This window comes from Empedobacter sp. UBA7620 (assembly GCF_002484185.1).
GTDB classification, from domain to species: Bacteria; Bacteroidota; Bacteroidia; order Flavobacteriales; family Weeksellaceae; genus Empedobacter; species Empedobacter falsenii_C.
The window spans coordinates 1-53,792 of the sequence record NZ_DLJI01000050.1 but is presented as its reverse complement, the minus strand read 5'-3'; the positions used below and the strand labels follow the sequence as shown (position 1 = coordinate 53,792).

46 protein-coding genes and 3 tRNA genes are annotated in these 53,792 nt (G+C 31.7%); 24 read left to right on the top strand and 25 right to left on the bottom strand.

The window, feature by feature from the left end:
• Positions 1-31 precede the first annotated feature (31 nt).
• A tRNA-Gly gene (locus B2217_RS12865) sits at positions 32-104 on the top strand.
• A gap of 119 nt (positions 105-223) precedes the next feature.
• Here the strand turns inward: B2217_RS12865 and B2217_RS12860 are convergent.
• Positions 224-535: a DUF3817 domain-containing protein gene (locus tag B2217_RS12860; RefSeq protein ID WP_180905106.1), complete on the bottom strand. Its 312-nt coding sequence runs from the start codon at positions 533-535 to the stop codon at positions 224-226.
• 153 nt (positions 536-688) lie between these two features.
• Here B2217_RS12860 and B2217_RS12855 point away from each other — a divergent pair, with 153 nt between their 5' ends.
• From B2217_RS12855 to B2217_RS12845, 3 genes are all read left to right on the top strand, one after another.
• The gene (locus tag B2217_RS12855; protein ID WP_291122756.1) at positions 689-2,272 is read left to right on the top strand and encodes a hypothetical protein; all 1,584 of its coding nucleotides are present in this window, start codon (positions 689-691) and stop codon (positions 2,270-2,272) included.
• Positions 2,273-2,310: 38 nt separating this feature from the next.
• Entirely contained in the window at positions 2,311-2,826 is a 516-nt protein-coding gene (locus B2217_RS12850) for a hypothetical protein (protein ID WP_180905108.1), read from the top strand.
• Between the two features lie 432 nt (positions 2,827-3,258).
• Positions 3,259-4,452, top strand: coding sequence for an aminopeptidase C (locus B2217_RS12845; RefSeq protein ID WP_180905109.1), 1,194 nt, complete (start codon positions 3,259-3,261; stop codon positions 4,450-4,452).
• Positions 4,453-4,501: 49 nt separating this feature from the next.
• Here B2217_RS12845 and B2217_RS12840 read toward each other — a convergent pair whose 3' ends face one another.
• Positions 4,502-4,894 (bottom strand): protease inhibitor I42 family protein, encoded by a 393-nt coding sequence (locus B2217_RS12840; RefSeq protein ID WP_180905110.1) that lies wholly within the window; start codon positions 4,892-4,894, stop codon positions 4,502-4,504.
• Positions 4,895-4,999: 105 nt separating this feature from the next.
• On the opposite strand from B2217_RS12840, the gene B2217_RS12835 reads away from it, so the two are divergent.
• The 4 genes from B2217_RS12835 to B2217_RS12820 all read left to right on the top strand — a co-directional run bounded on the left by B2217_RS12835 (position 5,000) and on the right by B2217_RS12820 (position 10,205).
• Positions 5,000-6,568: an NAD(P)/FAD-dependent oxidoreductase gene (locus B2217_RS12835; protein WP_180905111.1), complete on the top strand. Its 1,569-nt coding sequence runs from the start codon at positions 5,000-5,002 to the stop codon at positions 6,566-6,568.
• A gap of 131 nt (positions 6,569-6,699) precedes the next feature.
• Positions 6,700-6,846 carry a hypothetical protein gene (locus B2217_RS12830; RefSeq protein ID WP_180905112.1) on the top strand — a complete coding sequence of 49 codons (147 nt, stop codon included), beginning with the start codon at positions 6,700-6,702 and terminating at the stop codon, positions 6,844-6,846.
• The gene (crcB, locus tag B2217_RS12825; RefSeq protein WP_180905113.1) at positions 6,846-7,223 is read left to right on the top strand and encodes a fluoride efflux transporter CrcB; all 378 of its coding nucleotides are present in this window, start codon (positions 6,846-6,848) and stop codon (positions 7,221-7,223) included. The genes B2217_RS12830 and crcB overlap by 1 nt, the downstream gene beginning before the upstream one ends.
• Positions 7,224-7,292: 69 nt before the next feature.
• Positions 7,293-10,205 carry a M16 family metallopeptidase gene (locus B2217_RS12820; RefSeq protein WP_180905114.1) on the top strand — a complete coding sequence of 971 codons (2,913 nt, stop codon included), beginning with the start codon at positions 7,293-7,295 and terminating at the stop codon, positions 10,203-10,205.
• 85 nt (positions 10,206-10,290) lie between these two features.
• Here the strand turns inward: B2217_RS12820 and B2217_RS12815 are convergent, their stop codons facing one another.
• From B2217_RS12815 to B2217_RS12805, 3 genes are all read right to left on the bottom strand, one after another.
• On the bottom strand, positions 10,291-11,490 hold the full coding sequence (locus tag B2217_RS12815; RefSeq protein ID WP_180905115.1) for a helix-hairpin-helix domain-containing protein: 1,200 nt from the start codon (positions 11,488-11,490) through the stop codon (positions 10,291-10,293).
• 583 nt (positions 11,491-12,073) lie between these two features.
• Positions 12,074-12,295 carry a PspC family transcriptional regulator gene (locus B2217_RS12810; protein WP_038332996.1) on the bottom strand — a complete coding sequence of 74 codons (222 nt, stop codon included), beginning with the start codon at positions 12,293-12,295 and terminating at the stop codon, positions 12,074-12,076.
• On the bottom strand, positions 12,296-13,567 hold the full coding sequence (locus B2217_RS12805; protein WP_180905116.1) for a DUF2851 family protein: 1,272 nt from the start codon (positions 13,565-13,567) through the stop codon (positions 12,296-12,298).
• Between the two features lie 105 nt (positions 13,568-13,672).
• Between B2217_RS12805 and B2217_RS12800 the strand changes: the two genes are divergently transcribed.
• From B2217_RS12800 to B2217_RS12785, 4 genes are read left to right on the top strand one after another with little or no spacing between them, the layout of a single operon-like run.
• On the top strand, positions 13,673-14,302 hold the full coding sequence (locus B2217_RS12800; protein WP_180905117.1) for a TetR/AcrR family transcriptional regulator: 630 nt from the start codon (positions 13,673-13,675) through the stop codon (positions 14,300-14,302).
• On the top strand, positions 14,292-15,587 hold the full coding sequence (locus B2217_RS12795; protein ID WP_180905118.1) for a TolC family protein: 1,296 nt from the start codon (positions 14,292-14,294) through the stop codon (positions 15,585-15,587). Before B2217_RS12800 ends, B2217_RS12795 begins: the two co-directional genes overlap by 11 nt.
• Positions 15,588-15,598: 11 nt before the next feature.
• On the top strand, positions 15,599-16,792 hold the full coding sequence (locus tag B2217_RS12790) for an HlyD family secretion protein (RefSeq protein ID WP_038332984.1): 1,194 nt from the start codon (positions 15,599-15,601) through the stop codon (positions 16,790-16,792).
• A 21-nt stretch (positions 16,793-16,813) separates the two neighbouring features.
• On the top strand, positions 16,814-18,385 hold the full coding sequence (locus B2217_RS12785) for a DHA2 family efflux MFS transporter permease subunit (protein ID WP_291122753.1): 1,572 nt from the start codon (positions 16,814-16,816) through the stop codon (positions 18,383-18,385).
• A gap of 74 nt (positions 18,386-18,459) precedes the next feature.
• On the opposite strand, the gene B2217_RS12780 is transcribed toward B2217_RS12785, so the two are convergent.
• Positions 18,460-19,566, bottom strand: a complete 1,107-nt coding sequence (locus B2217_RS12780) for a TlpA disulfide reductase family protein (RefSeq protein ID WP_180905119.1) — start codon at positions 19,564-19,566, stop codon at positions 18,460-18,462.
• Positions 19,567-19,715: 149 nt separating this feature from the next.
• Entirely contained in the window at positions 19,716-20,399 is a 684-nt protein-coding gene (locus tag B2217_RS12775; protein ID WP_180905120.1) for a DUF6261 family protein, read from the bottom strand.
• Between the two features lie 436 nt (positions 20,400-20,835).
• Here B2217_RS12775 and B2217_RS12770 point away from each other — a divergent pair, with 436 nt between their 5' ends.
• On the top strand, positions 20,836-21,834 hold the full coding sequence (locus B2217_RS12770; protein ID WP_180905121.1) for a hypothetical protein: 999 nt from the start codon (positions 20,836-20,838) through the stop codon (positions 21,832-21,834).
• Positions 21,835-21,955: 121 nt separating this feature from the next.
• Here B2217_RS12770 and B2217_RS12765 read toward each other — a convergent pair whose 3' ends face one another.
• From B2217_RS12765 to B2217_RS12745, 5 genes are all read right to left on the bottom strand, one after another.
• Positions 21,956-22,609 carry a phosphoribosylanthranilate isomerase gene (locus B2217_RS12765; protein WP_244957966.1) on the bottom strand — a complete coding sequence of 218 codons (654 nt, stop codon included), beginning with the start codon at positions 22,607-22,609 and terminating at the stop codon, positions 21,956-21,958.
• An 85-nt stretch (positions 22,610-22,694) separates the two neighbouring features.
• The gene (prfA, locus tag B2217_RS12760) at positions 22,695-23,786 is read right to left on the bottom strand and encodes a peptide chain release factor 1 (RefSeq protein ID WP_180905122.1); all 1,092 of its coding nucleotides are present in this window, start codon (positions 23,784-23,786) and stop codon (positions 22,695-22,697) included.
• A gap of 109 nt (positions 23,787-23,895) precedes the next feature.
• Positions 23,896-24,813, bottom strand: coding sequence for a T9SS-dependent choice-of-anchor J family protein (locus B2217_RS12755; protein ID WP_038332966.1), 918 nt, complete (start codon positions 24,811-24,813; stop codon positions 23,896-23,898).
• Positions 24,814-24,988: 175 nt separating this feature from the next.
• Positions 24,989-27,175, bottom strand: a complete 2,187-nt coding sequence (locus B2217_RS12750) for a glutamine synthetase III (protein WP_038332964.1) — start codon at positions 27,173-27,175, stop codon at positions 24,989-24,991.
• Between the two features lie 262 nt (positions 27,176-27,437).
• On the bottom strand, positions 27,438-27,851 hold the full coding sequence (locus B2217_RS12745) for a DUF4293 domain-containing protein (RefSeq protein WP_038332961.1): 414 nt from the start codon (positions 27,849-27,851) through the stop codon (positions 27,438-27,440).
• Positions 27,852-28,026: 175 nt separating this feature from the next.
• Between B2217_RS12745 and rho the strand changes: the two genes are divergently transcribed.
• Positions 28,027-29,664 carry a transcription termination factor Rho gene (gene rho / locus B2217_RS12740; RefSeq protein ID WP_291122750.1) on the top strand — a complete coding sequence of 546 codons (1,638 nt, stop codon included), beginning with the start codon at positions 28,027-28,029 and terminating at the stop codon, positions 29,662-29,664.
• 125 nt (positions 29,665-29,789) lie between these two features.
• Here rho and B2217_RS12735 read toward each other — a convergent pair.
• From B2217_RS12735 to B2217_RS12720, 4 genes are all read right to left on the bottom strand, one after another.
• A tRNA-Leu gene (locus B2217_RS12735) sits at positions 29,790-29,873 on the bottom strand.
• Positions 29,874-29,896: 23 nt separating this feature from the next.
• Positions 29,897-29,969: transfer RNA gene (locus B2217_RS12730), tRNA-Gly, on the bottom strand.
• A gap of 169 nt (positions 29,970-30,138) precedes the next feature.
• Positions 30,139-30,618 carry a DNA-deoxyinosine glycosylase gene (locus B2217_RS12725; RefSeq protein ID WP_280045245.1) on the bottom strand — a complete coding sequence of 160 codons (480 nt, stop codon included), beginning with the start codon at positions 30,616-30,618 and terminating at the stop codon, positions 30,139-30,141.
• A 74-nt stretch (positions 30,619-30,692) separates the two neighbouring features.
• Complete coding sequence (locus B2217_RS12720) at positions 30,693-32,609, bottom strand: ABC-F family ATP-binding cassette domain-containing protein (protein WP_280045244.1); 1,917 nt, start codon at positions 32,607-32,609, stop codon at positions 30,693-30,695.
• A gap of 126 nt (positions 32,610-32,735) precedes the next feature.
• On the opposite strand from B2217_RS12720, the gene B2217_RS12715 reads away from it, so the two are divergent.
• A complete protein-coding gene (locus B2217_RS12715; RefSeq protein WP_280045243.1) occupies positions 32,736-33,044 on the top strand; it encodes a hypothetical protein in 309 nt (102 codons plus the stop codon).
• 1 nt (position 33,045) lies between these two features.
• On the opposite strand, the gene B2217_RS12710 is transcribed toward B2217_RS12715, so the two are convergent.
• Both B2217_RS12710 and B2217_RS12705 read right to left on the bottom strand, forming a co-directional pair.
• Positions 33,046-33,513 carry a hypothetical protein gene (locus tag B2217_RS12710; RefSeq protein ID WP_280045242.1) on the bottom strand — a complete coding sequence of 156 codons (468 nt, stop codon included), beginning with the start codon at positions 33,511-33,513 and terminating at the stop codon, positions 33,046-33,048.
• Positions 33,514-33,524: 11 nt separating this feature from the next.
• A complete protein-coding gene (locus B2217_RS12705) occupies positions 33,525-34,583 on the bottom strand; it encodes an NAD(P)/FAD-dependent oxidoreductase (RefSeq protein WP_280045241.1) in 1,059 nt (352 codons plus the stop codon).
• 73 nt (positions 34,584-34,656) lie between these two features.
• On the opposite strand from B2217_RS12705, the gene B2217_RS12700 reads away from it, so the two are divergent.
• Positions 34,657-35,709 (top strand): endonuclease/exonuclease/phosphatase family protein, encoded by a 1,053-nt coding sequence (locus B2217_RS12700; RefSeq protein ID WP_280045240.1) that lies wholly within the window; start codon positions 34,657-34,659, stop codon positions 35,707-35,709.
• A 166-nt stretch (positions 35,710-35,875) separates the two neighbouring features.
• On the opposite strand, the gene gldN is transcribed toward B2217_RS12700, so the two are convergent.
• The 7 genes from gldN to B2217_RS12665 form a co-directional block, all read right to left on the bottom strand.
• Positions 35,876-36,778 (bottom strand): gliding motility protein GldN, encoded by a 903-nt coding sequence (gene gldN / locus B2217_RS12695; RefSeq protein ID WP_038332933.1) that lies wholly within the window; start codon positions 36,776-36,778, stop codon positions 35,876-35,878.
• Between the two features lie 23 nt (positions 36,779-36,801).
• Positions 36,802-38,370 (bottom strand): GldM family protein, encoded by a 1,569-nt coding sequence (locus B2217_RS12690; RefSeq protein WP_180905131.1) that lies wholly within the window; start codon positions 38,368-38,370, stop codon positions 36,802-36,804.
• 49 nt (positions 38,371-38,419) lie between these two features.
• Positions 38,420-39,091 carry a gliding motility protein GldL gene (gene gldL / locus B2217_RS12685; RefSeq protein ID WP_125349619.1) on the bottom strand — a complete coding sequence of 224 codons (672 nt, stop codon included), beginning with the start codon at positions 39,089-39,091 and terminating at the stop codon, positions 38,420-38,422.
• Positions 39,092-39,127: 36 nt separating this feature from the next.
• Complete coding sequence (gene gldK / locus B2217_RS12680) at positions 39,128-40,567, bottom strand: gliding motility lipoprotein GldK (protein WP_280045239.1); 1,440 nt, start codon at positions 40,565-40,567, stop codon at positions 39,128-39,130.
• 108 nt (positions 40,568-40,675) lie between these two features.
• On the bottom strand, positions 40,676-41,827 hold the full coding sequence (locus B2217_RS12675) for a hypothetical protein (protein ID WP_291122746.1): 1,152 nt from the start codon (positions 41,825-41,827) through the stop codon (positions 40,676-40,678).
• 2 nt (positions 41,828-41,829) lie between these two features.
• Positions 41,830-44,364, bottom strand: coding sequence for a type I DNA topoisomerase (topA, locus tag B2217_RS12670; protein ID WP_291100894.1), 2,535 nt, complete (start codon positions 44,362-44,364; stop codon positions 41,830-41,832).
• A gap of 85 nt (positions 44,365-44,449) precedes the next feature.
• Complete coding sequence (locus tag B2217_RS12665) at positions 44,450-45,244, bottom strand: hypothetical protein (RefSeq protein WP_180905135.1); 795 nt, start codon at positions 45,242-45,244, stop codon at positions 44,450-44,452.
• 123 nt (positions 45,245-45,367) lie between these two features.
• Between B2217_RS12665 and miaB the strand changes: the two genes are divergently transcribed.
• The 8 genes from miaB (at position 45,368) to B2217_RS12625 (ending at position 53,645) form a co-directional block, all read left to right on the top strand.
• Positions 45,368-46,813 (top strand): tRNA (N6-isopentenyl adenosine(37)-C2)-methylthiotransferase MiaB, encoded by a 1,446-nt coding sequence (miaB, locus tag B2217_RS12660; protein ID WP_180905136.1) that lies wholly within the window; start codon positions 45,368-45,370, stop codon positions 46,811-46,813.
• 232 nt (positions 46,814-47,045) lie between these two features.
• Complete coding sequence (locus B2217_RS12655; RefSeq protein WP_180905137.1) at positions 47,046-48,317, top strand: sigma-54 interaction domain-containing protein; 1,272 nt, start codon at positions 47,046-47,048, stop codon at positions 48,315-48,317.
• A gap of 1 nt (position 48,318) precedes the next feature.
• Positions 48,319-48,828 carry an LptE family protein gene (locus tag B2217_RS12650; protein ID WP_180905138.1) on the top strand — a complete coding sequence of 170 codons (510 nt, stop codon included), beginning with the start codon at positions 48,319-48,321 and terminating at the stop codon, positions 48,826-48,828.
• Between the two features lie 24 nt (positions 48,829-48,852).
• Positions 48,853-50,073, top strand: a complete 1,221-nt coding sequence (locus B2217_RS12645; protein WP_180905139.1) for a tetratricopeptide repeat protein — start codon at positions 48,853-48,855, stop codon at positions 50,071-50,073.
• Between the two features lie 4 nt (positions 50,074-50,077).
• Positions 50,078-50,428: a preprotein translocase subunit SecG gene (gene secG / locus B2217_RS12640; protein ID WP_038332909.1), complete on the top strand. Its 351-nt coding sequence runs from the start codon at positions 50,078-50,080 to the stop codon at positions 50,426-50,428.
• A 104-nt stretch (positions 50,429-50,532) separates the two neighbouring features.
• Complete coding sequence (locus B2217_RS12635) at positions 50,533-50,955, top strand: hypothetical protein (RefSeq protein ID WP_291122742.1); 423 nt, start codon at positions 50,533-50,535, stop codon at positions 50,953-50,955.
• Between the two features lie 5 nt (positions 50,956-50,960).
• A complete protein-coding gene (locus B2217_RS12630; RefSeq protein WP_291122740.1) occupies positions 50,961-53,207 on the top strand; it encodes a reprolysin-like metallopeptidase in 2,247 nt (748 codons plus the stop codon).
• A gap of 159 nt (positions 53,208-53,366) precedes the next feature.
• Positions 53,367-53,645, top strand: coding sequence for a co-chaperone GroES (locus B2217_RS12625; protein WP_019975019.1), 279 nt, complete (start codon positions 53,367-53,369; stop codon positions 53,643-53,645).
• Positions 53,646-53,792: the final 147 nt, after the last annotated feature.

The following is a 53,792-nucleotide window of genomic DNA, read 5'->3' as shown; positions in this document are numbered from 1 at the left end:
AGGTACTTTTTAATTTGATTTGAAAATTTACGCGGGAATAGCTCAATTGGTAGAGCGTCAGCCTTCCAAGCTGAATGTTGCGAGTTCGAGTCTCGTTTCCCGCTCTGTAAAAGCCGAAGATTAATCTTCGGCTTTTTTTATTTAGAAAAAATTTGATTCCAAAACATAAAAAAACCTTAAACAATAACGTTTAAGGTTTTACTTTTTTATCTAAATTGTTGTCTTATTTCGCTTCTTCAGACAACATTTGTTTGTATTTTTTACCTTCAATTAATCTTTTTTCTGCCCAAATTGTTCCTCCAGGAATAACTGCAGCAACAAAAAAGATCATAAAAATTTTCCAAGACCAATTGTATTTTTCCTTCAATAAATAAACCAATATAATATAAGCTACAAACAATCCTCCGTGTACGCGTCCTGCGTACGTTACCCAAGTCGGATCTTCCCAAATATATTTCATTGGCATTGCGATAAAAAACAAAACTATCGCAGAAATAGCTTCTAAATATCCAGTAATTTTAAATAATTTCAACATTCATCTTAAATTTGAAGTCAAAAATAATTTTTAATTTTCAAATGAACACTAATAGATATCAGTAAAACAAATACTTAACATCTATTTTACACGTTATTATAAGCAACAATGCGATTTTTAGTTTACATATTTCTCTTTTTTTTCCAAACAATTTTGCTTTTTGGGCAAGAAAAAACGTATCATTTTTTTCGTTATAATGATGATTCAAAATCGTATACAAAAGATTTCGAAAGCAAAAATCTTGATTCATCTTTAGATTCGCTTCAAAAAACGGGTTATTATACTTTGACGATTGATTCGATAAAAAATGAAAAAGTTTATCTAAATAAAGGAAAATTGCACCAAACAATTTGGGTGAAGAACAATGAATTGTTCGAAAATAAAAATAATTATTTCCCAACAAATAATTTAGATTCTATTCTAAATAAAATCGCCAAAATCAACACTAATCAAGGTTATCCGTTTGCGCAAATAAAACTTGTTTCGAATGGTTTTGAAGAAAATGAACAGAAAATTGAATTGGTTTTAGACAAAGGAAATCAGCGCAAAATTGATGGTGTAAAATTGGTTGGTTACGAAAAATTATCCAAAGGTTATTTGCGTCATGGACTTAATATAAAAACCGGCGAAGTCTACAATGAACAGAAGTTGGCAACGATTTCGACATTAATGCAACAAACCAATTATATTGCAGAAGCGCAATTACCACAAACTTTATTTAAGCTCGATTCGACGATTTTATATTTGTATCCTCGCAAAGTGAATTCAAATTATTTTGATGGTGTTTTAGGTTTTGGAACTGATGATAACGGCGATTTTAGATTGAACGGAAATGTACAACTTTCGTTAAATAATGTGTTCAATAGTTTAGAGGAAATCAGGTTAAATTGGATTGGAACAGCGAATAAAAATACGTCGTTGAATATTGGTGTTAAAGTGCCTTATTTGTTCAAATCTGCGATTGGTTCGGAAACTAATTTCAAGCTTTTCAAGCAAGATTCTGTTTTTGTGAATTTGGATTTTTCGGAGCGATTATTTTATCAACTCAACCTCAACTCGAATATTGGTGTGAGCGGAATTATACAATCGTCTAACTTTTTGTTGGAAGATGATTCTTATCTAAAATCGAGCTACGACGATTATTCGAAAATTGGTTTTGGTTTGAGTTATCACTATTTCCTGAAACATCCTTTTCGTTTGATGGAAGGAAAATCGATGTTGAATGTTGCGGTAAATTCGATTCGTAAAAAAGAAAAGAATTTTTCGTGGACAGAAGATTTGGAAAATAAAACCGTCAATCAAGTTGAAGTTGGTCTAAAAACGTTTCGTTTGTTCGAATTATCCAAAAAGCATTTCTTAAAAGCTGGTGCAGAGTTTAGAGGTTTACTCACGAAAGACGATGATTTTTCCGAAAACGAATTGTACAGAATTGGTGGTTTCGGGAGTTTTAGAGGTTTTAACGAAGAAAGTATTACGGCAAATATGTACGGATTTCTGAGTGCAGATTATCGTTTTGTTCCAAGCGAAGCTTTTTATATTGGGCTTTTCGCCGATTATGGTTTTATTGATAACAAACGCGCAAATCTGAACACTTCTTTATTAAGTTTAGGAACTGGAATTTCTTTTTTAACGAAAATGGGAATTTTTAATTTGAGTTATGCAGTTGGTAAAACAGACGAAACTTCTTTCGACTTCAAAGAATCTAAAATCCATTTTGGGATATTAAGTCAGTTTTAAAAAAAATATTTTACTTTAATTTCTATAAACATTTAATAATGAAATATTTATCAATTATATTTTTATTTATATCCATAAATAATTTTGCTCAAGAATATATATTCAAAAATACATGTTATTTAGGAGATGATATACATACTCAATCTATTGATACTATAAAATCTAAAGAAAAACTAAATTTATTATTCTATAATAAACACTATGATTCTTATACTCCATCTTTATTTCCAAATCATTTAGTATCAAAGAAGAAAGAAATAAGACCTCTTGTAAACAAAACAAAAGATGGATATATTGTCGAATATTATGATCAAAATAATAGACTAATAAAATATTCTTTCAATAATCAAGCAAGTAATTTTGATGTAGAAATCATTTATTATAACAATAATTATCCTGAATTTATTATTGAACACTTCTTAGATTTACATCATAGTGAGAATTATATAGCATCTATTACTTATGATTTGAAATATAATCAAAGACAAGAACTTATATTTATAAAAATGATTGATAACAATAAATATAGATGTGAATTAGAAAAAATTAATTAATTATTTTTAATTCTATTAATTACTAATATCTAAAACGAGTTCATTTGTAATAAATGTGACATTACATTTATCTAAAACATGTTCGTTTGTAATAAATGTTAACTTACGTTTATCTCAATCATATCTGTTTGCGATGTTCGTCAAGAAGATTTGATTACAAACAAGGTTATTTATAATAAATGTAAGGCTACATTAATCTAAAACATGTCCGTTTGCAATGTCCGTAAAGAAAATTTCATTACAAACAGGTGTGTTTATCCTTTCCCGAGTCCTCGGTTGATCACAAACAAGTCTGTTTTAGCTTACCAAAAGTATTGTGTGAATGAATACTAAGAAGTTTTATTAAAAAAACTTTAAATTTTTATAGGTTTATTGTTAACATTTTCGTGAAATTAGCTACTTATAAAATACTCACACAAAATAAATTTAAAAATGCGTAAAATTTTTTATCCAGTTTTAGCTTCTGCTTTATTTTTAGCTTCAGCTCAATTGGTGTCTGCACAAGACAATTTAGTTAATTCTTTGAACAAAAATGTTAGTGAAAATAGTAAAGAAGCTTTCAAATTTACTGATGTTATCAATTTAGCTAAAACTCCAGTAGAAAATCAAGGTTCATCAGGAACTTGTTGGTCATATTCAGGAAATTCTTTCTTCGAATCAGAAATGTTAAGAATGGGAAAACAACCTATTCAATTGTCTCCAATTTTCAATGCCAGAAATACATATGTTGAAAAAGGAAAACAATATGTTCGTATGCATGGCGCTACAACTTTAGGTGATGGAGGTTCTTTCTATGATGTTTTAAATACAATCAAAAAATATGGAGCTGTTCCAGAATCTGTATACACAGGTTTGAATTACGGAACAAAAACAAATCAATTTGGTGAAATGGCTGCAATTCAAGAAGGAGTTTTGAAAGCGGTTGTTGCAAATCCAAATGGTAAATTAACTCCAAACTGGGAGAAAGCCTATACAGCTGTTTTGGATAGCTATTTAGGAGAATATCCAAAGGAATTCACGTATAACGGAAAAAAATACACACCACGTACATTTGCTGATCAAGTGGTAGGAATTAATCCAAACGATTATGTTGCGATTACATCTTTTAAAGATCACGACTATTACAAACCGTTTGTATTAGCGATTCCTGATAACTGGGCGTACGAATCTTTCTACAATGTTCCGATGACAGAAATGACTGATAACATTGATTATGCTTTGAAAAACGGATTTACAGTTGCTTGGGCAACAGACGTTTCTGAAAAAGGATTTAGCTGGAAAAATGGTGTGGCTTATGTACCAGAAGTTGATTTTGCAGATATGAATGCACAACAAAAAGCAGATATGTTCAAAGGTCCAAAACCAGAAAAAGTAATTACAGAAGATATGCGTCAAGCTGCTTTTGATGATTACCAAACGACTGATGATCACGGAATGCACATTGTTGGTATTGCGAAAGATCAAAACGGAAAAGATTACTACATCGTGAAAAACTCTTGGGGTTTAACTAACGATTACGAAGGATATCTTTATGTAACAAAAGCATTTGTTCAGTACAAAACAACAAATATTTTAGTTCATAAAAACGGTGTTCAAAAACAAACGTTGAAAAAATTAGGAATCTAATTTGTAAGATAATAAACTAAAAAAATCCACTCAATGAGTGGATTTTTTTTTATTTCACAATAAATGTAATTTGTTTTGTATTAGCTGGCGCAGCTTCCTCCCAGCCTCTTTTGTAATCAAACTGAATTGTACATTCGCCTTTGCTTCCCGCTTTCACAGTATATACATTTTTACTCGGCGCGCCTACCACTCCTTCTTGTTGATTTTTCACATTTGACTTATCAACAATTTTCACACTACAATCTTCTGGTTCAGAAGTAAACCAATCATAACCAGTAGAAGGATTAGCAGTAACTTCTAATTTTACCTGATCACCTTCATTTAGTTTAATCGTTTTTACATTTTCGATTGTATCCAAATTGATCGTTTGTTCTTTACTTGCATTTGTCGCACACGCTGTCAACAAAGTTGCACTTCCTATTAGTAATAAAGTTTTTTTCATTTATGATGGATGATTTTATTTATTTTTTTGATAAAAACAGTTATAAAGCTATTCAACTAAGCGCTTTTTCAACTAATTTTGTACTTTATTTTTTAGTCAATAATTATGCCTCAAAATGTAACGATACGAATTTCTCCTACAGAAGCTGCAAACGAGAAAATTTTGAAACAACGTTTAGCATCTGCTGTTAAAACAAAACCGGAGAATATCAATGCTTACCAAATTATTCGTCGCTCATTAGATGCGCGAAGCCGAAATATTATTTCCCAATTACAAGTCAATGTTTTTGTAAATGAAGAATTTTCTGATGCTTTCGAGTTTCATCCAAATCTTCAAAATGTAGAAAACAAACACGAAGTTTATATTGCTGGTGCTGGTCCTGCTGGATTATTTGCTGCGTTAGAATTAATAGAACAAGGTTTGAAACCAATTATTATCGAGCGTGGTAAAAATGTTCGTGATCGTCGTCGTGATTTAGCTGCGATGAATAAAGAAGGAAAAGTAAATCCTGAATCTAACTATTGTTATGGCGAAGGTGGCGCTGGGACTTATTCGGACGGAAAATTATATACGCGTTCTACAAAACGTGGAAACATCCTGAAATCATTGCAATGGTTTGTACATTTCGGTGCGACAGAACGTATTTTGCAAGAAGCGCATCCACATATCGGAACAAATAAATTACCTGGAATTATCGCCAACATGCGCGAAGCAATTATCGAATGTGGTGGTGAAGTTTGGTTTGACACAAAACTAACGGACATTATTATCGAGAATAATCAAATCAAAGGAATTGAAATCAATCATGATAAAAAAATTAAAACTTCTTCTTTGATCTTAGCAACGGGACATTCGGCTCGTGATATTTTTAGAATGTTAGATGAAAAAAATGTTTTAATTGAAGCAAAACCTTTTGCATTGGGTGTTCGTGTAGAACATCACCAAAGTTTGATTGATTCTGCTCAATACCATTGTCCAGTTGGAACGGAACGAAACGAATTTCTTCCTCCTGCCTCGTATTCATTAGTTTCGCAAGAAGCTGGTCGCGGCGTTTTCTCTTTTTGTATGTGTCCTGGAGGAATTATTGCGCCCGCATCTACAGACGAAGGAGAATTGGTGGTAAATGGTTGGTCACCTTCCAAACGTGACGGATTTTTTGCAAACTCGGGAATGGTTGTAACAGTTGATGAAAAAGATTTTGCTAAATATGGTTTTACTGGACCTTTGGCTGGAATGAAATTTCAACAAATGGTCGAGCAAAAAGCATGGCAAGTTGGTGGAGGTAAATTAAAAGCACCTGCACAACGAATGACCGATTTTGTTTCAGGAAAATTATCTAATTCATTGAATGATTGCTCTTATTTACCAGGTTTAACTTCAGGTTTATTAAGCGAAGTTTTACCAAAAGAAGTTCATCAATCTTTGAAATTAGGTTTTCAAACATTTGGTAAAAAAATGAATGGTTACTATACCGAAAATGCAAATATTGTGGCAACAGAATCTAGAACTTCTTCACCTGTTCGTATTCCGAGAAATGAAGAAACGTTAGAACACACGCAAATTTCTGGTTTATTTCCTTGCGCTGAAGGAGCTGGTTACGCTGGTGGAATTATTTCTGCCGCAATGGACGGAGCAAAAGTTGCAATTGCTGTGAAGAATTTTATCGAAAAATAGTTTTATATTTAATACTCAAAATAAAATACAGATGTCAAGCTGAACTTGTTTCAGCTTCGCATCTTTAGAAATGATGAATCTAAAAAAAAGTAAATAATTTCAAATTTTTATTAATTTCAGTAGTACTGATTTTGATTGGTTATTCAATCAACTTAATTGGTTGGAATATTGGAACAATTACAATTGTTTATTTTGGATTAGGTTTATTCTTTTTAGGAATTATTTCATTCATCATTTTACTATTTTTAGCTTTGATTAAAATTGTTAATAGAATTTAATGAATCTCTTAAAATCTATATTATTTGTTGGTTTAGGTGGCGCTTTTGGTAGTGTTGCAAGATTTTTAATTTCATACGGAATCGGAAAATATTATTCGCAACCTTTTCCATTTGCTACGTTTTTGACAAATATTATCGGTTGTTTTTTGATTGGCGCTTTATATGGATATTCAATCAAAAATGGTTTAGGAAATACCTATTTCAATTTTTTACTGATAACAGGATTTTGTGGAGGTTTCACTACATTTTCAAGTTTTTCGTATGAAAATTTCAACTTAATTCAACAACAAAATTACATCACACCAATTATTTATATTTTTTTGAGTGTACTCATTGGATTAATATTTACAATGATTGGTTTTAGATTAACAAAATAACTCTATATCGAAAATAGTTTTCTCTTATTCATTTTAATATCCTACTTTTAAGCAACTTAAAAAAAATACATGAGGAAATCTATTTTAATCTGCGGAATCATTTTTGGTTCTGTATTTACTCACGCACAATTAAAAACAGTGAAAAAAACTGACAATAAAGGATATACCTACGAAATGGTAGAAAATGATCCTTCGAATACAAGAATTTATACGCTAAAAAATGGTTTAAAAATCTATTTGGCTCAAATAAAAGACGAACCAAGAATCCAAACTCATATAGCTGTAAAAACAGGTTCTAACAACGACCCAGAAGACAATACTGGTTTGGCTCACTACTTAGAGCATATGGTTTTTAAAGGAACTTCAAAAATCGGAACACAAAATTGGGCTGTTGAAAAACCTTTGATCCAACAAATTTCAGATTTATACGAACAACATAAAGCAGAAAAAGATCCTGCAAAAAAAGTTGAAATTTATAAAAAAATTGATCAAGTTTCGCAAGAAGCATCCAAATATGCTGTGGCAAATGAATACGATAAATTAATTTCATCTTTGGGAGCATCAGGAACTAATGCACATACATCTTTAGAGGAAACAATTTATCATAATAATATTCCGAATAACGAATTAGAAAAATGGTTAAAAGTAGAATCTGAGCGTTTTGGAGAGTTAACTTTACGCCTTTTTCATACTGAATTAGAAGCCGTTTACGAAGAATTTAATCGTGCGCAAGATAACGACGGACGTTTGGTTTACTATAAATTAATGCAAACGTTATTCCCAAAATCTCATTACGGAACACAAACTACAATTGGAACTTCAGAACATTTGAAAAATCCATCAATGGTTGCAATCCATAATTATTTCGATAAATATTATGTAGCAAGCAATATGGCTGTAATGTTAATCGGTGATTTCGATTTTGATACGGCTGTTCCAATGATTGACAAATATTTCGGAAATTATGCTACAAAACCAGCTCCAGCACAATATGTAGCAAAAGAAGATCCGATTAAAATAATCAGTACAAGCGAAGTATTTAGTCCTTCATCAGAGCGAGTACAGTTTGCTTATCGTTTCGATGGAGCAAAAAGTTCTGATGCAAAATATGTAACATTAATTGATTATATCTTAAGTAATTCTACAGCTGGATTAATCGACTTAAATATCAATCAACAGCAAAAAACATTAGGAGCAGGAAGTTCTTCTTCTTTCTTTAGAGATTATGGAATGCATTCTTTTTCTGGATCGCCAAAACAAGGACAAAGTTTAGAAGAAGTTCGTGATTTATTAATTGCTCAAATCGAGAAAATCAAAAATGGAGAATTTGATGATTGGATGATTGAAGCTGTTGTAAATGATTTGAGAAAATCTCGAATGAGAAGCTGGGAAAATACACGTTCTTTAGCAGCAAGCTTGTACAAATCGTATATCAACGATGTTCCTTGGGCAGAAGTTGTCGATCAATACGATGATATGGGACGTGTGACGAAGCAAGAATTAATGGACTTTGCGAAGAAAAATTATGCAAATAATTATGTTATTGTGTTCAAACGTCAAGGTGAAAACAAAGATTTGGTACGTGTTTCGAATCCTGGAATTACGCCAATTCAATTAAATCGTGATGCTGAATCTACTTGGTACAAAGATTTCATGAAAATCAAATCAAGTGAAATTAAACCTGTTTTTGTTGACTTCAAAAAAGAATTAAACGAAGGAAAAATCAAGAATGCAAAATTCACTTCGATTCAAAACAAGACAAACGATATTAGTTCTGTTTACTATATCGCGGATATGGGATCGGACAACAATAAAAAACTTGGTTTAGCAATTAATTACTTAGATTATTTAGGAACGTCTAAATATTCGCCAGAAAACTTGAAAAAAGAGTTTTATAAAATTGGTGTAGATTATGGCGTTAATGCTGGTACAGAAAGAACTTCTGTTTATATCACAGGTTTACAAAAGAATTTGACAAGCGGAATCAAATTGTTTGAACACCTTTTAAGTGATGCCGTTGCAAATAATGAATCTTACCAAGAATATGTGAAAACAATCTTGAAATCGAGAGAGAATTCTAAAAAGAATAAAAACGTGATTTCTTCTTTGTTGAATACTTATGCGCAATATGGACCAAATAACCGTTCGAGAGATATTATTTCTGAAGCAGACTTGAAAGCTATAGATCCAAAAGAATTAACGCAAATCATCAAAGATTTCTTTAATTACAAGCACCAAATTTTCTATTACGGAAATAATGAAGCAGAAACGAAAAAAGCAATTGAACAAAATCATAATTTCGGAAAAAATTTAGATTATCCTAAGAAAAAAGAATATCCGCAACCAGCAACAGATGGTAAAGTATATTTTGCTCCTTACGATATGGTACAAGCGGAAATTAATTTCTTTGCTCGTGATACTAAATATGATCCTACTTTGTTGACATCTACAGGAATTTTCAATGAGTATTTTGGAGGAGGTTTATCATCTATCGTTTTCCAAGAAATTCGTGAGTCTAAATCCTTAGCTTATTCTGCTGGTTCTTATTACATTAACGCAAATAAAAAAGATAATTACAATTATGTAAGAGCTGTAATTGGAACACAAGCTAACAAATTACCACAAGCTGTTGACGCAATGAAAGAATTAATGAATAATATGCCAAAAGCAGAAAATCAATTTAATAATTCTAAGCAAGCTGCACTTAAGCAAATCGCTACAAGTCGCTATACAAAAGCAAATGTGTTCTTTTATTGGTTATCGTTACAAGATAAAGGTCTAAATTATGATATCAATAAAGATATTTACGATCAAACATCTAAATTAACATTAGATCAATTGGATCAATTTTTCCAAAAACATATCAAAGGTCAAAACTTCAATGTTGGTTTAATTGGTAAGAAAGAAAACTTAGACTGGCCATCTGTTGAAAAACTTGGACAAGTAAAAGAATTGACTTTAGAAGAATTATTTAACTACTAATAATCAGACATTATAAAAACCAATAAACGCGTTTAGGAAATCCTAAAACGCGTTTATTTTTTAAAACTAACCTATGAATGAATAATCACTCAAACACCAAATAAGGCTCAATTTCCTTAAACTTTTCTTCACTTATCGCATAACATCTTTTCAATATTTTTGCATCTTTAAAACTCCCACCTAACGAACGTTTAAAATTAAGAATCGTATTTGCTTGCTTCTCTGTAAAACCAAGTTTCATCCAATCCTCATGACTCAAATTATTTGGATTAAACTTGCCTTTTATTTCTATTTTTTCAACTACTTTTCCCTCTGTTTTTGGTTGCTCAACTTTTGGCTGTTCAACTTTATAAATTATATTTTCAGGCAAATCAATATAAGGTTCCATTTCCGCATATTTTTCGTCGGAAATCATGTAACATTTTTTCAATTGTTCTTTCGATTTAAACTGTCCTCCCAAAATATTTTTATATTTTAGAATTGAAGCAGCTTGTTTAGAGGAAAAACCTATTTTTTGCCAATCATTTTCAGAAAAATTATTTGGATTAAATTTTACATACTGAATCTTTTTTCCACCTTGTTTTTTTTCATTTCTTTCGTCTTCCTTCGATTTTTCTGGTAACAAAATATACGTTTTCATCTCTACATATTTCGCATCATCAATCACAAAACATTTCCTCAATTGCTCTTTCGACGTAAACTTTCCTCCAACAATCTGCTTATATTTCATGATAACTTCTGCCTGTTTTGGAGAAAAACCAAGTTTTTCCCAACCTTGTTGTGGCAAATCATTTGGATTGAAATTTTTGTAAACGATTTTAGTTTTTGGTGATGAATAATCTATAAAACTAGATTTAGATTGTTCTGGTAAAAGAATAAAAGGAGCTAATTCCTTGTACTTTTCTTCATCGATAACATAACATTTCTTAAGCTGTTCTTTCGATGTAAATTCTCCACCAACAATTCCTTTATATTTCAAAATAACTTCGGCTTGACGTTCCGAAAATCCTAAATTCATCCAATCTTCTAAAGACAAATCATTTGGATTAAAAGGTTTGATTGAATCTTTTAATTGCTTTTTTGAAGTAGAATTATATGTATAATTCTTCGAAGTTGTTTGATAATTTGCTAGCAAAACTTTATCTGCTTCTGATAATTGATACGTTTCTTTTTCAACTGAAATATGTTGAAAAATCTCAAATAACAGAATCAAAACAAATAATAAATACAAGCCAAATCGTTGTGATTTATTCAGGTAAAAAGTAGATTTTTTTAAATATTTCATCTTGGTTGAAAAAGAAATGAAAATAAAATCCTTATCATACACTCACCATATCGAAAAACAATATAACCATCAAATATTTAACAAGTTAAGAAGTCTAAAATAAATAATAGGTTTTAAGTATTTGTAAATAGATTATTTGATTATTTTACGAAAAATAAAATAATCTCTAACCAATATTGTATCATGCTTTATCCTATCATTTTTAAGGCTATACTTCGATTGAATTATCAATTTTTCTTCTTGATTATTTACATCTAAAACTTTATAATCTTTAGGTGTTTAATATGTATCAATTGGTTTAAAATTTAAATATGTAGAAACGATAGTCAAAGCTAATATTAGAAAATAAAAGAAAATTCTAGTTTTAGGAAAAAGGAAAACTGGAGTAATAAATAAGATAAAAATTAGAGAAAAACTTGTAAGACTATGAAAAAAATCTATTAGAAAAGGATCTTTAAAAGTCCAATTAGAAAAAATAGTTTCTAGAATAGAGACTGTTATGTAGAATATAAAACAAATTATAAAAATTGATCTTTCACCTAAAAAACCAATTTTTCTAAAGTTCATTTGTTTCATAAATTAATTACAAATCAAAAACAGATTTTCGCTTGATGACAAAACAATCTTTTACCCAAAAAAAGAATAACATAATAAAATAACCAACAAATGTTAAACCGAAAGTTGCGAAGGTTAAATAAATGAAAATCAAGCGTAATTTTGCAACACGAATTCCTAATTTATCTGCAAAACGAGAGATAACATTAAACCATTCTGTTTCTGTAAAATTCCTTATTTGATCTTTCATTTAACGTAAAATTTGTTGTCCGATAGCGCAATTTAAACATTTTTTTTCGGAGCAATATCTTTTTTTGAGCTGAATTAATTGTTGCGAATCTTTTGCCGATTTATTTTCGAAACCAATTCGTTCAAATTCATCTAAAATCGAGTTATTTTCCGCTTCCATTTCATTCAATAAATCCAAATAAAAATCAATTTCTATCTCATCTTTTTGACGTTCAAAAGCGTAACGAATCGGAATAATTGAATTGATGAGCAAATTATTTATTTTATCTTTTGAAAGATTTTTGAGCTGAAATTTTGATTCATTTTTGAATGTATAATGCGTTTCCCAAAAAGAATTTAATTCCAACTTCTCGAAGATTTTATAGAATTCTTTCAAATTTTTGGGCTGAATAATTTCCGAAAACAAACTTTGATAATTCACATAAATCGATGCTAATTGCGCCAAGCGAATCGTTGGAAAACCAATTGGTCGCATTTTCGAAAATCGAAACAAACTATTTTCAATTGGTTGTAATTGATATTTATTTTTCAGGAATTGATATTCGTTTTTTAATTGTTTAAAATAATCATTTTCATAATTTTCTTCTAAAAATCCAGCTTGTCCAAAAAATAAGGCTTCAACTTTTTGAGCATCAAATTGTATTTTTTGCAAAACTTTGAACGGAAAAGAATTTGACCAAATCTCAAAACTTTCTACATTCACTTTCAAGCCAAAATTCTTTGCCAAACTTCTGAACAATGTTTCTTCCCAATTCGAATTATTGTGTTCTAAAATTTGTATAATATCATTTGTTTTTTCTTCGAAACGTTCAATTAAAATTCGTTCAAACCAAAAAGAAAACTGTTTCAAATCAATTGAATTTAAAAACTCTTCGCAATAAATTTTATCCAATTTAGAATTGATGATATTTTGATAATTAAAAACAATTTCCGGTTTTACAAAATCTTGTAAAATCAAAGTTTGCACATTACGTTGACGCAAAATATCAACTTCGCAATCGTGATTCCAAACGACATGTAAAATCACATTTTGATACGATAAATCATTCGAATGTTGATGCAAATTCCAATCCGAAGAATTGACATGCATTTCCACACTTCCAATCCACAATTTGTCACCAATAATGATTTCAGCTTCCAAAAAATCTGGTCCAGCATGATGATTTAACTTTCCAACTTTCACAATTTCAATGAAATCTCCATGAAAAGTTTGTAAGCTTTGATGTGAAAATTGATTCAATTTCCAAATATGATGTAGAAAAATTTCTTTCATAGACAAAAGTTAATCAATGAATTATAAAAAATTATTAAAATAAATACTTATTTTTTAAAAATTAATTAAACGTTTGTTTAACTTTGCGCGTTCAATTTTTATAAGATGGAATTAAGTGAAAAGCAAATAGAAATTTTGGGCGCGGCTGAACGAGTTTTTGGAAGACGTGGAATTGACGCTGCAAGTGTTCGTGAAATTGCAAAAGAAGCAAACATTAACATTGCGATGATTAGCTATTATTTTGGATCGAAAGATAAATTGGTCGAGAATTTATTTAGTTGGCGTATCTCAACTTTCAATGAATCATTGGCTTCGATTTCTCAAAATTCGACACTTTCTCCATTTGAAAAGTTACAGTCAATCCTAAAAGCTTATTTGAATAGAATTTTGGATAAACCTGAATTTCATCGAATTATGGCAAGAGAATATTCGAAAAGAGATTCTATTCTTGAGATTGACAACAAAGTAAATGAGCTAAAAACAATGAATTTAGAATATATCACAAATATTATTAGTGAAGGATATTCTGAAGGCGTTTTTAAACGAAAAGCTCCTGCCGAAGCTGTTGTAATGGTAGTTATTGGCGGAACATCTTATTTGATTTTGAACGAAAAAACATATATGAAACAATGGGGATTATCTTCTCATGAAGAGTTTACAGAACATATTCACGAAGAATATTACCCTTATTTAATAGATTCTTTAAAAGCAATTTTACTATACGATGAAAAATAAAATTTTCTTACCGATTTGTTTAGTTGTTGCTACTTTCGCTCATGCGCAGGAAACCAACGTTTCTTTGCAGGAAGTTATTCAACAAAGTTTGCAGAACAACAAATCTGTGAAAGTTGCCGAAGCTGCCAAAAATACAAGTGAGTATAAAGTACAAAGCGCTAAAAACAATCGTTTACCAGACATTTCGTTGAGTGGACAATACATGCATTTGTTTACTACAACAAATGTAGACATCAAACTTCCGATGCAATCTTCTGGTGGAGGAATGGGAGTTGAACCAAATCAATTATTATTAGGACAAGCAAGTGCTTCTGTTCCTGTTTTTGCTGGATTTAAAATTAAAAATGCAATCAAAAGCAGTGAATTGATGGTTGATTTATCAAACTTACAAATCGAAGCAACAAAAGAAAATGTAGTTTGGCAAGCTATTAATTTATATTTTGGATTGTACAAAACGCAACGTTCTATCGATGTGTTGAATGAAAACTTAGTGAGAGCAAATCAACGTGTGAAAGATTTTCAAAACTTTTTGGATAACGGAATCATCGCGAGAAATGATTTGTTGAGAGCAAAATTGCAAGCATCGAATGTGCAAGTTGCAATTGATGAAGCCGAAACGCAATACAAAAACATCAATTACCGATTGAATTTATTGACTGGACAAGACGAAAGTAAAATCGTTCATGTTGATAATGTAGAAACCTTGAAAACCATCAATCAAAATTCTCAAGATTACGTCAATCGTACAGATATTAAATCATATGATGTAAAAAATCAGATTGCTGATAGTCAAATCAAAATTGCGAAAGCAGCTTATTACCCTCAATTAGCGGTTTCAGCTGGATATATTGCGATGGATATTGATAAAGTTGCTTCGGTTACAAATGCAACAAATGTTGGTGTCGGATTGAAATATGATTTATCTTCTTTGTATAAAAATAAAGCAGAAGTTGAAATTGCAAAAGCTCAGAAATTAGAAAATGAGATGCAAAAAGAAACGACAATTGATAAAGCTAAAGTTGAAATGAACGAAGCTTTTCAAAAGTATGATTTAGCAAAAAAGAAAAATAATGTTTACAAAGAAGCTGTAGAACAAGCGAACGAAAACTACAGAATTGTAAAAGATAAAAATGACAACGGATTGGCTGATACAGACGATTTATTAGAAGCGGATGTACAACAATTGCAAGCAAAAATCAATCAAGTTGTCGGAGATGCTGACGAACAATTAGCGATCTACGAATATTACTATACTACAGGAATTTTATTAGAAAACGTACAATAACACCTCTCGATATGGAAGAAAATAATCAAGAAAAGAAAAAAATAAATTCAAAATTTATCATCGTTTTAGGAGCATTAATCATCCTTGGAGGTGGATATGGAGTTTATAAATATTTACACGGACAAGCGCACGAAATTACTGATGATGCACAAATTGAATCAAAAATAACACCTGTTATACCTAAAGTTTCAGGATACATTCAGAAGATTTTAGTAGAAGATAACCAAATGGTTCACAAAGGTGATACATTAGTTGTTTTGGATGGATCTGAATTTGCCTTGAAATTGCAACAATCGCAAGATGCTCTATTACAAGCAGAAGGTCAATTAGGAGTTGCTCACGCAGGTGTTTCTCAAGCTGGTGCAGCTATTGGAGTGACAGAAGCTGGTGCAGTTGCAGCAAATACAACAATCGAAACAGCTCAAGCAAGTGTTAATACAGCTCAAGCAAATGTAGAAGCAGCAAAAGTACAAGTTTGGAGAACGAAAAATGATTTTGATCGTTACAATAAATTATACCAAAATCAATCGATCACAAAACAACAATACGAGCAAGCTTTAGCAGCAAAAGAAACAGCTGAAAAGCAATTGCGAATTGTACAAGAACAATTAGGTGTTTCTCGTGCTCAATTAGCTTCTACAGCAAAACAAGCGCAAGCTACAGCAAAACAAGTGAACACTTCGAAAGCACAAGCTGATGCTTCAAAAGCACAAATTAAAGTTGCGGAAGCAGCAATTGGTCAAAGCAAAACAAACATCGATAATGCAAAATTATATTTGTCTTATACGTATGTAATTGCAGCTGAAGATGGACAAGTTTCTAAAATTAATTTACAACCAGGACAATTGGTTCAAGCTGGTCAATCTTTGTTTAATATTGTGACAACAAATAATATTTGGGTTGTGGCAAATTACAAAGAAACTCAATTAGAAAAAATTAGAGTTGGACAAGAAGCCATCATCAAAGTAGATGCATATCCAAACCACGAATTCAAAGCGAAAGTAACGTCTTTATCTCCTGCAACTGGTGCTAAATTTGCGTTATTACCTCCAGATAATGCGTCTGGTAACTTCGTAAAAACAGTTCAACGTCTTCCGATTAAAATCGAATTTATCGATCAAAAAGACGAAATGTTGAAAATGATTCGTCCAGGTATGAACGTGGAAGCTGATATTCTTTTAAAATCGAATACTTCTGCAAAGTAATAACACCTATTCAGAAAAATTATGGAAGAAAATAATTTAGTTGAATATGGTGCAAGACGTGTAATCATCACCATTACCGCCATCATGTGTGCATTGTTAGAGATTGTTGATACAACAATTGTAAACGTTGCGATGAATGACATGAAAGGTAGTTTGGGTGTCTCTTTAACTGATATTGCGTGGGTGGTTACCGCTTACGCAATTGCCAACGTAATTGTAGTACCGATGACCAGCTGGTTGTCGCAACAATTTGGACGACGCAATTATTTTGCGACTTCGATTATCATTTTTACAGTTGCCTCATTTCTTTGTGGAAATGCAACAACGTTGTGGGAAATTATCTTGTTCCGATTTATACAAGGACTTGGTGGTGGAGCGCTATTAGTAACTTCGCAAACCATCATTACCGAAAGTTATCCACCCGAAAAACGTGGTTTAGCGCAGGCAATTTATGGAATGGGAGTTATTGTTGGTCCTACGCTTGGTCCGCCTTTAGGAGGTTATATTATTGATAATTGGTCTTGGCCATATATATTTTACATCAATATTCCGATCGGGATTATTGCAGTATTGTTAACGATATCATTTGTTCGCAGTCCAAAATATGCAGAGAAATCAAAACTAAGTCAAGTCGATTTCTTGGGAATTATTTTGTTAGCCATTGCAGTTGGATCGTTACAATATGTATTAGAACACGGACAACAAGACGACTGGTTCTCAGATTCGACAATTGTAACCTTAAGTATTGCAAGTTTCTTCGGATTCATTTTATTTGTTTGGCGAGAATTAGTTTTCAAACATCCGATTGTAAATTTACGTGTACTGAAAGATAGCAACTTGGCAGTTGGTACTATTTTATCCTTCATCTTAGGATTTGGATTATATGGATCGACATTCGTTATTCCAATTTATACACAATCAATCTTAGGATGGACAGCTACTGATGCAGGTTTATTATTAATTCCTTCATCGTTGATGACTGCTTTCATGATGCCAATCATCGCAACAATGTTACAAAAAGGTGTACCACCAAAATATATGGTTGCAGGAGGATTCTTTATCTTTTTCTGTTACAGTTTTTGGTCATACAAAATCTTAACACCAGACACAGGTTCCGAACATTTCTTCTGGCCATTAATTGTACGTGGAGTTGGATTAGGATTATTATTCGTACCCGTTACCACACTTTCACTTTCTAGCTTGAAAGGGCAACAAATTGGTGAAGGAGCTGCCTTTACAGGTATGATGCGTCAGTTAGGAGGATCTTTTGGTATCGCGATTATTACAACATTTATTTCTCGTTGGACAGTTGGACACCGAACAAATTTAGTTTCGCATCTTGATACATCCGATTTTGATGTACAAAAACATATTCAGAATTTACAAATGAGCTTCGTGAGCAAAGGTTTTGCTCCAAATGAAGCTTTAAATAAAGCCTATAACCTACTCGATTTACAAGTTACCAAACAAGCAACTGTGTTAACTTATATGGATGTTTTCTTGTATTTGGGTGTAGTTTTCCTAATCTGTATTCCATTTATTTTGTTCTTTATCAAAAAAGGAGCAGGTAAAGTAATCAGTGCAGGACATTAAAAAAGAATAATTATTTTAATTTTCAGTTTTTTATAAATGTAAAATCCATCTCAATTTATTGGGATGGATTTTTTTTATTTGATTGATTCTGTAATTTTCTTTTCATCTAATCCAAAATCTGCTAGAATAAGTTTTCCTTCTGGATTAAAAAGATAAAAAGTTGGTGTACCGATAATCTTGTATTTTGTATAAGTACCTCCTGTTCTACCTTCTTTATCCCAAAGCGAAATCCAATCTTCTGCATGTTTTAAAAGAAAGTTTTTATAACCAATTTCTTCTTTATCTACATAGAAACTTACAATTTCTAACTTATCAAGATTATTAGTCTTTATTTGATCTAAAACAGGAATAGATTCTAAAGAGAATCCACAATAAAAAGTTGTAAAATCTAATAACACATATTTTCCTTTGAAATAATCTGAAAAATTAACTTTTTTATTTGATTGATTATACGCCATAAAATCTATATAACTGTCGCCAATATTTAACTTTTCTGTATTAATATCTGTCATGATAGATTTGTAATAGGCTGATTTTTTATATTTAGATTCTAACTTATTCATCAAATCAATTAAAACTTCTTTTGACAATTCTGTCTTGTATGAATTAACTAATGAAAGTGTATAGTATGAATTTATATTATCTTGATAAAATTGAAGACTATTCTTTGCAAATTCATTATCTAATGCAGTTATTTTACCATAAGGTTCTACTTTACCCCAGTATGCTTTTTGTAAACTATCATTCCATTTATTTTGTTCACGAAGCGACATCATATCAGTTAAAAATTCTCGTCGTTTTATCGTATAATCTTTATCAAACTGAGCATATTTATACCTCATCTCGTCATACTCAGATCCAGAAGTTTTTACATCATAAGGAAAATCTTTTTTTGTGGCATTTAGTGTAATTTTTTCATTACCAATAAAAAGAAGTGCAGAATGATAATCTTTTCCATTTTTGACTGTAATATAAACCGAAGATGGAACCTCTTTTAATTTTCCTTCTAATTTATAACCCCCTTTAACTAATACGACACTATCAATAGGAGCATTATTAATACTTATTTTGACCAATGCATTTTCATCAAATCCATCAAGTTTTCCAGAAATAGTAAATTGTTTTTGAGCAAATAAGTTTGTAAAAACAAATAAGATAATTAGTGTTAATAGTTTAGTCATTATTATGTAGTTAATTATTTATAAATCTAATTAAATATTTCGAAAAATCATCTCAAAAAAACCTCCACCCAAGCAATTTGGGTGGAGGTTTTATTATTCAATAATTAACGTTTAGTATTTTTACAATTTCGGCTCGTTTGTTTACTTGTTCAACTTGCAGGCAACACACTATTTCTTGCTGCTTTCACAATCTCATTCAAATCGTGGTACAAATTAGACCAATCCGGTACATCTTTCATTGCTGTAATTAGATTGAGGTAAGATCGCAGTACTTGTTCCAATTCTTTTCGAGAAGATGACGCACTCGATATTTGACGAAGATCTGCATTAGCCTCTGCTTGTTGCGCAAATAATATCTCAAAATCGGTATGTTTTGTTTTCAAATCATCAAAAGCTGATACAAGCGATAAGTTAATAATACGCAATGTATTATCTGGCTTTTCTAATTCTTCGATAAGCTTCTTCAATTGAGCTGTTTCGGCAGAATAACTCAATCTGTCTAAATCCAGTCCAAACATTTGGAAAACTTTGTACAAAGCTTCCGCATCTTGATAGTTCGCGACAGAAGTCAATTTGCGGTAACCATTCAGGAAAGCCTTCATGTTACTAAACGCAACATCGCGCTCTTTATCTGCTGTCGCCACCTCTTTTCCTTTTCCACTGTAGGTCAACTTTGCGTATACCGTATCGTAGTTTTGATAACTCGCAATAAGCGACAACAACAAAGGGTGGTTCTCTACAATGGTATAATTTCCAGTTTGAGAAGAATTGATAATTCGCTGCGCTAATGTCGCCAGATTTTTTGTAGATAATGAAGTTAATGTAATTTTCATAGTAGATTGTTTTAGGTTATAATTCACTTAATGTTAGTGTTTTATAAACTTAATCAATATATTATTATCAAACAATAGTTTTTATAACTAAATAATTAAAACAGACTTGTTTGTAATTAACTGAGGACTCAGGTAAGGTAAAACAGACTTGTTTGTAATCAACCGAGGACTCGGGAAAGCTAAAACAGACCTGTTTATAATAAACCAAGGACTCGGGTAAGGTAAAACAGACTTGTTTATAATTAACCGAGAGCTCGGGAAAGGTAAAACACACTTGTTTATAATAAAATGAAAATTCTGCTAAGGTGGAATATATTTTAATCAAACAATTCGTTTATAAATAATTATATTAGCGAGTAATTGAACAAAATACAGATATAGATACCAATCTATATTTTATAAAATAATATGTTAGCTATAATATTTCTTTCGTGATATGAATATAAAAGACTTAGCTTTAAAAATTGATGAATTATCATCTAATTTCAAAATCGGAAATCTACAAGAAATAAGAAAGAATCTAAAAAATTTAAAAGCAAAACCTGGCTCAAAAATATTCAATGATAAAACAACATTTGATGATTGGGCGTTCCATTATGGAGGAAGGAAAGAATTACAATTCAACATTGGTAATGAAGATGAAGGGATTAGATATGGAATTGCATTTTCATTAGAACCAAGTCAATCATTACCTAATATTCAAGATTTATTTCCAAAAATATTACGTTTAAATTCTCTAATAATAAATCAACCTGATTTATTTTCTGACTATAAAATGTGGTATTGGCAAAATGGAAAACGTAGTGTAATAAACAATGTATTTGAAATAAATGAACAACTAACAAAAATTGGAACTTTTATTTTTATAGGAAAATTAGTTGATTATAATAATGTTAATGTAATTGAAATTCTTAAAGATTTTGATGATTTATTGAACATCTATATCGAAGTAGAAAATGAAAACATTACAATTGGACCTCAAAACCAAAAATCTACAACTGGATTTATATTTGCTAGTGGAAGACCAAACCTTCCTCAAAGCACTAAATACACAAGAACCCAACAACAAATAAATGTAAATGCAAGACATTCGTTCTTACAAGAAAAACTATACAAAAAGCTAACATCAGTATTTGGTGAAGAAACTGTTGGAATGGAAATATTTTTAAATGGAAAAAAAATAGATTTAGTTTTAAAAATAAATAATTTATTTACTTTTTATGAAATTAAAACTTCCAACTCAGCAAAACAATGTATTAGAGAAGCCCTTGGACAAATATTTGAATATACCTACTTTGACGGAAAAAAATATGCAGATGAAATTGTAATTGCAGGCGAATATCCAATTGATAAATCAACCCAAAAGTATTTAAAATTCCTAAATTCAGAATTTAATTTACCAATATCATATCATCAAATAGATATTAATTTTTAACAAAACTACAGCTAATAACTAAGGTGTCTTATCTATAAACAAAAGGAATATTCTTAAATCACAGAACACAAACTAAAAACTCCTTGTCAAGATTCAAAAACTTTGACAAGGTGTTTTTTTTCTATCCATTAACTGCTCTAAAAAAAGCGTCTAATTTCTTTTCGTCTAATTTTCCGTCAGTTCTTACACCACTGCAAATATCTACACCAAAAGGTTGAACAGCATCAATCGCTTCACGAACATTATCAGGATTAAGACCTCCAGCCAAAAATAGAGGAATATTAATTTCTTCTCTAATTTTTTTACTAATCGCCCAATTGTGTGTGCGTCCAGTTCCGCCCAATTCTTTTACTTGTAAATTTGGATTGCCACTATCCAGCAAAATTGCATCTACAAATTGAGATTTCTCTACCGCTTCCGTTACCGAATTTTCATCAATCACATGAATCACTTGTACCAACTTTACCCAAGGTAATTCGTTTCTCAAAATTTGATATTCTTCGTTTTTCAGTTCATCAACCAACTGAATTGTATTGGTATAAACTTTTTTATAATGTTGAATAATTGCTTCTGCAGTTGTTTCACTTGTTAATAAAAACGAAGCCAATGTTGGTGGAATAGTTTTAGTAATATCTTTGATTAAATCATCACCAATTACTCCAGGTCCGCTTGGCATATTACCCACCAAACCTAATCCATTCGCTCCATATTTTATTGCTTGTTGCGCTTCTTCTTTACTACTAATACAACAAATTTTAACTCTTGTTTTCATCATTTGTTTTGATTTTAATATTATAAATATATAAAAAAACACCTCAATTTCTTGAAGTGTTTGTATGATCTAAGATTTAGAATTGATTTTAGAAATCTTCTTCCGAACCTTTTAATTTTTCTGCATTTTCTGCCATTTTCAATGCATCAATCATTTCTTGAATATCTCCATTCATAAAGTTATCCAAATTATAAATTGATTTATTGATACGGTGATCTGTTACACGTCCTTGCGGATAGTTGTATGTACGAATTTTAGCCGAACGGTCACCAGTAGAAACTAACGATTTACGCTGAGCAGAACGTTCTGAATGTTTTTTCTCAAACTCAATTTCATACAATTTTGTACGTAATAATTGTAAGGCTTTTTCACGGTTCTTGTGTTGAGAACGCGCTTCTTGACAAACAATTACAATTCCAGAAGGTTTGTGCGTTAATTGAACTTTCGTTTCAACTTTATTTACATTTTGTCCTCCCGCACCAGACGAACGCGCTGTTTGATACTCCAAATCTGCTGGATTAATCACTACATCAACCTCCTCTGCTTCTGGTAAAACCGCAACCGTAATCGCCGATGTATGCACACGCCCTTGCGATTCTGTTTCAGGAACACGTTGTACACGGTGAACACCCGATTCGTATTTCATTGTTCCGTACACTGCATTTCCTTCTACTTGCATCACCAACTCTTTGTATCCTTTTCCAGATGCTTCAGAAGTATTTAATACTTCGTGTTTCCATCCTTTTTCTTTGAAATACATCGAATACATGCGGTAAATATCTTCTACGAAAATCGCTGCTTCATCTCCTCCTGTACCAGAACGTAACTCGACAATGATGTTTTTCTCATCTTCTGGATCTTTTGGAATCAACATCATTTTGATTTCTTCCTCTAAAGGTGGAATCGCATTGATTGCTTCGTCTTTTTCTATTTTAGCTAACTCAACCATTTCTGCATCAGAACCATCTGCAATAATTTCGTCTGCTTCTTCAATTACATTGATTAAGTTTTCGTATTGTTTTTGCATTTCAACAAAGTCTTTCAAATCAGAATATTCTTTGTTTAATTTCGCATAACGAGTTTGATCTGTTACGATATCTGGTTGGATGATTAAATCTGCCACCTCATCGAAACGTTGTTTGATTGCTCTTAATTTATCTAATAGACCTAAATCTGCCATATACTTTTATTGGATTGCAAAGATACAATAACTCAAGGGATTCAGAAAATTTGAATAAAAAAAACCGATGATTTCTCATCGGTTTTGTGATTTATTAGTTGTTATATAATTATTTTTTAACAATCTTTTTCACAACTTTAGTTGCTCCATCGTTAATTTTTAAAACATATACTCCTTTTGGTAAAGAAGAAATGTTATAAGAATCTGCATAATCAAATGATTGTACTTTTTTACCAACCATATCATATAATTCAATTGTAACGTTCGCTTTATTTAAAGTTGTACCTAAATCAATTTTAAAAGAATCTTCAACTGGATTAGGATAAACGTTAGTAACTTGTTTTGTATTAATGTCAGAAGTAGCTAATGATGAATTACCTGAAACACTAAAATCATCAAGAATAAATCCAAATTGATCATTTGAAACACATTGAATAGCTACATAAATTTCTTTCCCATTGTAAGCTGATAAATCATATGAATATTCCGCATATTCAATATCATAATCAATTACTTCACTTTTTAATTTAGTAAAACTTGTTGTATTTGTATCAGTAGTCGAAATTAATACATTAAATTCTTCCATTCCATATTCTTCATCTCCTGCTTTTGCATAAAACTTAAGAACGTTATCAGAAACAGCTAATTTAATTTTAGGAGAGATTAGCCAATCATTATTTTTAGGTTTTGTAGCGGCAAAACTAACCATAGCTTTTTCTCCCGTCCTAGCAGTCCAATCACTTCCTGCTGAAGGAGTTATAACCGGAGTAGTTTTAGTTGAATTAAACACAATATAAGCCATTTGTTTTCCCGAATTAGCAAAAGTAATGCCATTGAAACCATATGTTGTTGACCTATCTCCATCAACTAATGACCAATCACCTATTTTACCTTTACTTACAATAGAATTTATACCTCCTACAGAAAAATCAGTATAAGTCTCAAAAGAATCTTCAAAAATAGTTGAAATTTGTGCATTTGCAGAAACTGCTGCAATCGTTAATAAAGAAAATAAAATTTTTTTCATAAGTAATTCATTTTAAATGTTAATATTTAATAAACTTAAAAAAAATATCTTTAAACAACAAAATTATAGTGTTAAAAAGTATTTTTTATAATTATTCAAAATAATTACTTTATAAATTATTGGAATAAAAAAACCGATGATAAATCATCGGTTTTGTGTTTTTTTGTTAAAAATATTATCTCGTAAATAATAATTCTCTGTATTTTGTTAAAACCCAGAATTCGTTGTCGACCATTAATTCTAACTTATCAGCGTGGTAACGAATTTCGTCATAATATGGTTTTACTTTATCACAATAAGCATGTGCTCTTTCTTCTAAAGATTCAACCACATTTGCTTCTTTACGTGCATCCATCATTAAGTGCAATTTTGCGTTTAATTCGTTTACATGCATCGAAATTTTCTTCAAAATAATTAATTGCTCGCCTGCATATTCTTCATAATCATCTCCAAAAATATCTTTGAATCCTTTAATGTTTTTGATCAATATGTTTTGATATTTGAAAGCTGTCGGAATAATATGATTTCTCACAATATCACCTAAAACACGACCTTCAATCTGAATTTTCTTGATGTAATCTTCTAATTCGATTTCATAACGCGCTTCAACTTCTGTGTTGTTCATTACATTAAGCTCCGAGAATAAATCCAACGATTTTTGAGAAACTTTTGCTTTTAAAGCTGATGGAGTTGTTTTGTGATTTGACAATCCTCTACGAGCTGCTTCTTCTTCCCATTCTTTGCTGTATCCGTCTCCTTCGAATAATATATTTTTTGTTTCTTTGATATACTCACGTAAAACATTGAAAATTGCTTCGTCTTTTTTCAAACCTGTTTCAATCAAGGCATCAACTTCTTTTTTGAAATCAATCAATTGTTTTGCTACAATTGCGTTCAAGGTTGTCATCGCATTTGCACAGTTTGCAGTTGATCCTACAGCGCGGAACTCAAATTTATTTCCTGTAAAAGCAAATGGTGAAGTTCTATTACGATCTGTATTATCTAATAAAACGTCTGGAATTTTCCCAACAACGTTTAATTTTAAATCAGTTTTTTCTTCTGGAGATAATTTTCCTGTCGAAACACCTTCTAATTCTTCCAATACTTTTGTCAATTGTTGACCAATAAAAATTGAAATAATTGCCGGTGGCGCTTCATTCGCACCTAAACGGTGGTCATTAGAAGCAGAAGCGATAGAAGCACGTAACAATTCCTCGTAAATTGAAACTGCTTTGATGGTATTGATAAAAAACGTTAAAAACTGTAAATTGCTGTTTGGTGTTTTTCCTGGCGCTAATAAATTTACTCCAGTATCTGTTGCTAACGACCAGTTATTGTGTTTTCCCGATCCGTTAACTCCTTTGAATGGTTTTTCGTGAAACAATACTTTAAAATGATGACGCTCACCTACTTTTTGCATCACATCCATTAATAATGAATTGTGGTCAACTGCTAAATTCGTTTCTTCGAAAATTGGCGCTAACTCAAATTGATTCGGCGCAACTTCGTTGTGACGAGTTTTTACAGGAATTCCCAACAACATACATTCGTTTTCTAAATCGCGCATATAATTTAAAACACGTGTAGGAATCGAACCAAAATAATGATCTTCTAATTGTTGACCTTTTGCAGAAACATGTCCTAACAACGTTCTACCAGTTTGTAAAATATCTGGACGAGAAGCCGCTAAAGCATCATCAATTAAAAAATATTCTTGTTCCCAACCTAAAGTCGGAGTTACTTTCTTCACATTTTTATCGAAGAACTTCGCTACTTCTGTAGCTGCTTCATCAATTGATAAAAGCGCTCTTAACAAAGGTGTTTTATTATCTAGAGCTTCTCCTGTGTACGAAACAAATACTGTCGGAATGCATAAAGTTGTTCCAAAAATAAATGCTGGTGAGGTTGGATCCCAAGCTGTATATCCACGTGCTTCGAATGTATTACGAATTCCTCCATTTGGAAAAGAAGATGCATCTGGTTCTTGTTGAACTAATAATGATCCACTAAATTTTTCTACAGGATCTGCTCCATCAAATGAAGTTTCGAAAAAAGCATCATGTTTTTCTGCTGTTGTTCCTGTTAATGGCTGAAACCAGTGCGTATAATGTGTTACACCTTTGCTCATCGCCCATTCTTTCATTCCTAAAGCAACAAAATCTGCCATTTTACGGTCGATTTTAGTACCATAATCCATTGCAGAACGAACGGCTTTATAAGCTTCTGAAGTTAAATGTTGACGCATTGCTTTGTCATTGAAAACATTGCTTCCAAAAATTTCTGATTTTTTCCCTAATTCAGGAACAGCTACCGGTTTGCGATTGCTTGCGGCTTTTAATGCTTCAAAACGAAATGATGTCATAAGAAAATTACTTTGTGTTGTTTTATGATGCAAAAATAAATAAAAATTAAACACAAAATAAAAACACCCCTATTTTTTTAGGGGTTAAATTATAATTTCATTACAAATAAATTCAACACCCCTTTATTTTAGTTTAGATTTTCAAAACATCAGTGTAAAATTAATTTTTATTTAACATTCGAATAAACTTCTTTAAACGAAAAAAGCAGTTTCAATTGCTTGAAACTGCTTTTAGACACTCATAATATAAAAAGTTTTTGGTCTATCTGAAACGGTCTACTGATTTTACAAGATCATCATCCTTCTTAATCAAACGATTGGCAATTGACAGAAGCACAATCGAAGCTAAAGGAACTAATGCCCAAATACCTTTCTCAGAATTTCCTTCTCCAGGTAATGTTAATAGACAATATACAAAAGAACCAATTAATAAAACATTCAAAATAATGTTTAACCATCCTAAGCTAATCTGTAACTTACGTTTTTTGAAAAACATAATGGTTAAAAATGAAATTAAAGCTGATGAGAAAAAGGCTAACGAAAAAATGTAATCTCCTTTCTCCGGATTTTGTAACCAATTTAATGGAATATCAAACAGCTTATCAAAATTCATGGCGAATATACTCGAAATTATTCCACTTAAGAATAAATATATACTTTGCTTTCTTTGAATCATTTCTTAAATTTCGAATACAAATGTAAAAAAACTTTTTGAGTTTTTATAATTATTCGTACTATTGCATTAATAAATCTCAAATTTATACGCTTTATAACAATTCTATTGTTATGATTCCCAATTACTTTATTGAATAAAAAAAATATAAACACATTAATACCTTCATTATAGGATTATGTTTGATATCGAAGAATTAAAATCATTCAAATTACCAGATTTACAACAAGTTGCAGAGCAACTGAAAATCGATGGGTATAAGAAATTAAAAAAAGGCGAATTGTTAGACGCTGTTTTAGGTTTTATCAACAGCCAACCAAAGGTTGAAGAAAAAGCTGAAACAAAACCTGCTAAAAAAGATAAAGCTGAAAATCTACCTACAGAAGAAAAGAAACCGAAACGCAAACGAGTTCAGAATTCGGAAGGAGAAGTTCAACAAAAAGAGGCTGTTGCAGAAGAAGTAAAAACTGAAAAAGTTGAAAATATTTCTACCGAAACAGAAAAAAAGGAAGAAAATAATCCTCGCGTTAATAAATTTCAGGAACGATCAAACAAAAGCCAAGATCTGAAAAAGAATAACCAAAATAATCAGAAGAAAAATAATCAATCTGATAATCGTAATCAAAACGATCAATCTCAACAAAATAATCACCACAACAATCAAAATCAAAAAAATAAATATCGCGCTGCGAATTATGAATTTGATGGAATTATTGAAACTGAAGGTGTTTTAGAGATTTTACCAGATAATAATTATGGTTTTTTACGTTCATCTGATTTTAATTATTTGTCTTCGCCTGATGATGTGTATGTTTCTCAATCTCAAATTAGATTATTTGGATTAAAAACGGGAGATACAATTACAGGAGAAGTTCGTCCTCCAAAAGAAGGTGAAAAATATTTTCCTTTAATCAAAATCAAAGAAATCAACGGTCGTACGCCAGATTATGTACGTGATCGTATTGCTTTTGAGCATTTAACTCCACTTTTCCCTAACGAGAAATTCAATTTAAGTAATTCTAAATCTTTATCAAATCGCGTGATTGACTTATTTACACCAATAGGTAAAGGTCAACGTGGAATGATTGTGGCGCCTCCAAAAACGGGTAAAACAACGTTATTGAAAGATATTGCGAATGGAATTGCACAAAATCACCCTGAAGTTTATTTGATTGTTTTATTAATCGATGAACGTCCGGAAGAGGTAACAGATATGAAACGTTCGGTAAACGGAGAGGTTATTGCGTCTACGTTTGATGAGGAAGCAAATCGCCATGTGAAAGTTGCGAATATCGTTTTAGAGAAAGCAAAACGTATGGTAGAATGTGGACACGATGTTGTAATTCTTTTAGATTCTATTACACGTTTGGCACGTGCTTACAACACTGTTTCTCCAGCTTCTGGTAAAGTATTGTCGGGTGGTGTTGATGCAAATGCGTTGCACAAACCAAAACGTTTCTTTGGAGCGGCTCGTAATATCGAAAATGGAGGTTCTTTAACAATTATTGCAACTGCTTTGATTGATACAGGTTCTAAAATGGATGAAGTTATTTTCGAGGAATTTAAAGGAACAGGTAACATGGAATTACAATTGGATCGTAAGATTTCGAATAAACGTATTTTCCCTGCGATTGATTTGGTAAGTTCTTCTACGCGTAAAGATGATTTGTTATTAGACGACAAAACACAACAATTGATGTGGGTTCTTCGCAACCATTTATCGGATATGAATCCTGTAGAAGCGATGGAATTCTTACACGATCGTATCAAACATACGCGCTCTAACGAAGAGTTTTTAATCTCTATGAATAAGTAATTTATTACAACTTATAATTTCAAAAACCATCTAAAGTTATTTAGGTGGTTTTTTTGTTTCCAATTTTATAAAAAATACAGCAATAAAAAAAAGCCCAAGAAAATAAATTCTTGAGCTTTGTTGTGTACCTCAGGCGGGACTTGAACCCGCACGTCCTAATGGACACAGGATTTTAAGTCCTGCGTGTCTACCAATTCCACCACCAAGGCATCCACTTCTAAGAAAGAAGTTGAGCGGGAAACGAGACTCGAACTCGCAACATTCAGCTTGGAAGGCTGACGCTCTACCAATTGAGCTATTCCCGCGATTGTGAGTGCAAATATAGAACAGCTTTTTTAATTACAAAACTTTTAGGAAACATTTTTTTCATAATTATTTTACATCAAAAGCTAAGTTTCTCATCATAATATTTTTAAGCACTAAAATAATTTTACTTTTCTTCGATTAAATTATTTTGAACATTAAAAATTCATCTTAAATAATTGCATTTTTCCAAATTTCAAGCAATCGTTCGTAAGAAAATTGGGCATTTGCTGGACTTGTACTTGGCAAAGAAATATACTCAATGGATGATTTTTTATCAAAATATTTCCAAAATAATTGCTCTGCTTTCTTTCCATTGAAAATTATTTTCTCGATTGTAGGATGTTCAGTCAACAATTCATCAATTTGATTTGGCGAAACATTTTTCATATCCACATCCATGCTTCCTTTTCTATAAGCAGAATGCGCAACATCCCAAAGCGCTAACTTATTTTGTAAAATAAGTTGTTTTCTTATTTCATAATCTTCTGAAAATTCTGTCACGAAAATCTCAAACATCATTTTCCAAAATCGATTACGTGGATGCCCATAATATTGATTGACTTCTAACGATAAATCTCCAGGCAAAGAGCCAAGAATTAATGTTTTTGGTTGTTCTGATATAATTGCAGCAAAAGATTGTTTATGCATTTTGTCTTATTCTAAAAATATAATGTACAAAAAAAGTGCTACAAATTGTAGCACTTTTTATTTTATTTCTTTCGTTAGATAATCAGTTCAGAAACCTCCTCCCACTCCAACATTTTTTTATCTAGATCATTTTTCAGATTCGAATATTTATCCAATTCTTGCTGCGTTTGCGAACCTGAATGCAATTTATTTTCTAAATCGGCAATCTTCGTTTCTAAATCAGAAATTTCCGTTTCGATTCTTGACAATCTATTTTTAAGGCGTTTTTGCTCTTTTTCTTCCTCAAAAGATAAAACTCGTTTCGCTTGTTCTATTTTAACCTCAATCGGCTTCTCTTCTTTTGGTGCAGCCAAACTATTTCCTTTCTCCACTTCACGGAAACTTCCCGCTTTAATTTGTGCTAAATAATCATCAATTCCAGAAAGATATTCTTTCACTTGACCATTACGAAAATCGAAAACTTTATCCACTAAACCTTCTAAAAATTCACGGTCGTGAGAAACTAAAATTAATGTTCCTGAATATTTTTGTAAAGCTTTTTTCAATAATTCTTTTGATACAATATCCAAGTGATTTGTCGGCTCATCCATGATTAATACATTGAATGGACGCAACAACAATTTACACAACGCCAAACGATTTCGCTCACCTCCCGAAAGAACCGAAACTTTTTTCTCTACCGCATCGCCACCAAACATAAATGCACCTAAATAATCGCGAACATGTTTACGTGTTTCTTCTGTTGCAGAATTTTCCGCTTCTTCTAAAACCGTTAATTTATCATTCAAAACATGTGCTTGATTTTGAGCAAAATATCCGATTTCTACATTATGTCCATGCTTTATTTTACCTGAATGTTCTTGTTCGTTGATAATCGCACGCGATAAAGTCGTTTTTCCTTGACCATTTTGACCAACAAAGGCTACTTTCTCTCCACGATTTACATAAAAAGAAACATGATCAAAAACTTGATGATCACCAAAAGCAACTCCAACATCATCTAACTCGAAAATAATTTTACCTGGCTGAACAGCATCCACAAAACGGATATTCATCTTCGTTACATCATCATTTTCAATTTCGATGCGTTCTATTTTATCTAATTTTTTGATTAATGATTGCGCCATCGAAGCTTTGTTCGCTTTTGCTCGGAATTTAGAAATCAAATCTTCCGTGTGCTTAATCATTTGTTCTTGATTTTTCTGTGCCTGCTCTAATTTCTCACGACGATCTTCACGCAATTCTAAATAACGCGTATAATTCGCCTTGAAATCTGAGATATGACGATTCGCAATTTCGATGGTACGATTGGTTACATTATCCAAAAATTGACGGTCGTGCGAAACCAACACAACAGCGCCAGGATAATCTTTCAAGAAATCTTCTAACCAAACAATCGAATCGATATCCAAGTGGTTGGTAGGCTCATCTAAAAGCATTACATCATGTTTTTGCAACAATAGTTTTGCTAATTCAATTCGCATTCTCCAACCTCCAGAAAATTCTTCTGTTGGACGATGAAAATCTGAATTTTTGAATCCTAAACCAATTAAAATTTGTTCGATTTCAGCATCTTTTGTGTAACCTCCTAAAAGTCCGAAACGTTCTGTTAAATGCGAAATATCTTCAATTAATTTTCCGTATTCATCAGATTCGTAATCTGTTCTTTCAGCTAATTCTTTGTTTACAAAATCAATACGTTCCTGAATTTCAACCAATTGCTCAAAAGCAGAATCCGCTTCTTGCCAAACCGTTCTTCCTTGTACAAAATCAATATCTTGCGATAAATATCCGATTGTAACGTCGCCTTCGTAAACAACTTCACCTTCTGAAGATTGCTGACTTTTGGCTAATATTTTAAGCAAAGTAGATTTCCCTGCTCCATTTTTCCCTACCAAACCAACACGGTTTCCTTTGTTGATGCGGAACGAAACGTTTTCGAATAAATATCTACCCGCAAAATAAACTCCTAAATTTTGTACTAATAACATTTTGCAAAAATACAATGTTTTTTGTTAGATGAAAACTTAGTGCTTTAAGGTTTTGTAAGATAACTGAAAAAAGTAAAAATAAATTCTAATAATCATGTATATTTAGCTAAATATAAACAAGTTGTTATGAAGAAATATATTGCATTGTTCTCTTTAGTTATGATTGCTACATCATCATTTTCTCAAAATTACACTTTAAAAATTGATTCTTTGAATAGTAAACAAACAACTAATTTTAATCAATTTAATCGTTTTGTTTATAAAACAAATCTTGAAAAAGATTTAAAACTAATTCCATCTAACAGAAAAATAGACTTGAATAATCCAAATTTTGGAAAAGTGAATTATGATATTTCTAACCCAAATAAATCGACTGATTTACCAAACTTTTTCATTCATGGCGTTTCTAACTTAATTGCGAGTTTACTGAAATAAATTAATTCTTAACCTTTATTTTGTAACTGAAAAAATATAATACAAAACTGATCAGAATCGAAAAAGTTGCTGGCACAAAATAAGCCAATGCAAGATTTTTTGTTGCTATAAAATTAATTGGAAGATTGATTAATCTGAATTGAAAAACAAAAAAACACAATACAACTATCGTTACAGCTATTTTCCAATCATAATTGCGTTTGTGATTGATAACTGAACATAAAACATATGCTAAAACAATTCCTACAAAACTCAAAATTGTTTTCATTGTAGCTAAATGTTTTAGTTTCTCACTAATTCCGAATTCGTCACTTTTTCTGACCAAAAAAGCAAAATTATCTTTACCCATTGAATGAATTAATTCAATCAAATCTAATTCTGCCAAAACGTAAAATTGTTGAATTCCTAAGAATAACAAAACGCTTGCTACGAGTTGAATTGCGAATATTTTTATATTAAAATCTTTCATTCAGAATTGGTTTAAAATCGATCATAGAAACGTGCAATATTCGCTTCTTTTTCAATCGGTTGATTATTCTCTAAAAAATCGTACAAATCATCCACCATCACAGGCGCTAACATTGTTCCACGCGTTCCCATTCCATTCAAACAAATCAATTGTTGATGCATTGGATGCGCTCCAATAATCGGACGACGATCGACAACCGTTGGACGAATTGACGCATGTTGTTCCACAACTTCAAAATCATCTTTGAAAAAATTCTGAACTCCTTCAATCAAATATTTCTTAGCTTCTTCAGTGTTTTCGTAATTCACATGATCGCGATCGTAAGTTGCGCCTACAAAATATTGATTATTTTCTAAAGGCATTAAAAATTCTTTTCCTTTCACAACAGCTTCAGGTAAATTAGCATCTGTTTCAATTTTCAACACTTCACCTTTTACACCAATTACAGGTAAATTTTTGAAATAAGGATTGTTCAAAATATTATAACCTTCAGCAAAAATTATTTTAGTTGATTCGATATTTTTATAGCTCGTTTGATTATCATCTAATTTTAACTCATTAAAATCAAAAGTCTCATCAAGAAACAAATCATTTTCAACTAAATAATCTTTAAAATCAGCCAAAAGATTTGTCAAATCAACACGACCTGTATGTAAAACTTCGCCAGAACCAATCGGAGAATTGATTGAAGAAAAATCATTCAATTGTTCTGTATCAGTTGCTAAATAATCAATCAAATCTGGATGAGTTGTCGCTTTTTTCAGCCACGTTTTTTTCTCTTGTTCGTCATTAAAAATTCTATAAACAGGAAAATTGTAGATATATTTTTTGTTTAATAATTGTTCAAAATCACCAAAAACTTCGCGTAATCGTTCGATTTGTTTTGTTGCATTCCAAACAATTGAAAATCGTTTTAGCACTACAGGATTAAAAATTCCAGCAGCAATCGCCGATGCTTTGTGAAAATGATTATCAATTACCACAAAAGATTTCTTTTCTTTCAACAATTTCATCGCCATACAACTCCCTGCAACACCTTGACCAACGATGATATATTCTACTTTTTTCAATTTCTAAAATTTGATTACAAAGGTAAATAATGTTTCGGTTTTACTTATCTTTATTCTTAAAATCAACCATTTTATGCAAATATTCTATACCATAATTTCCTGCCTCATTATCCTTTCCGTCATTATTCCTTTCATCAAACATACACATTGGACGGTTAGAGTTTTTGATTATCCTCGATTTCAAAAATTTGCTTTGGTAATTGTAACTTCTATTTTATTCATTTTTGTACCTAAAACTTCAGTCACAATAAGTTTATTTATTTGTTTGATTTTTGCTGCGATTTATTTGCTTTGGGTCATTATTCCTTATTCTCCTTTTGGTAAAAAAATGATTGAACAAGTATTCTTAAAACCAAATGAAAAACCGCTTGATTTACTTGTTTATAATGTTTTGCAAGACAATACGAAATATCAAAATTTGGTTGAATTAATTAAGAAAAGAAATCCTGATATCGTTTTTTTATTAGAAACGAACAACGAATGGATGGAACAAATAAAAGAGGCTACAAACGATTTTGAGTACAAAATAGAAGTTCCGTTAGAAAATACTTATGGATTATTGTTTTACTCTAAATTACCTATAAAATACCAAGAAATTAATTATTTAATCAGCACAGAAATCCCTTCAATTATTGCTGATATCGAATATAATAATCAAATTGTTCGTTTGTATGGTTTACATCCAACTCCGCCAGTTCCGCAAGAAAATGAAGAAAGTGCTGAACGCGATGCTGAGATTTTGATTATTGGAAAACAAGCGAAAGAATATGGAAAAGCGTGTATTGTTTTTGGAGATTTGAATGATGTTGCGTGGAGCAGAACAACACGTTTATTTTTGAAAACTTCGCAACTTTTAGATCCTCGTCGTGGTCGTGGAATGTTCAATACTTTTCATGCGCATCATTGGTTCTTACGTTGGCCTTTGGATCATTATTTTTTGAGTTCTCAATTTCGATTAATTGATATGATACGAGAACCAAATATTGGTTCGGATCATTTTCCTATCAGTATTCAAGTTGTTTTACGTAGTGATGATGATTCGGGAGAAATGAAATTGGACCATGAAGAGAAGGTTGAAGTTGAAGAAAAAATAGAGGAAGGAATTGAAAAAGGAGATGCGAATTAAATTTTAGATTTTAGATTTTAGATTTTAGATTTTAGATTTTAGATTTTAGATTTTAGATTTTAGATTTTAGATTTTAGATTTTAGATTTTAGAAAGTTAAATTCTTATAAATATATAAACAAAAAAATCCAGTCAAATGACTGGATTTTTTTTGTTTTGTATTCTGATTAGTAATTCCACATATCAGCTTCTGACTGAATGATAGAATTTCTAATTTTGTGATGTTCTTCTAATTGACCTTTCGCATCATTTGGAATGTAATCATCAATCATTTTCGTTCCATACATTGTTTGAGCTTTGTAAATAATAGAACTAAATCTACGTGCATTTAACATCTCATCATATGTAATTGCCGAATTTGAATTACTTGGATTGAATACCGTTGCATTCACCAAAACATTACGAGCATCTGGATACCAAATCCAGAATAAATCTACGAAAGCTCCGTCAGCAAACTCAGTCCCTAAAGACTGCGCATCAGGTCCCATAATTGCTAAACCTAATAAACGATATTTTAATTCTCCTAAACGACGATCAATGTACCAAAGACCTTTCGTTTTTACCATTTTGATATCGTCAGATTTAATTTTATAATTAAAAATAGCAGCTTCGTCAGGAGTTTCTCCAGCAGCTTTCATATCGTAGTAATACTGTTGTGTATCTTTCTTCTCATTACGAGCCATAATTTGCTCATAACTCATTTTAGTTTGAAAGTACTCATCGTCGTAAACTTCTCTAATCTTTTTGCTACGAACTCCGTCAACCAATACATCGTATAATGATTTTGAATTTTGCACTAACTCATCACCAGATCTATAATAAGGTTGATTTAGACGCTCATTCAAATCAATTACTTCCCATACAACTTTCGACCATAAAACATCTTTATCTTCGATAAAGCCATATTTCATAGGATCTTGAGCCGTACTTACTGTATCTCCAGCTTCATCAACTCTTGTTTTATTTTCGCGGTCTTTTCTTAACTGTTCAGGCGAAACAGCATTAAGAACATTTTGCGCCATTGTAAGAGTTGAGAAAAAACTCATTAAACCAAACAAAAGATACTTCATATTTTAAATTTTTACTTTTTAAATTATTGTACTTGAATTGCGATAGATGATGCTTCTCCAGTTGCTCCTGAATTTGTACGATATTTAATATCGAAAACACCAATAATATCACCTTTTTTCGCTTTCGAAATAACTCCAGCCGCTCCTGACATTTTATTTCCAGAAACACGAGCCGTTGCCTGACCAGGAACTTTAACATTGAAAGATGTTACTTCTCCCGAAATTGGGAATAAGAAATCTGGCCAATCTACACGAATTGTTTGTGCTGCAATTCCATTATCTGGAATAGCTGGACTTGTATTTCCTAAAATTACACCACGTGCTGGTGGAACTGGTTTGATACGGAATGTTTCGCGAACTGATAATGTTTTACCAGAACTTGCTCTTGCAGATGCCGTAAACACCACTTCGTTTCCTCCTCCAGGTGTATAATTCCATTTGTTAGCACCCGCTCCAGAAGGACTTCCAGAAGAAGCGCTTAAACTAACAGGTCCATTTGCTCCGTTGATTGTAGCTGAAATTGGGTTAGTTACTCCACGGTAAACTACACGTAAATTATCTGCAACAATAGAACCTCCTGTTGGATCTTTTTCAATAATTTCTGCAGCTTTTTTATCTAATGTTTGAGCTACAACTTGATAAGTTGAAGGTGCAATATTAACCGTTTTAGTTTTTCCATTCGACACATAAGTAATGTTACCTGTTAATTGATGCATACCAACTGCAGATGTATTCAACTTAATAGATGCTTTACCATCAACAACAGCAGCAGAACCAACACTTGTAGAAACAGAACCTTTGATTGAATTATCGTAAGCTCCTAAAACTACATTAAGAACAGCTTCGTCACCTACTTTTACAACACCTGGCGATAAGAATAAACCTTGGAAAGCATCCAACTCGATTTTTTCTTCTAATTTACCAGATAATAGTGCTCTTACTAAGTTACCTTCTTCTGTACGTGCATCCATTTGCATTTTAGATAAATTCGTTAATGATGCAACCATTGGTTGATCATAGAATCTCTCTTGCATCCAACTTTGTTTCTTCGATTTTGGAGTTGTTCCAAAAAATTCGTTGATACGAGCTTCAGCATTTTTAGCATCAGGACTTTGCTTAGCGAAAGTCATTAAGAAATTTCTGAAACCATCAATTTTGTTTGTAAACTCTTGTGCTTTCTCATTTCCTTTGTCACCTCCTTTTCCTTTAAAAAATAAAGAAACAACAGGCTCCGTATTAGACAATGCATTGTAATCTGTATCTTCTGCTCCAGAAACAAAATCTGCACCAGCTAATTCTTTTTTCAATCCATCGATATAAGCAACAAAATCATTTGTTTGCTTTTTAACTTCTGCAGCCTCAGCTTGAGTTTTTGCATAAGTTGGATCATCCTTCGCTTTTAGATCAATTTGACCATAGAAGGTATCGTTATTTGTTTTCGTTAAAGTCGTTGTTGACTCTAAAGAAGTATTTATCGTTTCGAAAGATCTCAACACCTCACGATCCACGTTCAAAGCCATCATTGCAATGAACACGAGATACATCAGGTTGATCATCTTCTGACGTCCGGTTAGTCTACCACCTCCTGCCATAATAATTTATAGAATTAATGAATAATTAGTTTAATTTATCGTACAATGATTAGTTGTTTTTCATTGCAGAAAGCATACCTCCGTATACTTTGTTTAATGCATTAATGTTAGCAGAAAGCTCTTGCATTTCTTTCAAGAATTGCTCTGAACTACCTGAAGATTTTTGCATTTCTTCGATAAATTGTTTATTTAATTCTACTTGTTTTTGGCTATTTACAATTTGCTCAGCATATACAGCATTTAATTGGCTGATATTAGTTGATGCTTTTGCAATTTCGTTGCTATATTGTTCTGTTGAGGCAACAGCTGATGTTGTTGTGTTTAATTCATTAACAGCTGAACCAAATTTATCTAAAGAACCACGTAATCTTTCGAAAACTTCTTTGTCTAATTTTGCATCTGCTAATACTTTGTCTAACTCAGCAGTTAAGTTGTTTCCTGCAGTTGCAACAGCCGCAGTTTTTCTTTGTACTGGCTCTCCGTTTAATAATTCTGGATAAGCTTTTTCCCATTCATAGCTTCCTTGAGGTTTATCGAAGAATGCTGAATAAAAGAAAACGAATGCTTCAGCTACTAATCCAATTGTTAAGATTAAATTGGCTGATATTGGTCCTAAATTCGTGTGAGTAATTTTACATAATGCCCCGATAATTACTACTGCGGCAAAGAAATTATACAAAAAATTTGTAAGACGTTCTTGTTTTGAAGCTTGTACTGCCATAAGAGTGCTTTTTATTAAATTGTTTTATTAATTAGGTTATTTGGTTTTTCTAAAATTTACTTTTGATCCTTCTGGGAATGATTGAACTGTACGGAATCCGATGAAACTTCTTGCTGAATCTTTATGTTCCCAATCTCTTGCTGAAGTCATTAATAAGTATCCAACATCTTTCCAAGATCCTCCTCTTACACTTCTATTTACTTCTCCAGACATTGTAATTGACGGATTAAGTGTTGAAGACATTGTATAAGAAGATCTGTTGTAAGGAGAACTTGTCCACTCAGCTACGTTACCAGCCATATCGTAAAGTCCATATCCATTTGCACGGAATGTTTTTACAGGAGCTGTATACATATAACCTGTTTTCTTACCATCGTTGATTTCTAAATAATCTCCACGTTTTGGTTTGAAGTTCGCTAAATAACAACCTCTATCATCTGTCAAGTAAGGTCCTCCCCAAGGATAAGGTGCATTTTCTAAACCACCTTTTGCAGCGTATTCCCACTCAATTTCTGTTGGTAAACGGTAGCTAATTACTTTAACTTGACTTCCTCTTTTCTTCTTATTATTTAATGCTGTATTATGATATCTTGTACGGAAATCACAAAAAGCAGTTGCTTGATTCCAGTTAATACCTACAACAGGATAATTTGCGTAAGCTTTGTGCCAAAAATAATCTTGGTGCATTGGATCATTGTAAGAATAGTTGAAATCTCTTACCCAAACTGTTGTATCTGGATAGATATTTAAACTAAATTCTTTACGAAAATCTACACGGAAAGTACCACGTTTTTTTGCAGCTGCAGTTTGGTCAACTGTTACATAAGAATAGTTTAATTTACGTGTATCAATACGTCTTTCTCCATTCATACGCTCTTCTGGTGGATAATATAACCCTTCCATAACCTCTGCATAATCTACATCTGGATATTTGTATTTATCCCACTCCAAGCGCTGTTTCCAATTTAATTTCTTTGCATCTAAAGATTGACCATCACGACCTGTATTACTGTTTTTAATATATTCGTCATATGGCGTTCCTTGTCCATCTTGTGAACCAGAAATGTATGCATAATCCCCAATACCTCCAGCTCCATTATTTGGATTCATTGGGTCAAAACCTAATGATTCTGCCTTGTTTGCCAAAGCAGTACGAGCGATAGAATCTTTTACATAATTTACAAAATACTGATACTCAGAATTTGTAATCTCTGTATCATCCATAAAGAAACCTGTAACAGTAACCGTTTTTACTGGAGCATCATTTGTTTTTGTAAAATCGTAATCGGTTTGTCCTAAAACAAACGATCCACTCGGAATCGGAACCATTCCCTTTGGACGAACTGGCGTCCAAGCCGAAGATGTTTTCGAAACTATTTGTCCATCATTTCTATCACTACTCCCTCTGTTCTTCAACATTTTACATGATGATAAAGAAAGAGATAGCAACAATGCACTTACCAAAATTCTATTCATTCTGTTATAGATTTATTTTTATACAGGTTTTATACTTTTAGTTCTCAATTAATAAGGCTACAAATTAAGGCAATTTATTAATTGATTTTTAAAATTGTTCTTTATTTTTTAATAAAATTTTTTGAAATATTTCCACCACCTATTCGGTATTTCACCATTCAAGGCTTGTTCATAATCTTTTTCTGAACATGGAATAATTTCAAATTTTCGCTCTCCATCAACAGTGTTATCAACTTCTATCCACAATTGATTGGTTAATATATTTCGATAAAAAATATAATTGTATCCTTCTGTAGGAACAAAAATTTTCTCAAAATATTGTGCATCACCAAAACTTTTTATCTCTGGACGATGATTTTTCCCATCAATAAAATACCAAATCATCTGCGAAATTAATAGATGATCTAATTTTTTATAATTTTCGATATAATCACAAACGTAAAGTGAAGTCAATTTATTGCTGAAACCTAAATATCTTGTCAACGCACAAATTTCGCGCGAAGAAAATCCATTTGGCGTCATATTTTTTGAAGAAGAGAAATCCGAACCTTGCAAACTCGATAAATTAAGCAAAGCTGCATTAGCATCTCGAGAATAAGGTTCTATTTCTTTTACATTTTCGGAAATTACCCCCAAACGAACAGCATCAAAATTTAACTGATCTAACAAATCTAATTTTTCTTGCGCAACAAAATATGTTTGAAAACCAATATTCGTATAATCCAATAAATTGAAAGGCTCATTCGAAATAATTTTTGTTAAATAATTATTTTCTGTTGTTTGCGCTTCATCTTTACCTAATCGTAATTTATGATCGATTGTTAGGTAATAAACTTTATCAACAATTTCGTCATAAGCACGATATTGTTGATAACCTAAACTTGGGTTTCCACCCAAAATAACAACAACATATCCATCACGAATTAATCCGTTGGTAACTTCTCTAAAAACTTTTTCGGTTTCGGCTTTATCATCATAATAAACAACATCGCCAAAATCGTACAAATCTATCGACCAATTTCCCATTTGCAATTCGTACAATTGTGTACGAACAAGGCTAAAATCTACATCTTCGATCAAATCTTTTTGTTTCGAACGAGATTCTGTCACACCAATAATCGCAATTTTATCGTTCGATTTTTCATCGCTTTCGATAACATCTTCGCGAAATTTTATAGCTTGTCCTAACGCAAAAGAATTACAAGATTTAGCAAAATCTTGTAATTCTTCAGAAACGGGTTTTAAAAAGTCGTTGTACATTATTACTTTTTAGTCGTTGTTTTTTTAGTTGTCGTTTTCTTCGCAGTTGTCTTTTTTGCAGGCGCTTTTTTAGTCACTGCTTTCTTTTTAGGTTTCGCAGCTTCTATTAATTTTTCAACCTCAGCCAAAGTCAACGCTTCTGGATTCGTCTCTTTCGATAACTCAACTTTTATTTTTCCTTGAATCAAATTATAACGTCCCCAACGCGCTTTCTCTAATCGAATTTCCTGTTCTGACCATTCGCGAACAACACGTTCAGATTCTTTACGTTTTTTATCTTCAATCAATTCGATAATATCAGCTTGAGATAAATGATCGAAATCGTATTTTTTCGGAACATTAATAAACCATTCATTCCATTTGATAAATGGTCCAAAACGTCCTTTTCCTTTTGTTACATCATACCCTTCGTATTGTGCAATCGGTGCATCAGCTTTTAATTTTTCTTCGATTAATTCTACTGCACGATCAAATGATAAATCCATTGGATCTTCCTCTTTCGGAATCGAAATATATTTATCATCAAATTTCACATAAGGTCCAAAACGTCCAATATTCACTTCTACTTCGTGCGCTTTATACTCACCTAAAGTTTTTGGTAATTCGAACAATTTCATTGCCTCTTCTAAGGTAATATTATGAATAGATTGATGTTTTTGAAGACTTGCAAAACGAGGTTTTTCTTCATCTTCTGCTTCACCAATCTGAATCATTGGTCCGAAACGTCCAATACGTGCATGCACTTTTTTACCTGAAACAGGATCAATTCCTAACTCGCGTTCTCCAGTTGCACGATCTGCATTTTCTTGAACATCTTCTACAACATGATGAAATTTCGTGTAAAATTCATCAATCATTTTTGTCCAATTCAATTTACCTTCCGCAATTTCATCAAAACTATTTTCGACACGCGCCGTAAAATCATAATCCATCACATTCGTAAAATAATCAACCAAGAAATCATTTACCACGATTCCGATATCAGTTGGCATTAATTTGCGACGATCAGCTCCAAAAATTTCTTTTTGTTGAACTTTTTTGATTTGATTATCGATTAACGTTAAGGTATTATATTTTCGTTCTTCACCATCCAATTCACCAACTTCCACATAACCTCTATTTTGGATTGTAGAAATCGTTGGTGCATAAGTTGACGGACGACCAATTCCTAATTCTTCTAATTTTTTCACCAAAGATGCCTCTGTATAACGAGCCGCAGGACGAGAAAAACGTTCAGTACCATTTATTTCATCTGCTTTCAATTGCTCATTTACTTTTACACTTGGCAATAACACTTTATCATCATCTGCATCTTCGTCGTCAAACGATTCTTGATATACTTTTAAGAAACCATCAAACACAATTATTTCTCCTTTTGCTTGGAAAATAAAGTTGTTTTTGTTGTTATCAATATCAATAATAGTTCGTTCCAATTCTGCATTTGCCATTTGAGAAGCAACTGTACGTTTCCAAATTAATTCGTACAATTTTCGCATAGAATCGTCTGCATTTATTGAATGATTTTCGAAATGCGTTGGACGAATCGCTTCGTGCGCTTCTTGTGCAGATGAATTTTTGTTTTTATATTTTCTTATCTCAACATATTTGTTTCCGTAAGCAGATTCTATCTCAGCTTTTACTGCTGTTAATGCATCATCAGACAAATTCACACTATCTGTTCTCATATATGTGATATGTCCAGATTCGTATAATTGTTGTGCGACACGCATCGTTCTTGAAACTGAAAAACCTAATTTACGAGATGCTTCTTGTTGCAAAGTTGATGTTGTAAATGGTGCTGAAGGTGTACGCTTTGCTGGTTTCTTTTGTAAATCATTTACTTTAAAATCTGCTCCAACACATGTTTCTAAGAAATCTTCGGCTTCTTTTAACGTAGAAAATTCTTTTGTTAAAACTGCTTTTAATGTTCTTCCCTCATTTGTTTCGAAAATTGCAATGAATTTATATGACGAAACTGGAACAAAATTTTGAATTTCTTTTTCACGTTCAACAATTAATCGAACAGAAACTGATTGAACACGACCTGCAGATAAGCCTGGTTTGATTTTTTTCCATAAAATTGGCGACATTTCGAAACCAACTAATCTGTCCAAAACACGACGAGCTTGTTGTGCATCAACCAAATTCTCATCAATTTGACGTGGATTTTCTACCGCACGTTGAATCGCTTTTTTTGTAATTTCATTAAAAACAATACGTTTTGTATCTTTCTTTTCTAATCCAAGAACGTGATACAAATGCCAAGAAATTGCTTCTCCTTCGCGGTCCTCATCGGATGCTAACCAAATTGTTTGGGCTTTCGAAGACAATTTTTTTAGTTTACTTACAACCTCCTTTTTATCAGGTGTTACTTCGTATATTGGCTTATAATGATTCTCGATTTCGATTCCCATTCCTTTCTTTGGTAAATCGACCACGTGACCAAAACTTGATTCCACGATAAAATCATCACCTAAAAAACCTTGAATGGTTTTAGCTTTTGCTGGGGACTCAACAATAACGAGATTTTTAGACATATTGTTTTCTTAAAAAATTTCTGCAAAATTAATAACAAAAAAATGAAGCAGCCAAAAATGATTTTCAACTGCTCCGTATTTTTATCTATTTCATGTAAGGATTATCCTTGTAAATATCTGTTCCGATTTTGTCTATTTCTGATTGTTCGTCGTCTTCTGTTCCTATAACTGTTTCATATAAAACATATGTCGCAATATAGATTAGAGGCATTGCTACTAATAATCCAACTCCACAAGCAAGTGCTCCTAAAATTGCGACTCCAAAACAAGCCAAACAAAAAACAAATGCTGATCCGAAGTTTTTAAATAAAATACTTACACTTGATTTTATAGCTTCCGTTGTTGTAAAACCTGTAAACAAAACAAACGGAATTGCTAATATTGATGTAACATAGAAAATGAACCCAGGTACAATACATAATAAAATACCTATGAATCCTAAAAATTGAACAGCTAAATATGTTGTAAAAATCACCCCAAATTTTCCATCTTTATAATGAATAAACAAATCTGAAAAGTCAGGATTTTGATGTTTATTAAATTTTTTAGCCATTGTCAAAATACTTACTGTAATCGGTGCTAAAGCTGCTGCAACTACAATACTAACAATATTACTCACCCACGCTAAAGGAGATAAAGCTTCCGCATAAACTTCATCTACATCAGACATATCTGAAATAGCAAAAGTAGGTACCGAAATGATTAATCCTAAAATAAAATTAATTGTGAAGCTAATTGCGAATGTAATTACAATTGCAAGAATTGCATATAATGCGATTCCCGAAAAAATTTCCCATGATTTTGAAAAAATATCTCCAACGTTTATATTAACTCCACGTTGCTTAATTTCTTCTATTCTTTGTCTAATTCTATCATCCATAGTTTTATATTTTTTTTAGATTTCCTCAAATCTACAAAATGTTAATAAAATGCAAAAGAAAATTTTACTGCCAATATGTCACATAGATTTATTATTTTTGCACGATAAAATATCCATTTTAGAATGCATACAGAAGAAAAACATATAGATGAAGCAAGACAAGGAGAGGCTTTGATGACTGCTCCTACTCGTAATGCAACAAAGAAATTATTCTTAGAAAGTTACGGATGTCAAATGAATTTCTCGGATAGTGAAATTGTTGCATCTATTCTAAATAACGAAGGTTACCAAACCACTCAAAAAGTTGACGAAGCAGATTTAATTCTTTTAAATACTTGTTCGATTCGTGAAAAAGCGGAACAAACAGTTCGTAAACGTTTAGGAACTTTAAACGCGATCAAAAAACAAAATCCAAGTCTTAAAATTGGTGTTTTAGGTTGTATGGCGGAACGTTTGAAACATAAATTTCTTGAAGAAGAACATTTAGTTGATATCGTTGTTGGACCTGATGCTTACCGCGATTTACCAAACTTAATCAACGATGTAGAAGATGGTCGTGATGCAGTAAATGTACAATTATCAAAAGAAGAAACGTATGCCGAAATTTCTCCTGTTCGTTTAGGTGGAAATGGCGTTACAGCTTTCGTTACGATTACTCGTGGCTGTGATAACATGTGTACGTTCTGTGTTGTACCTTTTACGCGCGGTCGTGAGCGTTCTCGTGATCCGCACTCAATTTTGAATGAATGTAAAGAATTAGCAGAATCTGGTTACAAGGAAATTACACTTTTAGGTCAAAATGTCGATTCATATTTATGGTATGGTGGAGGACCAAAAAAGGATTTCAAAAATGCAACTGATATTCAGAAAGCGACTGCTGTAGATTTTGCGCAATTATTAGACATGGTTGCTACGCAGTTTCCTAATATTCGTTTACGTTTCTCAACTTCTAATCCACAAGATATGGAAGAAAGCGTATTAGAAATGATGGCGAAACACAAAAACATTTGTAAATACATTCACTTACCTGTTCAATCGGGTTCTACGACTGTTTTAGAACGTATGAATCGTCAACATACTCGTGAAGAATATTTCGAATTAATTGATAAAATTCGTCGTATCGTTCCAGATTGTGCTTTATCTCACGATATGATTGCAGGTTTCTGTGGCGAAACAGAAGAAGAACACAAAGATACATTATCGTTAATGGAATATGTGAAATATGATTTCGGTTATATGTTCGCTTATTCTGAGCGTCCTGGAACACCAGCGCACAAAAAAATGCCTGATGATGTTTTACCAGAAGATAAAAAACGTCGTTTACAAGAAATCATCGAAATGCAACAAAAACATTCTGCTGAGCGTATGAATAGTTATGTTGGAAAAATTCATGAAGTTTTGATTGAAGGTAACTCTAAACGTGACGAAAATTTCTGGTACGGACGTAATACGCAAAATGCAGTTTTAGTTTTCCCTAAAGTAGAAGGAACTAAAGTTGGTGATTTTGTAAACGTAAAAGCAAATAGCTGTACAACGGCAACTTTGATTGGTGAAATGATTGAAGATTAATTTATCTTTTTCAACAATCAATCTGTCAATTGTATACTAAAAATAAAATTCGTCAATTCGAGTGATTTTTATGAATAAAATGATTAAAAATTGTATCGAGAATAGAATTTTAATAGTTTAAAACCTTTTTCTCGATACAAAATTCTAAAGAATTTCACTCGAAATGTCGGTTTTAATAAGACAATAATTGAAATTTGATAAATCATTTTTCGAAAACCTAAAAAATTAAAAAATGGATTCTTTACAAACTATCAAACAACGTTTTGGAATCATTGGAAATAATGTAGCCTTGAATCGTGCTTTAGAAAAGGCGATTCAGGTTGCACCTACCGACATTTCTGTTCTTGTCATCGGAGAAAGTGGTGTTGGTAAAGAATTTATTCCGAAAATTATTCACAATCAATCAGCACGCAAACACAACAATTATATTGCGGTGAACTGTGGTGCGATTCCAGAAGGAACAATAGATTCTGAATTATTTGGACACGAAAAAGGCGCTTTTACAGGTGCTACACAAACACGTAAAGGTTATTTTGAAGTAGCAGATGGCGGAACAATTTTCTTAGATGAAGTTGGTGAATTACCTTTAGCTACACAAGTGCGTTTGTTACGTATTTTGGAATCGGGCGAATTTATGAAAGTTGGTTCTTCAGAACTTCAAAAAACAAATGTTCGTGTTGTTGCTGCAACGAATGTAAAACTATTAGAAGCTGTTGAAAAAGGTAAATTTCGTGAAGATTTATATTATCGATTAAATACAGTTCAAATTGATATTCCAGCTTTACGCGAGCGTAAGGAAGATATTAATTTATTGTTCCGAAAATTTGCTTCAGATTTTGCAAATAAATATCGAATGCCTCATATTGAGCTTTCTCCAGAAGCGCAAAACTATATTGCAAATTATCCTTGGCCAGGAAATGTGCGTCAATTGAGAAATTTTGCTGAACAGGTTTCTGTTGTTGAAAAAGACCGTGTGATTTCGTTAGAAAAAATCATGGAATTATTACCTAATAATTCAACAATGTTAACGGTTACAAATAAATCGAAAGATGGAAGTTCTTCTGATTTTATGGAACGCGAATTATTGTTCAAGGTTTTATTAGACATGAAAAAAGACTTGAACGATTTGCGTGCTTTAACATTAGATTTGATCAAACACAAAGATGTGGAAGATTTTAATGGTAATACGCAAGAATTGATTCAGCGCGTTTATCAAGATCAAAACGAACCAGAAGAAGATTTTGTTCCAAGTCAATATAATTTGGTTCCAACGAAATCTGCTCCAATCACACCAAGTTATAAACAACCGCAATACGATTATTCAAACGATGTATACGACGTAAGTCCAATCGAAGAACCAGAGTCACTTTCGTTGCAAGATAACGAAAAGGAAATGATAAAATTGGCGTTAGAAAAACATAAAGGAAAACGTAAAATGGCGGCTGACGAATTGGGAATTTCTGAGCGAACATTGTACCGAAAAATCAAACAATATCATTTGTAATATGAACAAAATAAAACTATTCATCCTTAGTATTTTTGCTATTTTTAGTTTAACAGGATGTATAAGATATACCCTTTCAGGAGCGGCAATTGAAGATGATTGGAACACAATTTATGTGGCAACTTTCCCGAATTACGCACCTCAACAAAATCCTACTTTAAGTCAAGATTTAACGATTGCAATTCAAGATATTTTTAGAAGTAGAACGAAATTGAAGTTAAATTCTAACGAAAATTCTGACTTAATTATCGAAGGTGAAATTACGGGATACGATGTTGTTCCTGAAGCAATTCAATCAAATGATATTGCAGCAAAAAACCGTTTGACGATTTATGTAAAAGTTCGATATATCAACAATAAAGACGAATCAAAAAGTTATGACAGAACATTTTCTGCTTTCCAATTATATGACGGAAATGCGATGTTAAGCGCTGTAGAATCGTCAATTGTTCCATTAATTATTGATGATATTCGCGACCAAGTTTTTGCGTCTATTGCGATGGATTGGTAAAAAAAATAACCTTATATTTGAGCAATGACCAGAATTGAATATTTAGTAGCACATCCGTACGAAGTTGAGAAATCGGACATTCCACTTCTTAAAAAAGAAGTAGAAAAATATCCGTATTTCTACACATTGCGTGCTTTGTTACTTTATGGTTTGAAAAAGGAAAATCATCCTTCTTTTGAGGATTATTTGAACAAAACTTCAATTCACAGCAGCAATCGTGTCGATTTGTATCATTACATCAATTCGGAACCAATTCAGAAAGAGGTTAAAGTAGAAAATGAAACTATTTCTCCTAAAATGGAAGAAGAAAAAGTGGAAGAATTAGTTGAAAACGAAATTATTTCTGAACCTATTTTAGAAAATTCTACTTCTGAAATCATCGAAAACAATAACGAAACAGTTGAAGTTGTTGATGAAATCATTGAAGAAAAGGAAGAAGAATCTAATCAAGAAATTGAGGTTATTTCTGACATAAATTCTGATGAAATTAATGAGGATATTGTGGACGAAATGATCGAAAATGATACAGAAGAATCGGAATTGAGAACAGATCATGTGGTTGATATTATTTCGGATGAAGAATTGAACGAAGTTGCTGAAATCACGAATAAAGTTGTGGTAGAAAATCATTCGAAAGAAGAAAATTTAACTTCTGAGAATGATATCGAAAATGCTGTTCAACAAACTTCTGGAATTGAAATTATTGAATCTGAACCTCAGCAAGTAATTAAAACAATAGTAACAATAGAAGATAATCAGGAAGAAGAAATTGTAGAAGGATTGTCTGAAAATGCTGAAGTAATTGAAGAATCTGAACCTGAAATGGTTGAAGAAAAAGTAGAGATCATTGAAAATAATTCGGATGAATCGACGTTTTCTTTTTCAGATTGGTTGAAAAAAGTTCCTTCTCAATCAAAAACACAACAAGAGATTGAAGAAGAGCAAGAAATTGCAGAAAGAGAAATAAAATATAAGTTGATTGATGACTTTTTGGAAAAAAATCCGAAAATCGTTCCGATGAAAAAAACGGATATTACACCAGTCAGCACACCATCAAATTTCGTTCAGAACACGGAAGAATATTCGGATTTGATGACCGAAACTTTGGCTCAGATTTATATTGAGCAAAAAAAATATGATAAGGCAATTAAAGCTTATAAGATATTAATTTTGAAATATCCAGAAAAAAATAGTTTATTTGCAAATCGAATTAAAGAAATTGAAAATTTAAAAAACTCTAAATAATAAAATGGGACTATTTCAGTTTTTCATGATTATTATCATGATTTTATGTGTATTATTAGTACTAATCGTATTATCTCAAAACCCTAAAGGAGGAGGATTATCTTCTACTTTCGGAGGTGGTGGAGGAAGCCAAATGTTTGGAGTTCAAAGAACAAATAAATTCTTAGACAACACAACTTGGGGATTATTTATCGCTGTAATCGTATTGATTATTGGAGCAAGTGCTTCGCATGAAAATCCAAATGCGATAAAACCAATTAAGCCAAATGTTACGGCACCGGCTAATAATTTACCAACACAACCTGCTGCAAACGGAGCAAGTCAAAATCAATTACCAGCTCAACCAGCGAAGTAATTTTGATAAGAAAATAAATTAAAAAACGCGAATCATCGAATGATTCGCGTTTTTTAATGCCTTATATTGAATATTTATTCATAATTTAGTCCTAAACACTGAATATGAAACACTATTACTTCTTTATACCTTTAATATCTTTGTTTCTTATTAATTGCGGTCAACAAAAAATTTTAAAAACTATTTCTATGAATGAATTAAATATTTTTAGAACTGCATTTGATGGCAAAGGGTGTAAAAACGAAATAAAAGTTTTCTCAAATATGAAAGATTTTGATGAATTTCAAAAGTCATTAATTATTCCGGGACAACGAAACGCTCCATTAGAAATAATTGACTTCTCAAATAAAAATATTGCAGTTATTTGTAAAGAAGATATTGATCGTTACGAAATCTCAGAATTAACTAGTTCTTCTAAAAAAAACATTTTAAAACTACATCAATATAAAGATGAAGCTGATAAATCTATCAACTTATTTTTTATAGAAATACCTAAAGAAATTAATTATTTAACACTAGAATATTGAAATTTATGAAAACAAAATTTATTATCTTATCTCTTCTGATGGGAGGAAGTTCGGTTTTTGCGCAAAGTAATCATTGGCAAGAATTGAAAAATAAAAATTTTCAACCTACTAATTTAGTTGAAAGATCAACTGTTCCTAAAGAATTTACATTATTTAAATTAGATGTTACAAGTTTACTTAATGACTTAAATTCTATTGCCAACAAAGGGAATAATAATGCTCAGTTAGTAAACATTCCGAATGAAAATGGAGAAATAACAAAATATCTTGTTGAAGAAGCATCTATTATGGCGCCTAAATTACAAGAGAAATATAACACTATTAAATCTTATGTAGGGAAATCTGTTGATGGAAAAGCTACAATCCGTTTTAGCTATTCTCCATATCACGGTTTTAGTGCAATGATACAGAATGGTCACGATATTTCTTATATTGATGCTTATACGGAAGATTTGTCAACTTACATTTCTTATAGTAGAAAAAATGTTGATGATAATATTAATTTTTCTTGTCATACAGATGATGTATATCAACAGAAATTAATCAATCAAATCACAAATGATATACCTACGAATAAAACTGCTATTGATGGTAAAATGAGAAAATACCGTTTAGCTTTAGCGACAACTATAGAATACTCTAGATACCATGTAAATAGAGCAGGATTATCATCTGGTACATACGAAGAAAAACTAGCAGCTGTTATTTCAGCTATAAATGTAGCTATGACTCGTGTAAATGGTGTTTATGAAAAAGAGTTTGGTGTAACAATGGAACTAGTGGAAAATAATGATAAAATTATTTTTATTACAACAGATGAATACACCAACAATAGTGGAAGTGCTATGCTAAAAGAAAATCAAATTGTTTTAGACAGAGAAATAGGTGTAGATAATTATGATATTGGCCATGTTTTTTCTACTGGTGGTGGTGGAGTAGCTTACTTACAAAGCCCTTGTAGCACAATTAAAGCAGGAGGTGTAACTGGATTAGGAGCACCAATAAATGATCCTTTCTATATCGATTATGTAGCTCACGAAATGGGACATCAATTTGGAGCACCACATACTTTTAACAATTCTTGTGGAGGAAATCGCTCAGGCGCTACAGCTGTTGAACCTGGTAGTGGAAGTACCATTATGGCTTATGCTGGTATTTGTCCTCCTAATGTACAAAATAATAGTGACCCTTATTTTTCTACTGTAAGTGTTAGTAATATATATAATTTTATTACTTCTACAAATGGAAGTTGTTCAGTAAATACTGATTCAGGAAACAATGAGCCTGTTATTGCTCTAGATAAATTGTCATATAACATTCCTCACTCAACTGCTTTTGTTTTGGAAGCAACAGCTACTGATCCTGATGGAGATGCAATAACATACAACTGGGAACAAACAGATACACAAATAGCTACGCAACCTCCTGTATCTACTAATAAAAATGGACCAACATTTCGATCTCTTAATCCAACTACAGTAGGATACAGATACTTCCCTAATTTACAATCAATTGTTGATGGTAAATTAACTTTAGAGACAAATCCAGCTCCTATGAACTGGGAAGTTATTCCAAGCGTTGCTCGTACGCTAAAATTCTCTCTTTTAGTTAGAGATAACAATCCTAAAGGAGGTCAAACTGATCGTAAGAATGTTGTTCTTGTTACAAAAGATTTCGGACCATTCAAAGTGACTTCGCAAGCGACAACTGATTATTGGACACAAAATTATCCTGCTACAATTACTTGGGATGTTGCGGGAACGGATGCAAACGGAATTGATACACAAAACGTAAAAATCTTATTATCAGTTGATGGTGGAAAAACATTTGATTATGTTTTAGCTGAATCAGTTCCAAATAATGGAAAATATGATTTCACAGTTCCAACGAATGTTTCGTTAACAAAAGAAGCGCGCATTATGATTAAAGCAATTGATAATGTTTTCTTAGCGGTAAATGCTTCAAATTTTGAAATTTCTGATAAATTGGCAACTTCTGAGATCAATTCAAAAGATTTAGCGACAATTTCTCCAAATCCTTCAAATGGAATAATCAATTTAGATTTTACAAAATCATTTACATCAGGTAAAATTACGGTGACAGATTTAGCAGGAAGAACAGTTTATTCAAACACGTTAAATTCTTCGAAATCTCAACAAGTTAATTTATCGAATTTATCAAATGGTGTTTACATTGTTTCGATTGAAGCAGGTAACGAACAATTCACGAAAAAAGTGATTATCAAAAAATAATTATTCATAAAAATTACTTTAAATGCCAAGTTGTCTGACAGCTTGGCATTTTTATTTTTTCTCATTACAATTAACTTATCCATAATGGCAGAAATTGGCTATTGGCACGTTTTTCGTTGATTAAAAATCATCAATTTAGAAAAAATAAAAAATACAAATATGTCACAATTAAACATTAAACCATTAGCAGATAGAGTGGTTATTGAGCCTGCTCCAGCAGAAACTAAAACAGCTTCAGGAATTATTATCCCAGATTCAGCAAAAGAAAAACCACAAGAAGGAATTGTAGTTGCAGTTGGTAATGGTAAAAAAGACGAACCAATGACAGTTGCAGTTGGTGACAAAGTTCTTTACGGTAAATATTCAGGAACTGAATTAAAATTAGAAGGTAAAGATTACTTAATCATGCGTGAAGCTGATATTTTGGCAATTATCTAAATTTAGTTGTAATAAGTAAAATGTATTAAGTACAAAGTAACTTATTTTTTAATTTTTAATCATATTCGACTTAAGACTTAAGACTTAAGACATCAAAACATAAATAAAAATGGCAAAAGATATTAAATTCGATATTGAATCAAGAGA

What these genes read in the sequence shown, in the direction of transcription:
- B2217_RS12860 (WP_180905106.1), bottom strand. Translation starts at nt 535, where the DNA reads ATGTTGAAATTATTTAAAATTACTGGATATTTAGAAGCTATTTCTGCG.
- B2217_RS12850 (WP_180905108.1), top strand. Translation starts at nt 2,311, where the DNA reads ATGAAATATTTATCAATTATATTTTTATTTATATCCATAAATAATTTT.
- B2217_RS12845 (WP_180905109.1), top strand. Translation starts at nt 3,259, where the DNA reads ATGCGTAAAATTTTTTATCCAGTTTTAGCTTCTGCTTTATTTTTAGCT.
- B2217_RS12840 (WP_180905110.1), bottom strand. Translation starts at nt 4,894, where the DNA reads ATGAAAAAAACTTTATTACTAATAGGAAGTGCAACTTTGTTGACAGCG.
- B2217_RS12835 (WP_180905111.1), top strand. Translation starts at nt 5,000, where the DNA reads ATGCCTCAAAATGTAACGATACGAATTTCTCCTACAGAAGCTGCAAAC.
- crcB (WP_180905113.1), top strand. Translation starts at nt 6,846, where the DNA reads ATGAATCTCTTAAAATCTATATTATTTGTTGGTTTAGGTGGCGCTTTT.
- B2217_RS12820 (WP_180905114.1), top strand. Translation starts at nt 7,293, where the DNA reads ATGAGGAAATCTATTTTAATCTGCGGAATCATTTTTGGTTCTGTATTT.
- B2217_RS12815 (WP_180905115.1), bottom strand. Translation starts at nt 11,490, where the DNA reads ATGAAATATTTAAAAAAATCTACTTTTTACCTGAATAAATCACAACGA.
- B2217_RS12810 (WP_038332996.1), bottom strand. Translation starts at nt 12,295, where the DNA reads ATGAAAGATCAAATAAGGAATTTTACAGAAACAGAATGGTTTAATGTT.
- B2217_RS12805 (WP_180905116.1), bottom strand. Translation starts at nt 13,567, where the DNA reads ATGAAAGAAATTTTTCTACATCATATTTGGAAATTGAATCAATTTTCA.
- B2217_RS12800 (WP_180905117.1), top strand. Translation starts at nt 13,673, where the DNA reads ATGGAATTAAGTGAAAAGCAAATAGAAATTTTGGGCGCGGCTGAACGA.
- B2217_RS12795 (WP_180905118.1), top strand. Translation starts at nt 14,292, where the DNA reads ATGAAAAATAAAATTTTCTTACCGATTTGTTTAGTTGTTGCTACTTTC.
- B2217_RS12790 (WP_038332984.1), top strand. Translation starts at nt 15,599, where the DNA reads ATGGAAGAAAATAATCAAGAAAAGAAAAAAATAAATTCAAAATTTATC.
- B2217_RS12785 (WP_291122753.1), top strand. Translation starts at nt 16,814, where the DNA reads ATGGAAGAAAATAATTTAGTTGAATATGGTGCAAGACGTGTAATCATC.
- B2217_RS12780 (WP_180905119.1), bottom strand. Translation starts at nt 19,566, where the DNA reads ATGACTAAACTATTAACACTAATTATCTTATTTGTTTTTACAAACTTA.
- B2217_RS12775 (WP_180905120.1), bottom strand. Translation starts at nt 20,399, where the DNA reads ATGAAAATTACATTAACTTCATTATCTACAAAAAATCTGGCGACATTA.
- B2217_RS12770 (WP_180905121.1), top strand. Translation starts at nt 20,836, where the DNA reads ATGAATATAAAAGACTTAGCTTTAAAAATTGATGAATTATCATCTAAT.
- B2217_RS12765 (WP_244957966.1), bottom strand. Translation starts at nt 22,609, where the DNA reads ATGATGAAAACAAGAGTTAAAATTTGTTGTATTAGTAGTAAAGAAGAA.
- prfA (WP_180905122.1), bottom strand. Translation starts at nt 23,786, where the DNA reads ATGGCAGATTTAGGTCTATTAGATAAATTAAGAGCAATCAAACAACGT.
- B2217_RS12755 (WP_038332966.1), bottom strand. Translation starts at nt 24,813, where the DNA reads ATGAAAAAAATTTTATTTTCTTTATTAACGATTGCAGCAGTTTCTGCA.
- B2217_RS12750 (WP_038332964.1), bottom strand. Translation starts at nt 27,175, where the DNA reads ATGACATCATTTCGTTTTGAAGCATTAAAAGCCGCAAGCAATCGCAAA.
- B2217_RS12745 (WP_038332961.1), bottom strand. Translation starts at nt 27,851, where the DNA reads ATGATTCAAAGAAAGCAAAGTATATATTTATTCTTAAGTGGAATAATT.
- rho (WP_291122750.1), top strand. Translation starts at nt 28,027, where the DNA reads ATGTTTGATATCGAAGAATTAAAATCATTCAAATTACCAGATTTACAA.
- B2217_RS12725 (WP_280045245.1), bottom strand. Translation starts at nt 30,618, where the DNA reads ATGCATAAACAATCTTTTGCTGCAATTATATCAGAACAACCAAAAACA.
- B2217_RS12720 (WP_280045244.1), bottom strand. Translation starts at nt 32,609, where the DNA reads ATGTTATTAGTACAAAATTTAGGAGTTTATTTTGCGGGTAGATATTTA.
- B2217_RS12715 (WP_280045243.1), top strand. Translation starts at nt 32,736, where the DNA reads ATGAAGAAATATATTGCATTGTTCTCTTTAGTTATGATTGCTACATCA.
- B2217_RS12710 (WP_280045242.1), bottom strand. Translation starts at nt 33,513, where the DNA reads ATGAAAGATTTTAATATAAAAATATTCGCAATTCAACTCGTAGCAAGC.
- B2217_RS12700 (WP_280045240.1), top strand. Translation starts at nt 34,657, where the DNA reads ATGCAAATATTCTATACCATAATTTCCTGCCTCATTATCCTTTCCGTC.
- gldN (WP_038332933.1), bottom strand. Translation starts at nt 36,778, where the DNA reads ATGAAGTATCTTTTGTTTGGTTTAATGAGTTTTTTCTCAACTCTTACA.
- B2217_RS12690 (WP_180905131.1), bottom strand. Translation starts at nt 38,370, where the DNA reads ATGGCAGGAGGTGGTAGACTAACCGGACGTCAGAAGATGATCAACCTG.
- gldL (WP_125349619.1), bottom strand. Translation starts at nt 39,091, where the DNA reads ATGGCAGTACAAGCTTCAAAACAAGAACGTCTTACAAATTTTTTGTAT.
- gldK (WP_280045239.1), bottom strand. Translation starts at nt 40,567, where the DNA reads ATGAATAGAATTTTGGTAAGTGCATTGTTGCTATCTCTTTCTTTATCA.
- B2217_RS12675 (WP_291122746.1), bottom strand. Translation starts at nt 41,827, where the DNA reads ATGTACAACGACTTTTTAAAACCCGTTTCTGAAGAATTACAAGATTTT.
- topA (WP_291100894.1), bottom strand. Translation starts at nt 44,364, where the DNA reads ATGTCTAAAAATCTCGTTATTGTTGAGTCCCCAGCAAAAGCTAAAACC.
- B2217_RS12665 (WP_180905135.1), bottom strand. Translation starts at nt 45,244, where the DNA reads ATGGATGATAGAATTAGACAAAGAATAGAAGAAATTAAGCAACGTGGA.
- miaB (WP_180905136.1), top strand. Translation starts at nt 45,368, where the DNA reads ATGCATACAGAAGAAAAACATATAGATGAAGCAAGACAAGGAGAGGCT.
- B2217_RS12655 (WP_180905137.1), top strand. Translation starts at nt 47,046, where the DNA reads ATGGATTCTTTACAAACTATCAAACAACGTTTTGGAATCATTGGAAAT.
- B2217_RS12650 (WP_180905138.1), top strand. Translation starts at nt 48,319, where the DNA reads ATGAACAAAATAAAACTATTCATCCTTAGTATTTTTGCTATTTTTAGT.
- B2217_RS12645 (WP_180905139.1), top strand. Translation starts at nt 48,853, where the DNA reads ATGACCAGAATTGAATATTTAGTAGCACATCCGTACGAAGTTGAGAAA.
- secG (WP_038332909.1), top strand. Translation starts at nt 50,078, where the DNA reads ATGGGACTATTTCAGTTTTTCATGATTATTATCATGATTTTATGTGTA.
- B2217_RS12635 (WP_291122742.1), top strand. Translation starts at nt 50,533, where the DNA reads ATGAAACACTATTACTTCTTTATACCTTTAATATCTTTGTTTCTTATT.
- B2217_RS12630 (WP_291122740.1), top strand. Translation starts at nt 50,961, where the DNA reads ATGAAAACAAAATTTATTATCTTATCTCTTCTGATGGGAGGAAGTTCG.
- B2217_RS12625 (WP_019975019.1), top strand. Translation starts at nt 53,367, where the DNA reads ATGTCACAATTAAACATTAAACCATTAGCAGATAGAGTGGTTATTGAG.